The following is a 57,671-nucleotide window of genomic DNA, read 5'->3' as shown; positions in this document are numbered from 1 at the left end:
TGCCAATAACCCGGTCGACTGGTACCCGTGGGGCGCCGAAGCATTGCAAAAAGCGAAGGATGAAAATAAGCTGATCCTGGTGAGTATAGGTTACTCCGCCTGCCATTGGTGCCACGTAATGGAGCACGAAAGTTTTGAAGATGAGCAGGTAGCGGCAGTGATGAACGAATATTTTGTTTGCATCAAAGTAGACAGGGAAGAACGCCCGGATGTTGACCATATCTACATGAGCGCGGTGCAACTAATGACCGGAAGAGGAGGCTGGCCATTGAATTGTATTTGCCTGCCCGATCAGCGGCCCATTTATGGCGGTACTTATTTCCGTAAAAACGACTGGATAAGCCTGCTGTTTAACCTGGCAGATTTTTATAAACAAAAGCCCAAAGAAGCGGAAGAATATGCAGTTAAACTGACTGAAGGTATTCAACAATACGAATCAGTGAAATTTATCGATAGTCAACCTGAATATGCCAAGGAAGATTTAGAAACCATCCTGAAAAACTGGGAACGCTATTTTGACAGGGTGGAGGGCGGCATAGGAAATGCGCCTAAATTCCCTATGCCAAATAACTGGCAGTTCCTGATGCGTTATGCTTTTTTAATGCAGGATGATGATGTGGCACAACAAGTAAAACTCACCCTCCATAAAATGGCTTTTGGCGGGATTTACGATCATATCGGTGGTGGATTTGCAAGATATTCAGTTGATGGCTATTGGCATGTGCCTCATTTTGAGAAGATGTTGTATGATAATGCGCAACTGGTGGCATTGTACTCCGAAGCGGCTGTATGGCAATATGATCCGTTATATCCGCAGATCGTAGATGAAATCATTCAATTTGTAGAACGTGAACTGACCTCACCTGAAGGCGGATTTTACTCAGCCCTGGATGCTGACAGCGAAGGCGTAGAAGGCAAGTTCTATACTTTTACCAAGTATGAAATAGAAAAGATACTCGGCCCAGATGCAGACCTGTTCTGCATTTATTATCACGTGACTGATGATGGTAACTGGGAAGAGGAAGAAATAAATGTATTCTTCAGGAAAGAAACCGATCAGCAACTGGCCGAAAAATTAGGTTTAGGCGAGAGCGATTTGGTCTCTAAAATCGATTCGCTAAGAAGTAAAGTACTGGAAGAACGCAGCAAGCGCGTTCGGCCGGGTTTGGATTATAAAATATTAACCTCATGGAATGGCCTGATGCTGAAAGGTCTTTGTGAGGCTTACCGGGCATTTAATAAACCGGAATATCTTGAGTTGGCTCTGCAGAATGCGGAGTTTATAGTCAGCAATATGATAAGTGGAGATGGTAGACTAAAACGCATATATAATAAGGAAGGCAATAGCGGGAATGTCTTCGCTTTTCTTGACGATTACGCCAATATCATTGATGCCTTCATTGTGCTATATGAAGTTACTTTTAACGAAGAATGGCTGCAAAAAGCAAAAGCTTTAACCGATCAGGCGATTCAGCATTATTATGATCAGCAAACAGGCATATTTTATTTCACGGCTGCTGATGATGAGCAGTTGATCGCCCGCAAATCGGAAATTATGGACAGTGTGATACCGGCATCTAATTCGGTAATGGCCAATAATCTTAAAAAGCTGGGTTTGCTTTTTGATAATGAAGATTATATAGAAATATCTGCCCAGCTTTTGCGCAATGTTGTGGGGCAGATTGCTAAATATGGATCGTCCTACTCTAACTGGTGTTCGCTTTTACTAAATGAGATATTTGGCATCAATGAAGTAGCGACTGTTGGCGACCAGGCTGAGGTGCTGAGAGTTGAAATGGAAAAAAATTACATTCCCAATAAAATAATGTTGGGAGGTAACAAAGGAAGTTTACCTTTGCTGCAAGACAAGTTTGCCGCTAAAACCCGCATATTCATTTGTAAAGACAAAACCTGTGGTTTACCATCTGAAAATACCGAAGAAGCACTAAAACAAATCTGGAATTAAAACACTTATCAAAAAAAGATACAAATGAAGATACAACCACAACACGTAGTGTCATTAACGTATGATCTGTATGTTAAAGAGGATAACGGCTCTGAGGGCCTGGTAGAGAGTGCGACCGAAGAACAACCGCTTGTTTTTTTATTTGGTGCAGGACAAATGTTGCCAAAATTTGAAGAAAACCTGAGCGATCTTTCGACTGGCGACTCCTACGAATTTCGTTTGTCGGCAGAAGATGCATACGGTAACTACGACGACGAAGCCGTAGCCAGTTTACCAAAAGAAATGTTCCAGGGAACTGATATCCCTGAAATAGGTAGTATGTTGCCTTTACAGGATAACAACGGCAATCATTTTCAGGGACAGGTGGTATCAATAGCAGAGGATTCAGTTATTGTCGACCTGAACCACCCAATGGCAGGCCAGGAATTGCATTTTAAAGGAAAGATCGTCAATGTTCGTCCGGCTACACCTGAGGAGTTATCTCACGGTCACGCACATGGTCCGGATGGACATCATCACCACTAATTCATCTTAAATTTTATATCCGTACCCGGTTTTGAAGGCAATAAAGCAAATTCGAAACCGGGTATTTTTTTAATAACTCATAAATTCGAGTTCGCCATTTGGTCTGAGCTTACACCGGATCATAATACGCGATAGCACAGGCTGACCATTGTATGTAGCCGGTATAAATTGCCGGTCTTCTTCTTTGAACAGATTGATGTTCATCGAAATGGTCTGGTCGTATTGTATTAATGAGCAGTTGGCCCTGACCTTAAAATCAGCCAGCCTCCCCAACGGACTTATCAGCAATTCAACAATGGCTATACAACCATTTGTGCCCCATTCATAAGGATTAAATGGAGGTTGATACAAGCCCAGGTAAGGCAGATAACCAAAATACCTGCCACCAACTTTTATAGGCTTGGTAACTTTATCGGTGTCAGATATCTCCTTATCCACGCCATAATATAGATCGGATGATTGAGTGTATTCCTTCGCCTCATACCGGATCGTTTTGCTGTCGTAATCAAACACCTGCATCAGTTTGCCTTTGGGATCATAAAAGCGCCACATGCCGGTTTTTTTATTATTGGTGTAACTTCCCTGCGCAACGGGAACACGTCGCCTGTAAAGAGCCTCATAAGTCCCGTTTTTAATATCCTGGTGATCCTTTAGTACCTGGAACTTTTCGATAACATCATCGTTAAGTCTATTCTTTTTTTCGATCGTCTCCTGGGAAAAGCAATCGGTCAGACAGAAAATAAAGCAAGCAAACAGTAGAAAATTCTTCAAGATCTGATGGTCGGTTTGTGGCAATAATAGGGATACTTTTCCGGATTTTGAAATAGGTAATGGTGGTTGTAGAGGTTGAAAAGGTTGTAGTGGTTAATCTTTACAGTTATACAATTTTTTCACCATTACAACTACTACAACCAATACAACCTCTACAACTAATTACAACCAATAATCACTAAACTTGTAAAACCAAAACGCAATCATGCCAATCACTGATAATCAATCAAACTACAAACCGGTAAGTTTTTCGCAAACTACCATTATCGAACTGATGATACCTTCATATTCCAATTTCGGCGGGAAAATACATGGGGGTATTATTTTGTCCCTTATGGATAAGGTGGCTTATGTATGCGCAGCAAAACATGCGGGCAACTATTGTGTAACAGCATCCATCGATACCGTTGATTTTCTGGAGCCCGTTGAAGTTGGTGACCTCGTGTCGCTAATGGCATCAGTGAACTATGTTGGCAAAACCTCACTGGTGATCGGCATCAGGGTGGAGTCGGAGAATATCAAAACCAACAAAATCTACCATACCAATACCAGTTATTTTACCATGGTTGCCAAAGATGAGCAGAATATGCCGGCCCTGGTTCCTGGCTTGATCCTGGAGAATAAGGAGCAGGTAAGGCGGTTTGTTGAAGCTAAACGCCGCAAGCAATTAAAGCAAAATTACAAGCAGGAAGCACAGCACATAAAAGTACCTGAAAGTGAGGAACAATGTATGGAAATGCTGGCAGATGAGCGTTGCATCATATCATCCTAAAACTTATCTTTGAAAGGGCGTTACCACTAACTATTAGCGATTTTTTTTCCGTATTAAATTAAATGAAGGTTTTTATCGGTCTGGTACTGACGCTTTTAATTCAAAAAGCTGTTTTTGCTGATAGTACAGCGCCTGCACCTTCAGCAAAAGATACTACTTATGCCGTTCAAAAAACCGTAGATTATCTTAACGATGTCGCTTTTGGACTGTATCTTAACGCTCCGGATTCGGCCCGTGCCATTGCAGAAAAAGCACTTCTTTTAGCAGAAAAATCAGAATACAAAGCAGGTGTCGGTCGTAGTTTTCTAAATATCGGGCATGTTTACTGGTCGCAATCCTATTACCCGATGGCGCTTGTATTCCTGAATAAAGCGCTGATCAGCCTGCCTAAAGAAAAACCGTTACTGTTGGCCGAATGCTATGAACTGCGTGGACGGACTTTCGCTGAACTTGGCAACTATAAGGATGCGCTAAATAATCTAACAATCGCTGAAAAATTTGCCGGCACTGACAAGGATGAACTTGCCGAGGTATATAGCGAGCGCTCCTACGTTTATATGCTGCTTACAGATTATGCACGGGCTGTGAGCGAAGCAAAGCAGTCATTGGAGTTAAATAAAATTACAAAAGACTATAAAAACACAGCTGTTATATACGGACGTTTGGGCAGCATTTTCATCTACACCAAAAATTATAAGGCTGCCTTAGCTTATTCTGATACGGCCTACCAGATGAGCCAAAAGGTGGGCAATAACCGCCTGAAAGCGAAATGCCTGGTAGGATATGCCACCATTTACAACCTGGAGCACCAATACGATAAAGCCATACCTTATGCTAAAAAGGGCGCTGCCCTTGCTGATAGTATTGGTGTGATGGATGCCTTGTCAACCGCATACCAGGAAATGGTAACCAGCTATGAGCAAAAAGGCGATCTAAAGCAGGCGATGGCTTATCAGAAGAAATATATCGCCATTAAGGATAAACTGAGCAGTTTCTATCGCGCCAAAAACTCACAGCTGATCCAAAGTTATTTTGATTTGGACAATCGCCTGGATGCTATTGCCGATTTTGAACGCAATGCCAAACAGATAAAAGCCAGGATGCAGTTTCAGCGCATCATTATTATTTCGCTGAGCCTGTCGTTGCTGGCGGTTGTTACCCTGCTGCTGATCACTTATTATTTTTATAAGCAGAAGAAAGAGCTTAGCGATGAGCTAACCAGAAAGCATAGCGCTTTACTGGAACACAAAAAATTGATCGAGGCGCAGACGGAGAACCTGCAGATGATCAGCAAAATAAAAGATAAGTTGCTGGCGGTTATTGGTCATGATCTTCGCACACCCCTGGCCAATCTGCGTAATATGGTGGAGATGTTTGAGGCTGATTACTTATCAGCTGATGAGATCCACTGGCTGATGAAGGACATCAACCCATTGGTAAAGGGTGCAGAATTAACCCTTTCAAACCTGATGGAATGGGCCGGAAGCCAGATAAAAGGGCAAAGTATTAATTCTACCCGGCTGGATATATTCCTTTTGGGGGTTGAAATGGAGCAGACCTTCAATCACGCACTTCAACGCAAAAACATTGAATTCCTGAACCAGGCAACCGCCGGACAATCTGTTATGGCTGATGAAAACCATATTAAAGTGGTATTGCGTAATTTGATCAGCAATGCCATCAAGTTTACCGACGCAAAGGGAACCATAAAACTAAACTCGACCTACAAAGAAAATAAAGTGATCATTAGCGTTCAGGATACCGGAAAAGGTATGACGACCGATGAAGTAAATAAATTATTCTATCCCCAAACACACTTTTCACAACCAGGCACTTTAGGTGAAAATGGTACCGGCATAGGTTTATTGCTCTGTAAAGAGCTGGTAGAACTAAACGGCGGAAAAATGTGGATCAACTCCAAACCAGGCAAAGGAAGCACCTTCTTCTTTAGTTTGCCGCTAAATACTGAATATGCCTGATCGCGATCAAAGAGATTATAAAAGTGTAAAAAGAGAGATACAAAACGTGTCTCTCTTTTTATTTTATCCAAATTGATGACAAGTACTATAGCTTTTATCAATGTTATTTATAATTTAGTGAACCCAATTATTTAGTGTACACCAAACACCTTTCCCGAATGAAAAATAAAACCCTCAGATGGCTGGTTTGTGCCGTTTTTAGTTTAACTCTTTTTGCTGCCAATGCCTATGCGCAAGTGGGAATATTTGACAGCCAATCCGATGTTGGTCCGGTAAAACATCCTGGTACAGCTTCATTTGATGCAACTACACAACAATACACATTAACAGGTTCAGGAGCCAATATCTGGGGAACACATGATGAGTTCCATTTTGTATGGAAAAAGATGAAGGGCGATTTTATTCTGCGGGCGAATGTGGCGTTTATCGGTAAAGGAGTGGAAGATCACCGCAAAATAGGATGGATGGTTCGCTCATCGCTCGATACCAATTCAAAACATATCAATGCGGTTTTACATGGTGATGGATTAACCTCTCTGCAATACAGAAAGACCGTCAGCGGTGTCACTGAAGAAATGAAATCAACGCTGACACATGCTGATGTGATCCAGTTGGAGAGAAAAGGAAATTCTTACATCATGTCTGTAGCGCATAAAGGTGAAACCTTTGTAAGCAAAAAACTGGACGATCTGGATTTAGGGGATGATGTGTATGTGGGTATATTCATCTGCTCACACAACGCTGATGTAACCGAGAAAGCAACTTTTGATAATGTACGTATTGTTGTTCCGGCACCCAAAACTCTTGTACCTTACAGAGATTATTTAGGCAGCAGTATCGAAATACTCGACTTAGAAAAGGCAACCAGCAAGATCATTTATCAAATCCCCAACTCATTACAGGCGCCAAACTGGACAAAGGACGGTAAGTCTCTCATCTACAATCGCGATGGTAAACTCTATAATTTCGACCTGGCTACAGGTACGCCAAAAGAAATCAATACAGGCGTCGCCAATAAAAACAATAATGACCACGTGATTTCATCCGATGGAAAAATGCTGGCTGTCAGCAGTGGTAATGGCGAAAAGGGTGCTTCATTAGGCTTCACAGTGCCGATTGGCGGTGGTGAAGCAAAACAGATCACACCAACCGGGCCGTCCTATATGCATGGCTGGTCGCCGGATGGAAAATATATCGTTTTTTGTGGCGACCGGAATGGAGAGTATGATGTATACCGAATCCCATCCAAAGGTGGTCCCGAAGTGCGCCTGACTGATGCGAAAGGGTTGGACGACGGCCCGGAATACAGCCCTGACGGTAAATACATTTATTTTAACTCAGTCCGCAGCGGCCTGATGCAGGTATGGCGGATGAAAGCTGACGGAAGCGAGCAAACCCAGCTAACCAACGACGATTTTAATAACTGGTTTCCGCATGTTTCGCCCGATGGAAAATGGATAGTATACATCACCTTCCTGAAAGATGAAGTATCACCCGGCGATCATCCTTTTTATAAGCATGTATATTTAAGGGTGATGCCTGTAGGCGGCGGTCCGTCAAAAGTAGTGGCTTACTTGTATGGTGGTCAAGGTACTATCAATACGCCATCATGGGCGCCTGACAGCAAACACCTGGCTTTTGTAAGTAATTCAAGCTTGTTATTTCCGGTATTCCCGATAGGTCAATAATTTTTAAACCAAAATAAACGCTATAAAAATGAATACTTCACGCAGAAATTTTATTAAAAATACCAGTATGATGGTAGCTGGCGCTGCACTGTTCTCAAAATCTGGTGATCTGTTTGCATCATCCCCCAAGAAAATTGAACGCCTTGGTGTGCAGCTTTACTCTGTACGCGATGCTATGAAGACTGATCCTAAAGGTTCATTAAAGAAACTATCGGATATCGGATACGTCCATGTAGAACATGCAGGTTATGGCGATAGGAAGTTTTATGGCTACAGTCCGAAAGATTTTAAAAAACTACTAGGCGACGTAGGTCTGCAAATGCCAAGTGGTCACGTAGTAATGACCGCGAACGACTGGGATGATTCAAAGAAAGACTTTACCGATAAGTGGAAATATACCATTGAAGATGCAGCCGAAGTAGGTCAGCGTTATTTGATCAGCCCCTGGCTGGACGAAAGTCTGCGTCACGACCACGATAAATTAAAAGGGTTTATGGATCTATTCAATAAATGTGGTGAATTGTCGCAGAAGTCCGGTGTTCAATTTGGATATCATAACCACAATTTTGAGTTCAGCACCAAAGTAGGCGATGGCACTTTATATGACTTCATCCTGGCTAATACTGATCCTAAACTCGTAGCACAGCAAATGGATATTGGTAATATGCTGGGGGCAGGCGGTATAGCTTTAGACCTGCTTAAAAAATATCCTGGCCGTTTTGAACTGATGCACGTGAAGGATGAAATAAAGAGCACAACAGGCGGCGGTATGGACGGTTATGATAGCACCATATTAGGTCAGGGTGTAATGCCGGTGAAGAATATTGTAAAAGAAGCCCGTAAGAACGGTGGAACTTCACAATTTATCATCGAACAGGAATCATACCAGGGAAAAGATCCGTTCGATTGTGTAAAAATTGATTTACAAACCATGAAGAAATGGGGGTTCTAACCCCATTTTTCGTGTAAATTAGACACTTAGTGATGACGCAAAGAAATTCAGGGAGATAAATCGATATTTTTCTGAATTTTTTAGCGTTTCTGTTTTTATAATGTCAATTATACATCTATATTGTACCCGGCTATTTGAAAGAAACAGCCAACCAATTTAGTAACCAACTTTTAAACATGGACAGGCGTACAGCAATCCAGAATCTGGCTTTAGTGATAGGTGGTGCAGTGCTTTTACCACATTGCTCCAAAAGTAATCCAACAGCACATTTCAAGCACTTCGATATCACCTATGATCAGCAAACGCTGATCACCGATATAGCCGAAACCATTATTCCCAAAACGAATACTCCGGGAGCTACCGATCTTAATTTATATGGCTTCGTCATGAAAATGGTAGACGAATGCACAAAAAAGGAAGATCAGCAGGCTTTTATGAAAGGCTTGGGTGAATTTGACTCAATTCCGAAAAAGATGTTCAATAAAACCTTTGCTGATTGTAGTAAGAAAGAGCGGGAAGATGTGCTGAAGAGCTTCGATAAGAAGGATAATGGCTACTCGAAAGACCTGACAGCATTTTACCAGGGAGTAAGAGGGTTGACTGTATGGGGATATACCGAGTCAAAGTATTTTTTGACGAAGGAAATTGTGTACGAATTGGTACCCGGCAGGTATAATGCCTGGTATCCGGTAAAAAATGGGAAGGCGGTAGCGAAAAATGCCTAATTTAAATATAGATAGCGCTAAAGAGCGCACCTTTGATGCCATCGTGATTGGCTCGGGCATGAGCGGCGGATGGGCAGCAAAAGAGCTGACTGGCAAAGGATTAAAAACTCTGATGCTGGAACGCGGTCGTGATGTAAAACACCTCAAAGATTATCCTACCACTAACCTGTATCCATGGGAATTTGAACATAGGGGAGAAGTACCGATGGATATCCAAGAGGCTAACCCGGTAGTAAACCGTTGCTATGCCTTTAAGGAAGATGCTATGCATTTTTTTGTAAAAGATCATGAGCATCCTTATATACAAACCAAGCCGTTCGATTGGATACGCGGCTACCAGGTAGGTGGTAAATCCCTGCTTTGGGCGCGCCAAACCCAGCGCTGGAGTGATTTCGATTTTGAAGGCCCTGCCCGCGATGGTTTTGCTGTGGATTGGCCGATTCGTTATAAAGATATTGCGCCATGGTATAGCTATGTAGAGAAGTTTGCAGGTATATCAGGCAATAAAGATGGCCTGGCCGAATTGCCTGATGGTGAATTTTTACCGCCATTCCCTCTAAATGCTGTTGAAAGTTATTTCAGCAAGCACGTTAAAGAAAAGTATAAAGGCCGCCATGTGATCAGTGCGCGCTGTGCGCATTTATCCAAACCCAACCAGATCCACCTGGATCAGGGCCGTTCGCAATGCCAGGAACGCACATTGTGCCAGCGCGGTTGTCCGTTTGGTGGATATTTCAGCGCTAATGCATCGACAATTCCGTGGGCATTAAAGTCCGGTAATTTGACTTTGAGGCCTTTCTCTGTTGTTCAGTCAATTATATATGATGAACAAAAAGGTAAGGCAACAGGAGTTCGTGTGGTAGACACCAATACCAAAGAAACTATTGACTACTATGCCCGCATCATCTTTGTAAATGCAGCTGCTATAAATACCAATCTTGTTCTGCTTAATTCAACCTCACATCGTTTCCCAAATGGTTTGGGTAATGACAGCGGTGTGCTGGGTAAATATGTAGCATTTCATAACTATTCGGCACATATTGGGGCTGAAGTAGAAGGTTTTGAAGAATGGGCTACAGATGGCCGCAACCCGGCAGGTGGTGGTTATATCCCACGTTTCAGGAATGTATATAAACAGGAGACCAACTTTTTACGCGGTTATGCTGCCGGTTTATACGGGTATCGCGGATACAAACATAATTATGAAGGGGTAGGCGATGATTTCAAAGCCGGCTTATCCGGAAAAGAATACGGCCCATGGTACATAGGATCACACTTTATGGGTGAAACCATTCCTAAAGAAAGCAATTTCGTAGCGCTTGATACTACTCAAAAAGATGCCTGGGGTGTGCCACTGCTGAAAATTTCTGTCGATTATGATGATAACGATATGAAAATGCAGAAGGACTACGTGGAGCAACTAACAGAAATGTTTACCAGCGCAGGATTCAAAAATATTAAAGCGGAAACCAATCATCAGGCACCTGGATTAGACATCCATGAGATGGGCGGAGCAAGAATGGGCCTGGACCCGAAGACTTCGATACTGAACAAATGGAATCAGATGCATGCCTGTAAAAATGTTTTTGTAACGGATGGCGCGAGCATGACGTCTACTTCATGTCAGAACCCATCGCTTACTTATATGGCATTGACAGCAAGAGCGGCAGATTACGCCATTTCTGAGATGAAAAAAGGCAATGTCTGAGATAGTTTGCAGTTATTAGTTTGCAGTGGGCAGAATAGCAATAAAAGTCCTCTCCTTTGGAGAGGATTTAGGTGAGGCAAATAAGCGATTTATGCTTCAAAAGCTTATATAAAATGGTGTAAAATCACCTTTAACGCTTTACAAAGGCATTATTGTGTTAAAAAAACACAATGGAACATAGGAACGAAAATTATTTTTTTATACATTAGTCGGACTAACCAATTTTAACAAAAAATCATGTCTACAAACACATATGACGCGATCGTCATTGGCTCCGGTATCTCGGGCGGCTGGGCAGCAAAAGAGCTTACTCAAAAAGGATTAAAAACCATCATGCTTGAGCGCGGCAGAAATATTGAACACGTAAAAGATTATGTAAACGCCAATAAGGCTCCCTGGGAATTCCCGCATCGCGGAGGCCGTACAGTACAAATGGAGAAAGATTATCCGGTACTGAAAAGAGACTATCCTTTGAATGAAACCAACCTTGATTATTGGGTGAATGAAAAAGAAAGCCCATATGTAGAAATCAAAAGATTCGACTGGTTCCGTGGTTACCACGTAGGTGGCCGTTCATTAATGTGGGGCCGTCAAAGCTACCGCTGGCATGACACGGATTTTGAAGCCAACTTAAAAGACGGTATCGGTGTGGACTGGCCTATCCGCTATAAAGACCTTGAACCATGGTATAGCTATGTAGAAGGATTTGCAGGTATTTCCGGTAACAGGGATGGCGTGCCTATTCTTCCCGATGGCAACTTTATGCCGCCAATGGAAATGAACTGCGTAGAAAAAGATGTTGCAGATCGTTTCAATAAATTCTATAAAGAACACGACCGTCATATGATCATTGGCCGTACTGCCAATATCACCAAGCCACTGCCTGGTCGTACAAACTGCCAGTACCGTAATAAATGCTGGTTGGGCTGTCCGTTCGGCGCTTATTTCAGCACACAGTCGTCTACGTTGCCCGCAGCTGTGGCAACCGGCAATTTAACTGTCAGGCCATGGTCTATCGTTACCAAGATTCTTTATGATAAGGATACCAAAAAAGCAAAAGGTGTAGAAGTACTGGATGCGGAAACTAACAAGACTTATGAGTTTTATGCGAAGATCATTTTCGTAAATGCATCAACACTAAACTCAGCCTGGGTATTAATGAACTCAGCAACTGATATCTGGCCTGACGGTTTAGGTAGCAGCAGCGGCGAATTGGGCCATAACCTGATGGATCACCACTTAGGCGTAGGCGCCGGCGGTGTGGTTGAAGGCTTTGAAGACAAATATTATTTCGGTCGCCGTGCAAACGGTATTTATATCCCTCGTTTCAGAAACCTGAATGGCGAAAAACGTGATTACATCCGCGGATTTGGCTACCAGGGCGGTGGAGGCCGTGAAGAATGGAGCAGAACCGTCCCTGAAATGACAATTGGTGGCGCCTTTAAGGATGAGTTATCAGAACCAGGGCAATGGACCTTTGGCATGGGCGGCTTCGGCGAGACGTTACCATACCATGCAAACCGTGCTTTTCTTGATAAGGACAAAAAAGACAAATGGGGATTACCGGTATTAGCTATCGATGCAACAGTTAAAGATAACGAACTGAAGATGCGTATCGACATGGCCAATGACGCCAAAGAAATGCTGGAAGCAGCAGGTGTAAAACATGTACAGACTTTCAACAGCGAACCGGTATTAGGCCGTGGCATTCACGAAATGGGTACAGCTCGTATGGGTCGTGATCCTAAAACCTCAGTTCTGAACGAATGGAACCAGGTTTGGGACGCTAAAAATGTGTTTGTAACTGACGGTGCGGCAATGGCATCAACTGCCTGCCAAAACCCATCATTAACTTATATGGCAATGACAGCCCGCGCTGCCAACCATGCAGTTGAGGAACTAAAGAAAGGGAATATATAGTTGGTGAGTAGTTAAGTGGTTGATTGAGTTGAACGGTTTGAATATTTTTTAACTCAATCAACTTAATCCAACTTAATCAACCATTCAACTTAACAATCACTAATTCAGTAATTCATTAATTATTAAAAAAAGCATATACCAATGACTGAAGAACCCAAAGATGCCCCTAAAAGTCCCTCGAGGCGGGATTTTATAAAAAATACTTCGCTTGCTGCAGCAGGCTTTATGATTGTTCCGCGTTTTGTTTTAGGCGGTAAAGGTTTTATTGCACCGAGTGATATGTTGCAGGTTGCAAGTGTGGGTGCGGGTGGTAAAGGACAGAGCGACATAGCAAATTTTGCCAAAAGCGGCAAAGCTAATATCGCATACCTATGCGATGTAGATGATCGCCAGGCGGCAACCAGTGTTAAGAACTTTCCGAAAGCAAAATATTATAAAGACTGGCGCGAACTGTTTGACAAAGAGCATAAGCACATTGATGCTGTTTCGGTGTCAACTCCGGATCATAACCATGCTATTATAGCATACTCCGCTATGCAGTTAGGTAAAGGGGTATATGTTCAAAAACCAATGACCCATGATATATGGGAAGCACGTTTATTAACAGAAGCTGCCAAAAAATACAAAGTAGTTACGCAAATGGGTAACCAGGGTGCATCAAACGATGGTACCCGCCAGATGGCTGAATGGTATGATGCCGGTATCATCGGTGATGTACATACCGTTTATTGCTGGACGAACCGCCCGGTTTGGCCGCAAGGTATCGCATGGCCTGCGCCTGATCCAAATATCCCCAAAGAATTGGATTGGAATCTTTGGTTAGGAACGGCTCCGAAAAAAGATTACGTAGATAAATTGGTGCCATTTAACTGGCGTGGCTGGTGGGATTACGGAACCGGCGCTTTAGGCGACATGGGCTGCCACCTGGTTGAAGCTCCGTTCAGGGTGTTGGGCTTGCAATATGTTAAAGATGTACAGGCTAGCGTAGGTACCGTATTTGTTGACGAATTTAAGCAGGGGCATTTCCCTGAAAGCTGCCCACCATCGAGCCATATTACGATGACTTTCCCGAAAACGGATAAGACTCAGGGCGATGTAACTCTTCACTGGATGGATGGAGGTATTCAGCCTGAAAGGCCTGAAGAATTGGGTCCAAACGAACGCTTCCCTGGCGAACAGGGTAACGGTACATTGTTTATTGGTACCAAAGGGAAAATGTATGCAAGTACCTATTCTGATGGTGCAACATTGTTACCCCTGGCACGCACAAAAGAAGTAACCGTACCGAAAAAATATGACAGGGTGCCACATGGTGCAGAAGGGCACTATGCACAGTGGGTTGAGGGTTGCCTGGCCGGTTATGGCAAAATGGAGATGAGCTCATCATTTGATAAAGCCGGTCCGTTGACTGAGGCTTTATTGATGGCTAACCTCGCTGTTCGCGGTCACGATCTGAGAGGCGGTCAAATCAAATACGAATGGGATAACAATGCCATGAAAGTGAGCAATTTTGATGCTGTAAACCAGTACGTAAAACGTAATTACAGAGAAGGATTTGTTTTAAAAGGATAGGTAGATGTGCAAATATGCAGATGAGAAGATGTGCAAATGGACATGTAATTAAAATTATATTAGTACATTCACTTATCAAACCAATTAGTAAATCAGTAATTCATTAATTCAATAAATCAACTAAAGAAAATGAATAGAAGAGACGCCATCGGCCGGGTAGCCCTGATTATGGGTGGAACCCTTATAGGGGCCGAATATCTTTTATCGGGCTGTAAATCAAAATCCGCCAAGGTAGAGGATCTGTTCGATACAGATCACGTAGCATTTTTAAACGAGGTGGGCGAAACTATTTTACCAACTACAAGCACACCAGGTGCTAAAGCCGCTGATGTAGGCAACTTTATGGCTGTGATGGTAAGAGACTGCTATGAGCCTGCTGATCAGGATATATTCTTGAAAGGCCTAGGCAAGATCGATGATGCTGCTAACAAGAAATTCAGCAAAAAATTCATGGACCTGGATGCCACTCAGCGCACAGCTTTATTGACCGACCTGGACAAAGAGCAACAGGAATATTCAAAAACTAAAAAACCAAAGGATCCTAACCACTACTTCCGTATGATAAAAGAGCTGACCTTGTTAGGTTACTTTACATCAGAAGTAGGCTGTACAAAAGCTTTACGCTATGTACCGGTACCGGGAAGGTATGACGGCTGCATCCCTTACAAAAAAGGTGATAAAGCGTGGGCGCTATCGTGATAATTAGTTGATTAAGAGAGTGGTTGAATGGTTGATTAGGTTGCTTTATAAATATTGCAATTTAATCAACCACTTAACTTAATCAACATAATCAACCACTTAACTAACTAAACAAACTACTACACTATTTATGAGCAAAAGAAAATTGCGCATGGGTATGGTTGGAGGCGGTAAAGACGCCTTTATTGGAGCCATACATCGCATTGCTGCAAACATGGATGGCTTGATCGAACTTGTTTGCGGTGCACTCAGTATCCACGAGGATGTAGCAAAAGAAAGCGGTAAAATGCTTTTCCTTCCCGAAGACAGAACCTATACCAGTTACGAACAAATGATTGCTGCCGAGGCTAAACTGCCTGCAGACAAACGCATGGACTTCGTAACCATCGTTACCCCGAATTTCGCACACTTTGCTCCTGCCATGATGGCATTGGAGAACGGGTTCAACGTGGTGATTGAAAAACCTGTAACTTTTACTTTGGATGAAGCCAAGCAACTGAAAAAGAAGCTTGACGAAACCGGATTAATGTTATTACTGACACATACTTATTCAGGTTATCCAATGGTAAAAGAAGCGCGTGAGTTAGTGAAGGCTGGTTCTTTGGGTAAAGTACGCAAGATTTATGTTGAATATCATCAAGGTTGGCTGAGCAAACTTTCAGAACGTGAAGGTAATGCACAGGCCGCCTGGAGAACCGACCCCAAACGTTCAGGAAAGAGCGGTTGCATGGGCGATATAGGTACACATGCTGCTCATTTGGCCGAATACATCTCAGGATTGAAGATCACTCAAATGTGTGCTTCGCTAAATACGGTAGTTGAAGGCCGTTTACTGGATGATGATGGCGGTATACTGCTTCGTTTTGAAAAGAACGCAACCGGTGTGCTTACTGCATCACAGGTAGCTGCTGGCGAAGAAAATGCATTAAAGATTCGAGTGTATGGCGAAAACGGCGGTTTGGAATGGGCACAACAGGAGCCAAATACGTTAACCGTTAGGTGGATAGATAAACCGGCCCAGACTTTCCGCGCAGGTAATAATTATTCAGATCGTGAGTCAACTTACGCCACGCACAACTGCCGTACTCCGGGAGGCCACCCTGAAGGCTATTTAGAAGCATTCGGTAACCTTTACCGCAATTTTGCTTTAAGCCTGAGCGCCAGGCTGAATGGTGAAGAACCGCACAAAGAATGGCTGGATTTTCCGGGTATTGAAGACGGTATCAGAGGTATGGCATTCATCGACAATGTTGTTGCCTCGAGCCAGTCGGATAAAAAATGGACCGATTACGTGATTAATTAGATGTGCAGATTTGCAAATGTGCGGATGTGCAGATGAAACAAAAAGTTATTAGGTTATAATTAAATAAAAATTAAAAACTCCCTCTCCGCTGGAGAGGTTGGGGTGAGGCTATGAGAACCATCAAAGGGCCGGCTATATTTTTGGCGCAATTTATTGGCGACCAGGAGCCGTTTAATAACTTAACATCGATATGTAAGTGGGCAAAAAGCCTTGGCTATAAGGGCGTACAATTACCTACAAATGATACCCGTTTTATCGATCTGCAAAAAGCTGCTGAAAGCAAAACTTATGCTGATGAGATAAAGGGCCAGGTAAATGCCTGCGGATTAGAGATCACCGAATTGTCTACACACTTACAGGGACAATTGGTGGCTGTAAATCCAGTTTATGATACCTTGTTCGACGCGTTTGCGCCGGACGCTTACAAGAATAACCCTGCTGAGCGCCAGAAATGGGCGGTTCAGCAGGTAAAGTATGCTGCTAAAGCATCACAAAATTTAGGCTTAAATGCAGCCGTAACTTTCAGCGGTGCATTACTTTGGCCGATGATGTATCCATGGCCGCAGCGCCCCGCCGGTTTGGTTGAGACAGGCTTTTCTGAATTAGCCAAACGCTGGAGACCGATCCTGGATTATTACGAAGAATGCGGCATTGATCTGTGCTATGAAATTCACCCGGGTGAAGATTTGCATGACGGTATTACTTACGAAATGTTCCTGGATCATGTGAACCAGCATAAACGTGCTTGTTTGTTATACGATCCGTCGCACTTCGTATTGCAATGCCTGGATTACCTGGAATATATTGATAATTACCACGAGCGGATCAAAATGTTCCATGTGAAGGATGCAGAGTTTAATCCGACAGGTAAACAAGGCGTATATGGCGGTTACCAGAATTGGGTAGAACGTGCTGGTCGTTTCCGTTCTTTAGGGGATGGACAGGTTGATTTTAAAGGGATTTTTAGTAAATTGACTCAATATAATTACAGCGGATGGGCCGTGCTGGAGTGGGAGTGCGCATTGAAGAACTCTGAAGACGGAGCGAAAGAAGGCGCCGAGTTTATTAAAAATCATATTATAAGGGTAACGGAAAAAGCATTCGATGACTTTGCCGCCTCCGGATCAGACGAAGGTTTTAATCGCAGATTGCTGGGATTAGAATAGTTGTCCGCCTCTTATAATTCAAACTAAGGAACCAATTTAACCCTAAAATAGAATTCATGGAGAATATCAACCGTACACAACTTTTCCGGGCAAGTTGCCTGTCATTGTTAGTTACTTCGCTATCATTCGGTATCCGCGCAGGTGTATTGAATGAGCAAGGCGTTCACTTTCACCTTAACGCATCAGAATTAGGAACAATAGCTGCTACGGCTTTTTGGGGCTTCCCTTTAGCCATCATTATCGGTGGAATGGTTGTCGATATAATCGGCATGAAAAAATTATTACTCTCTGCTTTTATCTTCCATCTTGCTGGTATAGTATTGACAATATTTGCTAAAGGATACTGGCCGTTATTCTTGTCTACATTACTTATTGGTATTGCAAATGGTACAGTAGAAGCAGCTTGTAATCCATTAGTAGCATCATTGTACACAGATAATAAAACTACTAAATTAAACCATTTTCACCTTTGGTTTCCGGCAGGGATCGTAATTGGCACGTTGGTTGTGTTTGGACTGGATTCCGTTTTAGCTAATGGGGCGGGAGAAAAACCCTATTGGATTTCACAGGTTGAAGTCGCTGTAATGCTTATACCGACACTTATCTATGGTTTCCTGTTCTCTAAATTAAAATTTCCTGTTACAGAACGCGTCGCAACCGGGGTTAGCACAGCAGAAATGTACAAAGCATTGTTAAATCCACTTTTCTGGTTTATGATTATTTGTATGTTTGGAACAGCCATTACAGAACTATTCACAAACCAATGGACTGATGTGCTGTTTAAGACAGTAACACAAAATGCTATTTTGATACTCACGTTTGTGGCATCGATGCAGGTATTGGGACGAGCATTTGCGAGTCCGATAGTTCATCGTTTTGCACCTCAGGGTGTATTGCTTATGTCGGCTATTTTATCGGCACTAGGTATTTATTTGCTTATTAATTTACACGGTGATGCAATTTTCCTGGGTGCAATTATTTTTGGATTAGGTGTAGCATTCTTCTGGCCTTGTATGATTGGATTTGTTGCAGAAAATTTGCCGAGAACAGGCGCTGTTGGATTGAATCTGATGGGTGGTGCCGGTATGTTCGGGGTATCTATTTATATGATATTTATGGGTGGATATTATGACCGTTTGATGATACAAAAACTACCTGCAGGAGCGACACTGGATGCTTACCGTTCGGCAGCAGCAGGTACCGATCTGTCTAAAGCCTACGATGCAGCAAGATCAGCTGCAGGTCCTGAAGTATTGCAAACGACACTTATAATTCCAATTGTATTAATAGTAGCTTTTGGTGGATTGGTATTATATATGCGTTCCAGAAACAAAACACAACCATTGGCTACGCCAGCAGTCTAAAAAATTTATAAATTGCGCTTTATTATTTTTAATCAAGCCATAATTACAATCTAAAATGAAAAAAACATTCATCGTTCTGGGCTTAAGCCTTGCACTTGCTGCTTGCGGTGGCAATAAATCAAACAGCGGATCAGCAGACAGCACATCAGCTGCTAACAAAACCGCTACGGCAACCAATTCTGACGCAGCTCAGGATACTGCGGCAAGCCATAACGGTACTGAAAAAGCTGCTGGTACGCCTTCGGCAGCAGGCGCGCAACTGATCGCTAAATCAGACTGCGGAACCTGCCATAAAGAACAGGAAAAATTGATCGGTCCTGCTTTTGTTGATGTTGCTAAGAAATACAGTTCATCTGACGTAGATACACTTGCTAACAAGATCATCAAGGGTGGCAGCGGTCATTGGGGCACTGTACCAATGAGCCCGCATCCAACCATTTCTATGGACGACGCCAAATCAATGGTTAATTATATTTTATCCTTGAAAAAATAAGGATAGCTATTTTCTTATCTAAATCTAACAAGCCATGACCGCAGGTATCCGGGTTAAATTGTCCACTATGATGTTCCTCGAATTTTTTGTCTGGGGGGCATGGTTTGTTACCATGGGCACGTATCTTACCAAAGGACTTCATTCAACTGATGTGCAAAGCTCAACAGCTTATGCAACCCAGTCGTTTGGGGCAATCATTGCACCGTTCATTATAGGTCTTATTGCTGATAAGTATTTTTCTGCCCAAAAGATATTGGGTGTTTTGCACCTGCTTGGTGCAGCTTTGATGTACTATGAATACAAGGCGCCTGATTTTGCCGGTTTTTATCCGGGGATATTAGCCTACATGATCATTTACATGCCTACCCTGGCACTGGTTAATTCGGTTTCCTTTAAGCAAATGGCTGATCCAAGTAAGGAATTTCCATGGGTTCGCATTTTTGGAACAGGAGGATGGATCGTTGCGGGCTTGTTGATCGGATGGCTTCAGTGGGAGCAGAAAGGAACTTTGGCCTCAACATTTTTAATGGCGTCAATAGCATCGTTATTGCTCGGTTTATTAAGCTTCACTCTACCTGATACACCACCTGCGAAAAAAGGGCAAAAGACTTCATTTGGCGACTTAATTGGCTTGGACTCCATCGGACTTCTGAAGAATAAGTCTTATCTCGTATTCTTCGTCGCGTCAATAGCAATATGTATCCCTCTTGCATTTTACTATGATAAAACTAATCAGTTTTTAAATGAAGTTGGGATGAAGTCAGCAGCAGCAGTTCAATCTTTGGGCCAATTTTCCGAATTAGGTTTTATGGCGCTAATGCCATTCCTTTTTGTACGGCTTGGCGTGAAGAAGATGCTTGGGCTCGGCATGCTGGCTTGGGCTTTGCGATATGTGTGTTTTGCTTATGGCGATGTCGGGTCAAATTACTGGATGTTGATTGCCGGTATTGTACTGCATGGTATGTGTTATGATTTCTTTTTTGTTATAGGATATATCTACACGGATAGATTGGCTGGCGACCGCTTTAAAAGTGCCGCGCAGGGATTTATCACTTTAGCTACCTATGGTGTAGGTATGCTGATCGGTTTCTCAATTGCGGGATCAGTAGTTGGCCATTTTCAAACATCGCCAACTTCACATAACTGGCAAACTATCTGGTTAATACCATGCGGAATTGCTGTGGCAGTATTGCTATTATTTATGCTGCTTTTTACCGATAGAAATAAGACAGAAATGCAACCAGGTTTGGATATTGAGGAGCCATCTTCGGGCACAGAAATATAAATGATTTGATAATGTGTCAATTTGAAGATTTGAAAATTCTTGCATTAGATTTTAGTCATCTTCAAATTGGCACATCATCAAATTTTCAAATTAATAAGAATGAGTAATCGACAAAATCGCCGGTCGGCAATTAAGAACATGATTGCAGGCACGGCAGCAATAACCGCATCCGGAATGATCTCATCGTTCACTTCACCTGCCGAAAACGAACAAGAATTTTTACCTCTGAAAGGAAATATCAACCACTCGGTTAGTCCGTGGTGTTATAGCGAACTGACGCTCGATCAGCTTTGCGAAACAGCAAAAACTATCGGCATCAAAGGTGTTGATCTTTGCGGACCGAAAGACTGGCCTACACTGCAAAAACACGGCATGTATTCGCCTATGTGCAATGGGGCTGAGATCAACCTGACAGATGGTTTTGGCGATAGACAATTCCACGCCACATTGCAAAAAAACTATACCGAAATGATTCCGTTGGTAGAAAAGAATGGTTACACCAACCTGATCTGCTTTAGCGGAAGCCGCCGCGGCAAAACTGATGAAGAAGGCTGGAAGAACTGTGTTGAAGGATTAAAACCTTTGGTGGCCTTAGCCGAAAAACACAAGGTAGTTTTATGTATGGAATTGCTCAATAGCAAGATTGATCATAAAGACTATCAATGCGACCGCGTTGAGTGGGGCGTTGAACTTGCGAAACACCTTAATTCTGAAAACTTTAAGCTGCTCTTCGATATTTATCATATGCAGATAATGGAAGGGGATATCATCAGGAATATCACTGATTATCATCACTATATCGCTCATTATCATACAGGGGGAATACCCGGCCGTCACGAAATTGATGATACGCAGGAATTATACTATCCGGCAGTAATGAAGGCGATCGTTGCAACGGGCTTCAAAGGCTATGTGGGACAGGAATTTGTGCCTAAAGAAAAGGATAAAATTGCGTCGCTGCGCAAGGCGATACAAATATGCGATGTTTAACAAACCAATCTATCTAAAACTAAAATAATGACTACAAGAAGAAAATTTTTGGCCCAGGCTGGCTTAGCTACTGCGGGCGCATTGGTTGCCCCTTCGTTACTGAAGGCTGTTTCTGTTCACAGACCAGGCATCCAGTTATATTCGTTACGCGATCAGTTACCGAAGGATGTTAAGGGTGTAATAGGCAAAGTATCTAAAGCTGGTTATAAAGAAGTGGAGACTTTCGGTTATGATGCAAAAACCGGCTACTGGGGTTTGCAATCGAAAGATTTTGCTAAACTTTTAAAGGATAACGGACTAAGTTCACCAAGCGGTCACTATGGTATCGACTCATTTTTTGGAAAAGGAGATACCGAAGACCTGAAACGCTATATGGAAGTGGCTAATACTATCGGTCAAAGCTATGTTATCATCCCTTCATTGAATGGCGAGTTTATTAAAACAGTTGACGAGTGCAAAGCTGTTGCAGAAAAGATGAACAAGGCTGCAGATATATTAAAAACTGCAAACTTAAAACTGGGTTATCATAACCATAATTTTGAGTGGAAGCCACTGGGTGGGGGAGCTACTTTTTATGACACCATTCTGAAGGAAACCGATCCTAAATTGGTGCATATGGAAATGGATATTTTCTGGGTAGTTCGTGCAGGTCAGGATCCAATTAAGATACTAGAAAAACATGCCGGAAGGTATGCTTTTGCGCATGTGAAAGACCGTGATAAAGTGAAAACTGACTTGAACACGGAAGTAGGGAAAGGAAGTATCGATTTCAAAGCTATTATTCCGAAAGCAAAGGCCGCAGGCGTGAAACATTTTATGATGGAGCAGGAAAATTTTACCAATATCGATCCGTATGTGAGCATCACCGAAAGCTGTAACTACATGAAGAATACTTTAAACATATAATACCAATTGTTCAAACCAAACTAATTAATGATGAAAAAAACGATCATATTAACTGCTTTGTTAGCAACAGGTACAGTTATGGCATTTGCACAAACAAAACCTGAGGAAACAGAAATATGGGAACCAATCCCTAAGGTTGTGACTCCGGGTGCTACGTTCAGAGATGCACCTTCGGATGCAATCATTCTGTTTGATGGCAAAAACCTGGATGAATGGGTTCAGAATGGCGATGGTTCTCCGGCAAAATGGGATGTAGCCGATGGTATAATGACCGTAAACAAAAAATATGGTAACATCGAGACCAAACGCAAATTCAAAAGCTATCAGCTGCATATCGAGTGGCGGGTACCTGCTAATATTACAGGAAGCGGCCAGGCAAGAGGCAATAGCGGTATATTCCTGGCCTCAATAGGTAAAGGTGATGCCGGTTATGAATTGCAGGTGTTGGATTCATACAACAACAAAACCTATGTGAACGGTATGGCAGGCAGCTTATACAAGCAAGCTATTCCTCTGGCAAACCCTGGACGCAAACCCGGTGAATGGCAAACCTATGATGTGATCTGGAATGCTCCTGAATTTAACGCAGATGGTTCTTTAAAATCGCCTGCTCATGCCACAGTATTTTTTAACGGTGTATTGGTTGAGAACAACTTTGAGCTGAAAGGTCCAACCTTATACATCGGTAAACCTGATTATTCAGGCAAGGCCCATGGCGCTTCACCAATAAAATTGCAGGCACATGGCGACAAGAGCGAGCCGCTAAGCTATCGCAACATTTGGGTTCGCGAATTAAATTAAAAAAACTAAACTAAATAGATGGGCTACCCAATTGGGGTGGCCTTTTTTGTTATTTTAGACATTGATTGTGACATAATTCAGGCGACTCCTATGGAGTCTTAGATTCTTCTTTTCCTACGATCTATAAACAGGAGGCTTCTATGAAGCCGTTTATAAAAAGTCCCATAGGGACTACCTGTTTATAGAAAATATAACAAATAGATTGTTGGCTCCATCGGAGCCTCCTACGTCAAGTGATATATTAAAAAAACAATACTGACTTTTAGGTTGATAAGCAGGGTTGTTTAATAACCGTTCACTTAACAGTTTTTTAAATTATATTTGCCTTACATAACCTAAAATATACTTCTTACTTCTATGAAAAAAGTTTTTTTATTACCTGCATTGCTCATGCTGTGCACTTCGGTGTTCGCTCAAATGCAGAAGGCTCCGGCTTATCCTTTGATCACCCACAACACCTATTTCAGCATCTGGTCGTTTACTGATCAGCTAAATGAATCGCCTACTAAACACTGGACCGGTAAGGATCAGTCGATGATAGGCTTAATAAAAGTGGATGGCGATGTATACCGCTTTATGGGCCAGGAACCCAAGTCGTACAAAACCGTTCTGGCCGCTGCTGACGAGCAGGCTTATGATTGCAAATACACCGAAACGCAGCCCGCTGAAGGCTGGCAATCAGAAAAATTTGATGACAAAAGCTGGGAAACCGGCGCTGCACCTTTTGCAGATAGCAAACCCAAAGGCAAAACCGTTTGGAAAAACGATCTTTGGATCCGCCGCACTTTCGAGATCAGCAATGCGGATGTATATAAGCTGTTTTTAAAATTAAGCCATGATGACGATGCAGAAGTGTTTATTAATGGCGAAAAGGTATTGGACAGACCCGGGGCCAATGGTGATTTTGAAATGTTCCCTATTAAAAATGTGTTAAAGAAAGGAACAAACATCTTAGCTATCCATTGCAAAAACACCGGTGGTGATACTTTCCTTGATGCTGGGTTAGCTGAGCAAGAAAAAACCAAATCAGACGAAACTATTAAGCAGGCAGTGCAAACCAGCGTAGTAGTTACCGCTACCCAAACTGACTATAAATTTAAATGTGGTAAAGCTGATCTGTCGTTGACCTTCACTTCGCCAGTGATGATCACCGATCTCGCAGTTTTTCAAAGGCCAGTATCTTACATCACTTATAAAGTACGCTCAAACGATGAGAAGCAACACAATGTAAAAGTATTCTTTGGCGCATCGACTGAGATCGCTGTAAATAAACCTATACAGGAAGTTGAAGCTGAATCAGCAGATGATAATAAACTATCTATCCTAAAAGCAGGAACAGTTGAACAACCTATACTGAAGAAAAAGGGCGATGACCTGCGTATCGACTGGGGTTATATGTATGTTGCTGTACCAAAATCAGCTAACGTTTCACAATATATTAGTAGTGAAAAGGAGATAGGTAATCCGTTTTTATCAAAAGCTTCTAAAAGTAAAGAAGCTGTAAAAGGCCGTGAGTTATCATTAAATACCATCTTGTCTTTCGGCAATGTAGGATCAGCCTATACCGAAAAGTTTGTAGAGCTTGGATATGATGACCTGTATGCCGTAGAGTATTTCGGCACACAGCTGAAACAATGGTGGAAAAATAGCGGTGCAACTATCGATCAGGAACTCAACACGGCAGCAACTGAATATGCTACTGTAATGAAGAAATGCGCCGCATTCAACAATAGAATTTACCTGGATGCATTAAAAGCCGGTGGCGAAAAGTATGCGAAATTGTGTGTATTGGCATATCGTCAAAGCATTGCGGCACACGTGCTGGTTAAAAGTCCGCAAGGTGAGGTATTGTTCTTATCAAAAGAAAACTTTAGTAATGGCTCGATCAATACAGTTGACATAACTTACCCATCAGCACCGCTTTATCTGACTTATGCTCCGAAATTTTTGGAGGGCATGATGAATGGGATTTTCTATTACAGCGAAAGCGGCAAGTTTAAAAACGATTTTGCTGCACACGATTTGGGAACCTATCCGTTAGCCAATGGTCAAACTTATGGCGAAGGCATGCCCGTTGAGGAATCGGGTAATATGATCATCCTGACAGAGGCTCTTGTTAGAGCAGAAAATAACCCTGCTTTTGCTCAGAAACATTGGGCAACTTTAACTACCTGGGTTAAATACCTGGAAAAAGCGGGATTCGATCCGGAAAATCAATTGTGTACAGACGATTTTGCCGGACATCTGGCTCATAATGCCAACCTTTCTGTTAAAGCTATTGTCGGGATCGGTTGCTATGCCCGTTTAGCTGATAGGTTAGGGAAAAAAGATATTGCGGAAAAATACCGCAAAACTGCCGGTGAGATGGTTAAAAACTGGATGAAAATTGATGATGCAGGTGATCATTACTCGCTTGTTTTTGGCGATAAAAACACCTGGAGCCAAAAGTATAACATGATTTGGGATAAAGTGCTTGGCCTGAACCTGTTTCCTCAAAGCCTTTATGACAAAGAGGTTAAATATTACCTGACCAAACAAAACAAATTCGGGTTACCTTTGGATAGCAGGAAGACCTATACAAAATCAGACTGGATCATGTGGACAGCAACTATGGCAGACAGCCAGGCGGACTTTAAGGCATTAACTGACCCCGTTTACAAGTATGCCACTGAAACACCGACCAGGGTGCCGTTGAGTGACTGGCACGAAACGACTGACGGCAAAATGGTAGGTTTCCAGGCAAGGAGCGTGGTTGGCGGATATTATATGAAAGTCCTGGCTAACAAATGGATGACCAAAACAAAATAATAAACCAATGAATAAGCTGATCAAAACATTACTTGCGATAATTTTTATCGTTCAGGGGACGATCTTAAAAGCCAATGCTGCTGCTCAACAGTATTATGAGATCAAAGTATATCGGATAAAAACGCAAGGCCAACAAGAAAGACTGGATAAATACCTGAAAGATGCCTATCTGCCCGCATTACATCGCAAGGGATTAGGCAATGTAGGTGTCTTCAGAACTCTGGAACAGGATACCGATAAACGGGTATATGTTTTGATCACTTTTACCACTCTTGCTCAGATTGAAAAAGTAGAAGAGGGGCTGATGCAGGATAAGCAATACCTGGCAACAGGTAAAGATTATCTTGATGCCGCATACAATGAGCAACCTTATACTCGGATAGAAACTATCATACTGAAAGCATTTCCGAAATGGCCTGTGGCGACAGTTCCGCAATTGACTGCTAATAAAGCAGATCGTGTTTATGAGCTGCGCAGCTATGAAAGCCCTACCGAAAAGCTGAACATCAACAAGGTAAAGATGTTTAATGATGGTGGTGAAACGGTGTTGTTCAATCGACTTAAGTTTAATGCTGTGTTCTATGCTGAAGTACTGGCCGGAAGCCATCAGCCAAACCTGATGTACATGACGACATTTAATAGTAAAGAAGACAGGGATCAGCATTGGAAAACATTTTCTGATGATCCGGAGTGGAAAACATTGGTGGCCAAGCCAGAGTACCAGTACAATGTATCAAAGGCTGACATTATATTTTTGCACCCGGCAGATTATTCCGACTTTTAAGATTTACAGCCATGAATGAAGCCTGAAAAGCGCGAATATGATGCAGTAGTGGTAGGCTCCGGTCCCAATGGATTGGCGGCCGCCATATTGATGCAGCAGAACGGGCTTTCGGTTTTACTGATAGAAGGCAAAGAAACCATAGGCGGGGGGATGCGCTCAGCAGAGTTGACGCTCCCCGGCTATCTTCATGATATTTGCTCTGCAATTCATCCGCTGGCAGTTTCTTCACCTTTTTTTGAGACACTTCCTCTTGCTGAGCATGGTCTTGAATTTATCTATCCCGAAATTGCAGCAGCGCATCCGTTTGATGATGGTAATGCAGCTATTTTAAAACAGTCGATAGAAGAAACAGCGGCTCAGTTTGGGATAGATGAAAAGACTTATATCAACCTCATTCAGCCTGTTGTGAAAGATTGGCCTTCGATAGCCCCGGATGCATTAGGCCCGCTTCATATGCCTAAGTATCCTGTTAAGATGGCGAAGTTCGGGCTGACGGCGTTGCGGTCAGCCTCTTCTGTTGCAAATAGTTTTAAAACCGAAAAAGCAAAAGGATTATTTGCCGGAATGGCGGGACATTGTATGCAGCCGCTTAGTAATTTGAGCTCGGCGGCTACCGCATTAGTGCTTATGTCAGCAGTGCATTTAAAAGGTTGGCCTTTACCGAAAGGAGGCTCACAGCAGATTGCAAATGCATTGGGGTCCTATTTTATATCACTTGGTGGAAAGACCGAGACTGATCATTACATCACGTCACTGAATCAACTGCCATCATCAAATGCTGTTTTGTTTGATATCACCCCAAGACAATTGCTGCAAATAGCTGGGCATAAATTCTCCAGCATCTATAAATGGCAATTGGAGCGCTATCGTTATGGAATGGGCATATTTAAAATAGATTGGGCGTTGGATGGGCAAATACCTTTTACAAATGAATTATGCCGGCGAGCAGGCGCTGTTCATCTTGGTAATACCTTTGCCGAAATAGCCTTATCAGAAAAATCTGCCTGGAATGGTCAGATCGCTGAAAGACCATTTGTACTAATGGCGCAACAAAGTCTTTTTGACAGTTCACGTGCGCCGGAAGGAAAACATACTGGCTGGGCGTATTGTCACGTGCCCGGTGGATCAATAGTAGATATGACAGAAATTATTGAACGACAAGTAGAACGCTTTGCTCCGGGTTTCAGGGATCGCATATTGGCAAGGCATACGATGAACTCGGCTCAAGTAGAAAAATATAACCCCAATTACATCGGCGGTGATATTAACGGCGGTGCATTTGATTTGGGGCAATTGTTTACACGACCAGTTCTCAGATGGTCTCCTTACCGGACATCAGCAAAAGGATTATATATCTGCTCATCATCCACACCGCCGGGTGGTGGGGTACATGGTATGTGCGGTTATCATGCTGCAAAACGTGCGCTGAAGGACGTTTTCAATATCAATATCAAACCCATTTAAAATTCTTTTATGGAATGTTTTCTTTCCCTGCATCATTAGGGAAAACAAACTAAACCATGAAAAGAATATTTTCCCTCCTGTTACCGGTATTTGCACTGTGGGTATTACCGGTACTAACCGCACAAGCACAATCTCCTCAACTTACTGTAGATGGCAAAACAAACAACGGAGTAAAACTGCAGCAATTGAAGGTCGATGTGGCGATTTACGGCAATGTGAGCCGTACAACCTGGCAAATGATATTTTATAACACCACTTCGCGCATACTTGAAGGCAACCTGGTATTTCCGCTTAAAGATGGCGTTAACGTAAGTCGTTACGTGTTAGATATTAACGGTAAAATGCGCGAAGCCGTACCTGTTGACCGCGGCAAAGGCGCGGTGGTTTTCGAATCCGTTGAACGCCGGCGTGTCGATCCGGGATTATTGGAAAAAGTAGAAGGTAATACCTTCCGTACACGTATCTATCCAATCAATCCGCACAGTACCCGTACCGTGATCATAGGCTACGAAGAAGAAATTCCTGCGGTGGATAACGGCAACCTGAAATTTACCCTGCCACTGAATTTGAAAGATACAGTACAGGATTTTTTGCTCAACGCTTCAGTAATTCAGAATTCAACTGCACCTGAACCGGACAAGAACAATGGCGAGAACCTGCAATTCGATCAGCATCAGAATACTTACACTGCTTCTATAAAAAAGAACAATTATCTGCCCAATCATCCGGTATCATTTTCAATTCCAAAACCGGCAGATGCAAGCGAAGTAATGATCCAGCAACAGGGTAATAAATATTATTACTTTATTAACACAACTTTACAGGCTCAAAGAATAGATAAGCGGGTACCGCATAAGATCGGGATATTGTGGGATGCGTCGTTAAGCGCTGCCGGTCGTGATGCCAAAAAAGAGTTTGCATTGCTGGATGCTTATTTTAAAAAGGTCAGTAATATTGAGGTAACGCTGGTAACGTTCAGCAATTCGATACTAAAAACCAAAACTTACGCGATAAACAATGGCAACTGGTCGGACCTGCAAAATGAGCTGGAACATACTACTTATGACGGTGCAACCGATTTTGGTAAGATCAACTTATCGCAATATGCCGTTGATGAGTTTTTACTGATGAGCGATGGCCATCAGACATTTGGAGAAAAAACTTTAAAGCTGACTAAAACACCTGTTTATTGCATCAATTCATCAGTTACTGCCGATTACAGTAATCTGAAATTGATCGCCCTGAAATCAGGCGGCGACTTTATCGACCTGGTGAAAGATGATAATGATAAAGCCTTGTTGAGCTTAACCACACAGTCCTTACGGTTTTTAGGAGTGAAAAGTAATGAGCAAACGGAAGAGAATTATCCATCATTGCCGGTAACAGTGGGCCGGACATTTACTATGGCTGGTATTACCCGGACACCGGATCAAACCATTGCTTTACAATATGGCTTTGGTAACAAGGTAAGCTATGAAAAAACAATTGCTTTCGATTTGTCAAAAGATTTGGTAGAGGATATCGATGTAGCTAAATTATGGGCACAGAAAAAGATAGACGAACTGGATATCAACTATAATGCTAACCGGCAGGATATAGAATCGCTGGGAAAGCGATACGGAATTGTTACCCGCAATACATCGCTTATCGTACTGGAAACAGTGAACGATTACATTCAATACGATATTGAACCACCGGCAGAGTTACGTGCCGAGTATGATGCTATTATGAAGCAACGGGGTCCCAGCACCAAAGTTCAAAAAGAAAACCTGACCACTTCTGAAAATATGCTGCAGGAGCTAAACAAATGGTGGGAGACTGATTTCTCAGCTCAGGAAGATATAGTTCAACATAACAGACAAGTAACAAAAAATACCCGGCAGCAGCACCAATCTGAAGACGATAGCCAGAGTACCGACCCTGCAATTACAGCGAATGGACGAACACATCTTATTACAGGCATAGTGACTGCCATGGATGACAGGCAACCAATAATTGGCGCTACTGTAAAAGTTAGAGGCTCTAATATTGGTACTCAAACTAACAATAACGGCAGATATTCGCTTTATATACCTGCAGGCGCTCGTATTCAAGTGTCCTTTATTGGCTATGTCACTAAAACAATTAATCCACGAAATCAAAAAGAAGTGAATGTAGTTTTAAATGCTTCCTCAAGTACTTTAAATGAAGTAGTTGTAACTGGCTATGGGATTCAACATAAAACAGCGGAATTAGGTTATTCCACGCAGACAATAACATCCAACGAAGATGACGAGGTTAGTGAAGCAGATGCTAAACGTGTACCCGTAGCGAAGGCTGAGCAGGCATTACAAGGTCGTGTAGCAGGGGTTGCTATAGCAAATGAGGCTGCTCCCGGAGCAAACAGCGATATACAAGTAAGGTTCAATAGAAATATACCTAGCCCTCAACCGCTATATGTCATAGATGGTGTACAGACGAGTAGTATATCGGGAGTGAATCCTAATGATATTGAATCAATGAATGTGCTGAGAGGTTCCAATGCTACAGCGATATATGGTTCATCCGGCAGCAATGGTGTTGTAATAGTTACTACAAAAAAAGGTAAAAACAAAAATGGCGGATCACAAAATGGAAGTATCAATATCGTATACAACGCTGCCAATGCAGATTATTTAAAAGCCATACAGAAAACGGATAAAGCTGCACAGTACCAGAAATATCTTGAATTAAGATCATCTTTCTTAAGTAATCCGGTTTACTATTTTGATGTAGCTGATCATTTTATCAAGACAGGGAATAAGGAAATCGGCCTGCGAATATTAAGTAATCTTGCCGAGCTCGACCTTGGAAGTTATGAACTATATAAAATGTTAGGTTATAAATTAAAGCAACTGGGCGACTATGAAGATGAGGTATTTGTATGCAAAAAGATTACCGAATTACGTCCGATAGATCCCCAGAGTTATCGTGATTATGGTTTGGCATTGGAAGATGCAGGTCAACATCAAAGGGCTTTGGATGTGCTGTATAATGCCATGACGAAAAGCTATACCGATGACGCAGAGCATTTGTATTTCGGTATACAGGAGATATTCCTACCTGAAATCAACCGCATTATTGCCATGAACAAAGGTAAACTTGATCTTTCTGCCATTTCCAAGAAAGTGATCAAATCACTCCCTGCTGATATTCGTATCGTAATGAACTGGAACATGAATAATACCGATATCGATCTTTGGGTGAACGACCCGAATAACGAAAAGTGTTACTATTCGCATAACCGAACTGCAATTGGTGGGCGTATTTCTCATGATATGACCCAGGGATTCGGCCCCGAACAATTCCTGTTAAAAAAAGCTATAAAGGGTACTTATAAGATCGAGATCAACTATTATGGTGACAGGCAGGTGACAATTGCAGGGCCGACCACCATTATGGCCGAGCTATATACCCATTACGGAACACCGCAGGAAAAGAAAGAATTGATTGTACTTCAGATGAAAAAAGTTGCCAATGGTACAGTCTATGTTGGTGACCTGGACTTTAAATAATCAACAAACAAAAATGCCCCCGGCTAATTGTCGGGAGCATTTTCTATTTAACTTCAATCACTTTTGACCGCTTCGATATCCCATTCTCATTAAAAGATTCGATTTGGAAATAATAAGGCAGACTTTTCTCCATGCCATTAAAGAAATATTCGTTTTTACCATACACCATGATGTTGTTATACAGCTTATCCGGTGCGATGCCCATGTAAATGGTATAGCCAATAGCATTATCTACAGGCTCCCACCTGATCCAGGAATTTCTGCGTTCCGTATCGCCGCGAAGCACCATGAATTCTTTTACGGTATCAGGCCTTGGACCAGCACCTTTACCGAAGGCACGGAAGCCTGATAAGGCGAACTTACCTGTAGGCATGTGAATATTGACGATCTTTAAATAACGAGCTTTAACAGGCGTTTTCAGGTCGATATAATCATGCGGGACATCGGTTTTGTTTTTGCTTTTATCAATTAGCACTTTCCAGTTTTTACCATCTACCGAGGAGTAAATAATGTATTGGGTATAAACACCATGCGATTTACCGAGAAACTCCGCATCTTGATCGGCGTAATTTACCTGTATCGCGTTTACCGTACTTACTTCGCCCAAATCAGATTTTAGCCATTCGCCTTTATTAGCTGTTTTGGCGCACCAGTAAGTTTTTATGTCCTCATCTACTGCATTATTTGGTTCGAATGCTCCGAGCGTTGAAGAAACTTCTACAGGTTTATTGTAGTTCAAGATCATCCAACCTGTAAAATTACTTTTTAGGTGATTTTCTTTTCCTGTTGGCAGGTATTGCGGATAATCTCCATAAGCAGTATTGCAATAAAGCACACCATCTTTATCAAACCCCGCAGGCCAAAATCCGATGCGGCGTTCAAAATTATTCTTCACATTTACTACCATGGTAGATATATGCCAGTAGTTACCATATTTATCCGCCCAGGTAGCCCCGTGGCCAGCTCCTTTGGCAAAGCCACCCGGTTTGTAAGAGAACGGGTTATGTTTTTGGTAAGTGAATGGTCCGAGCGGTTTATCGCCTACATAAACACCGTCTGCATAACCACGGCCTTCTGTGCCCGAACCGCCGAACTGCAGATAGTATTTACCATCATGCTTATTCATCCACGATCCTTCCATAAATCCACCAAGGAACACATTATCGTTGTTTTCGCCAAAGCGTTCCCAACCGTGTTCGTTATAATCCAGGTGAAGTGTTTCTACTTTCGGGCCAATCGGTTCAAATGTTTTACGGTCGATCTCTTGTCCATACAATGGCAGCGTATTGCTTGAGCCGTGATAAATGTAAACCCGCCCATCGTCATCGGCAAACATCCCCGGATCCCAGGCGCCTACTTTGAAATAATCTTTGGCTGCTTTCCACTCGTCTTTGGTTGGGTTGGTGCTCATCCAAAGGGTAAAATCTTTATTGTAGGTCGAGCCGATCACCAGTAAAGTATCACCCAACACCAAAGTAGCCGGGGCACAAAGATTATCACCCTGGTTTTCATTATAAGGGCGAAGGAAACTCCTCGAAACAAAATGCCAGTTCAGCATATCGTCGCTGTACCAGTATCCAAATTGGTTGGTTGAGAACAGATAATACTTGCCTTTGAATAGGGTAACTGTTGGATCTGCTGTTGCACGGTGGCGTCCCCATTTTGAGAAGTTTTTAAAAGGCGTATATGCATAATCCAAATTGAGAGGATTACAGTAAGTAAGGCGCTTTTGCTGAGCTTGTGCCTGCACGAAAAAGCATAGACATATGGTCATTAAAAGATAGCCGGACAGTTTTTTCATAAGAGGGGTTTATAATAAAGGAATAACACGACTAATATACCTAGTTTGAAGGCTGAAGTAAAGATTTACGAAGTTTTTAAAACTTCGTAAATCTATTCGCATTCTGTCCATAATCAAATATTTTGTCCGATATCGAACGCTTTTTTGGAGGGTAATTATTGCAAATAGCTATAAATCAGTTATTTGATTTTGGTATAGGTATTGCAAGGTACTGGGTAAAATTTATAATATGGATACCGAGATCACCGCGGAAGTAGTACAACAAAAAAGAAAAAAAGGGATCATCTATGGCCTTATTGCCATAGCCATTATAATCGTCATCATTGTATTGATCAGGATGTGGCTGGGCTCTACTGTAAATGCTTCTGAGATCAACACGGCTAAAGTAGAAATTGGGAATGTTGAGAATACCCTGAATGCCTCTGGTGAAGTGTTACCTGAGTTTGAGGAAGTGATCACCAGCCCGATAAATGCTTCGATAAAAAATGTAGTAACCGACGCAGGCGGTAAAGTAAAAGCCGGGCAATCTATTCTTTCACTTGATAAGTCAGCTGCTGAAAATGACTACGCCAAAATGAAATTCCAACTAGAGACCAAGAAGAATGATATCAGCAAATTGAAACTCGACCTGGAAAAAAGCTACTATGATATTCAATCTAACAACGACATCAAACAACTTCGCATAGGCAATCTGACCGATGCAGTTGAGAATGCCAAAAGACTATTCAAAGCCGGCGGTGGTACACGTGAGGATATCGAACAAGCCGAGTTAAATCTGAAGGTAGCTCAACTGGAAAAGAAGCAGATCGAGAATGAATTAAAAAGCAAGCAAAAAACCATGCAGCTGGAAGAAAAGGAGGCAGAGATAGCCGCCGCCATCCAGCAAAATGATCTGAATGAACTGCAACGCAAGCTAAACCTGGCAAATGTGGTAGCAACCCGTAGTGGCGTTGTTACTTACGTCAACAAAAACATTGGTGCCAATATAAAAGAAGGCGAAACGCTGGCCAAGATAGCCGATTTGAGTAGTTTCAAGGTGACCGGCAGTTTGTCTGACAGTTACCTTGATCAGTTGCACAATGGTATGCCTGTAATCGTTCGCTTTAATGATATCCAGCTGCGCGGAAGTGTGTCAAACGTGTACCCATCGGTGCAAAACGGCATTATCACTTTCGATATTCAGTTGGAGGAACGCAACAACAAACAACTCCGCCCTAATATGAAAGTGGATGTGTACCTGGTGACGGCAGTACACAACAAAGTAATGCGTGTGGCTAATGGTCCGGCCTTTAAGGGCGCAAGTCCACAGGAGATTTTTGTGCTTAATGGCAATGGTAAAGCCGAGAAACGAAGTGTACATACCGGGCTTAGCAATTTTGATTTTGTAGAAGTGAAAGACGGCGTAAAGCCCGGCGATGTGGTGATCACTTCGGATATGACGGAGTTTAAGAATTCGAAGGAGTTAACTGTTAAAGGCAATTGATCGTGAAATATCTATACATCATATTACTGGTACTAATCAGCCAAAGAGCATTTTGCTCTGGCGGCGATACGATAAGGCTTTCGCTGCACGATGTTGTTGAGTTGGCGAAGGGTAATTCTATTGCCTCAAAGCAGGCTGTTACCACTCGCGAAACCAAGTACTGGCAATGGAGAACTTATAAATCAAATTATAATCCGCAACTATCCCTAACCGGTAATTTACCGGGCTATAGTAAAACAACCACCCCGGTAGTTCAACCTGACGGAACTATCCTGTTTCAACAGGTGCATAATGATAATTCGCAGATGACGCTCAATTTTAGCCAGTCTATTACAGCTACCGGCGCTACTATTTATGGAGAAAGCCAGTTGCAGCGCTTTGATGATTTCGACAGGCATAATGTGCTGTACAATGGCGTGCCTTATGCAATAGGGGTCAGTCAGCCTATCGGGCAGTACAATAGTTTAAAATGGGACAGAAAAATACAGCCATTATTGTATAACGAAAGCAAACAAGCTTACATCGAGGCCCAGGAGCAAATATCGATAACAGCTGAAGGGTACTTTTTTGACTTGTTACTCGCACAAGTAAACCTGCAAATCGCTCAAACCAACTATACCAATACCGAGAACATCCTGAAGATCGCCAAAATGAAATTCGATCTGGGTAAAGTAACCCGGAATGAGATCTTACAGCTCCAGCTAGAGCTTCTGAATGCAAAAAAAGCAGTGGGGATAGCCAAACGGGATATAGAAGTTTCTACATTGACATTGCGCAGTTATATTAGCCAGGAAGGGAGTGACAAAATCGAACTTGTTTTACCTGAGACCATCAGCGATATGAATGTCACCTCAGATAGGGTTCTGACCGAAGCTTATGCTAACCGCTCGGATGCAATTGCTTTTATACGCCGGATAGCAGAAGCGAAACGCGATGTTGCCATAGCAAGGGGTCAAACCGGGCTTACAGCTTCATTAACTGCAAATCTTGGTTTTTCTAATACTGCGCCCAACATACCTGATGTTTACCGCTCGCCACAAAATCAGCAGCTGGTGCAACTGACATTTTCGATACCTGTATTGGATTGGGGCAGATCTAAATCAAAAATAAAGACAGCTGAAGCGAATGAGAAATTTACCGAATACGCAGTAGAGCAGGACAAGCAAACTTTTAAACAGCAAATAGTTACCCAGGTAACCTTATTTAACCAGATGAAAGAGCAGGTAGCTTTAACCGCACAGGCCGACAGCATAGCGGGCGAAAAATATAAGATTGCAAAGGAACGCTATGTTTTAGGTAATCTAAGCATTACCGACCTAAGCATCGCCTTCCAGGAAAATGACCAGGCAAAAAGGGATTATATAGCCGCCTTGCGCGACTTTTGGGGAGCCTATTATCAGCTTCGTTACCTGTCGCTGTTCGACTTTGAAAAAAATGAAAAAATCAATTATAAATGAATAATGCAGAATCTACTCACCCGACTACGCTACGCTGGTCGACCTCTCTACCGCAAGCGGTAAAGAGGTAAAAAAATAGAAACAACCCTCTTTGCGCGTAGCGGAGAGAGGGTGGTCGAGCGAAGCAATGACCGGGTGAGTCAACTATACGAACGAGAAAATCAACTATAAATAACAACAAATAACCATCAACACAATATGATACGTTTACAAAACATTGAAAAAGTTTACCGTACCGATACGGTTGAAACATTGGCACTTAATAAAGTAAGCCTCGAAATAGCCAAAGGCGAATTCCTCTCCATAATGGGCCCATCTGGTTGCGGCAAAAGTACATTGCTCAACATCATGGGGCTTTTGGATGAGCCATCAAAAGGTGAAGTGAAGATCGACAATCAACAAACTCTTAACTTGAATGACAAGCAACTGGCACAGTTCCGCAATAAAAAGATCGGATTCATTTTCCAGAGCTACCACCTCATCAATGACCTACAGGTGTTGGATAATGTTGAACTGCCACTGTTGTACCGCTCCACAACAGCTAAAGAAAGAAGACAATTGGCTACTGAGGCCCTGGCTAAAGTGGGTTTGTCAAACCGCGTAAAGCATTTTCCGTCACAGCTTTCAGGTGGACAGAAACAGCGTGTAGCAATAGCAAGGGCTATTGTTGGTCACCCGGAAATTATTTTGGCGGATGAGCCTACCGGTAACCTTGACAGCGCCATGGGGAACGAGATCATGGATATTCTTTTACAACTGAATAAAAATGACGGCACTACCATCGTGATGGTAACACACGATGAGAATATGGCCCATAAGACTCATCGCCTGGTGCGCTTATTTGACGGGTCGCAGGTTCAGTAATCACCATTAAGAAGAAAAGATCATGCTTAAGAATTATTTCAAAATAGCCATTGCAGTTTTAAGACGAAGAAAGTTCTTCACCTTTATCAGCCTGTTTGGTATCAGCTTCACGCTAACCATCCTGCTGGTTTTAACTGCATTTATCGATAAAGTGGTAGGTGATAACTACCCTGATAAAAAGCGGGACAGGTCACTCTATATTTCGCGCATATCGCAAATGGGGAAAAACACGATGTCATCAGGCCCGGTGTCATTTTACTTTTTGGATCACTATGCTCGGGCGATAAAAACGCCGGTTACTATAGCCATTTCATCAATATTTAATGGTACAAACACCTATGTCAACAATAAGAAAATTGCAGTAAATTATAAGTTTACCAATGCAGAGTATTGGGATGTATTGGATTACGATTTCCTTGAAGGTAAGGCTTTTAACAAACAGCAGGTAGTCAATTCGGATAAGGTTGCGGTCATATCTGCGGATATGAAAAAAGAGTACTTCGGCGATGTACCAAGCGTGGTTGGCCAATACATTGAGGCAGATAATGTAAAATACAGGGTAATAGGAGTTGTGCAAAATGTACCGATAACCAGTTACATGACCTATAGCGATATCTACCTGCCTTATACCGTTGCTAAAGACGGCGGTTATAAAAGCAACAAAGGATACCAGGGCGGATACTTTGGAATTTTACTGGCAAATTCAAAAGATGACCTCGATAAAATACATAATGAATACGAACAATTGGTAAAGAGCCTGCCTCCTGAGCAAAAGCAATTTGATAAGGTAAGCAGTCATGCCGATACTTATATCAGATCGTATGTCGACACCGGAGACGACAGGCATTCCGGGGTTTTCATTGCAGTCACTGCTATCGGCATTTTTGCTTTTATATTGATGATTTTACCAACGCTCAACCTGGTGAATATCAATATCACCCGCATTATGGAGCGTTCGTCAGAAATTGGAGTGCGTAAAGCATTCGGGGCCTCATCAAGTACGCTGGTTTACCAGTTTATCGTCGAAAATATCATCCTCACTTTATTAGGTGGTGCAATTGGTGTGATACTGTCGGTTATTGTATTGCAAATAATCAACAGCGCCCACCTGATAGCTAATCTTGAGCTGACAGTCAATTTTACCGTATTGTTTATCGGTTTGCTGGTTTGCCTCGTTTTCGGATTGATATCCGGGGTTTACCCGGCCTGGCGTATGTCGAAATTAAATGTAGTAACTGCCTTAAAGGCGCAATAAATTCATGTAGAACAATTTAAATAGAGATATTATGATAAAGCACTTATTTAAACTGATCTGGAACAAGAAGAAACAAAACTTCCTGCTGATGTCTGAGATGCTGGTTTCGTTCCTGGTCATATTTGCGGTGTTTACGTTAATGGTTTACTATTATAATAACTATAAAAAGACCATGGGTTTTAATTATGAAAACGTGTGGGTTGTAAACTATAATAATACTTATCAAACCAAAAGCACCGATTCGCTCAACGTTTTTTACGAAAATTTAAGGCAAACAATTAAGTCGATGCCACAGGTAAAAGAAGTTAGCTTTTGCAGCGACAATGTTCCGTTGTCACAAAATCAATGGACAGGAAACATCCACTATAAAAATGCTGTTGCGGATGGGGACAATTATATAGCCGACGATAATTATAAAAATGCTATGAACCTGCGGTTGCTGGAAGGCAGATGGTTTGATAAAGCTGATGCTAACGCAAAGATCCAACCTGTCATCATCAGCGATGAAGCACGGGAAAAATTATTTGGCACCGAGGAAGCTATTGGAAAAATGGTAGGTACAGAGGACAAGAAATTTGATTTGAGGGTAATCGGTGTAATACAGGGCGTTAAAGCAAAAGGCGACTACTCACCTGCAAAAGCCGCCATTTACAAAAGAACAGATACCGGATCATATCATTGGCTGGCCAAAATGATGATAAAGGTTACACCTGATGCCGATGCTGCTTTTGAAGGCAAATTATATAAAACGCTGGCCAACTATATGAGAAACTCGAATATCGAGATTGGACATATGACAACCATGCGCAGAAACGCCAATTTGTTTAACCTTGTGCCGATGATTGTAACACTGATCGTCGCATGCTTCCTGGTAATAAACGTCGCTTTGGGGCTATTCGGAGTTCTCTGGTACAATATTAATAAGCGGAAAGGCGAGATCGGCTTGCGGCGTGCGATAGGCGCCTCGGGACAATCAGTGTCTTCACAATTGGTTTCGGAATCAATGATTTTGGCTACGTTGTCTTTGATCGTTGGGACATTTTTCGCGATTCAGTTTCCGCTACTAAATGTCTTCAATCTCAAAGCCGGGATATACATTGTTGCGATGATCCTTTCGATCATATTTATTTACCTGTTGGTACTCATTTGCTCGCTTTATCCCGGTAAACAGGCGGCGGCTATTTATCCGGCTGTGGCATTGCATGAAGAATAGCCTCACCCCAACCCCTCTCCAGGTGGAGAGGGGCTTATTAACCAAGATTTTTTAAAGTCCTCTCCTTTGGAGAGGATTTAGGTGAGGCACGATTTGCTTATACTTGTAACAAAATATGATACTGATCATTGATGATGATATCGCCGTACGCACCTCGTTGCTTTTGCTCCTCAAAAGTGAAGGTTACGAGGCTGAGGGAACGCCCTTGCCCGGCGAGGCTTTGAGCATCATTAAAAAACGAAATCCTGAACTGATCATTCTCGATTTGAACTTTTCTATTGATACTTCAGGAAAAGAGGGGCTGGATTTGCTGGAGAATATCAAAAAGATCAATCCTATTGTACCCGTGATATTGATTACCGGTTGGGGAAGTATTGAACTGGCGGTAAAAGGGATGAAACTGGGCGCCAATGATTTCATCAATAAACCCTGGAGCAACGAGCATCTATTGCAGTCGGTAAGAACACTGATTGACCTCCAGGATAAAAAAGCGGAGCACCGCACCCGTAAGCAGTTAGACAGTAAATACAACTTTCAGCATATTATTGGCGAAGACCCGAAAATGCTGGATATACTGGAAACCATCGGCAGGGTAGCAGAAACAGATGCGTCGGTACTGGTGATGGGAGAGAGCGGTACAGGGAAAGAGCTAATTGCCGAGGCTATACATCACAACAGTTTACGCCGAAATAAGCCATTTATCAAGGTGAATCTTGGCGGAATTTCCACCTCATTGTTTGAGAGCGAGATGTTCGGCCACGTGCGCGGGGCTTTTACCGATGCCCGGTTTGATAGGGTGGGCCGATTTGAAATGGCCAACAAAGGCACTATATTTTTGGATGAGATCGGTGACCTTGACGCCGGCAGCCAGGTAAAGCTTTTACGAGTATTGCAGGATCGTAGCTATGAGGTTTTGGGAAGCAGCCGCACCAAATCGGTTGATGTGCGGGTGGTTTGTGCGACCAATAAAGACCTGAATGAAATGGTGGACCGCCGCAGTTTCCGTGAGGATCTGCTGTATCGCATCAACCTGATCACAGTTGTTTTACCGCCATTGCGTGAAAGACCGAAGGATATTCCGCTGCTGGTTGATTTCTTTATTAATAATCTGAAAGAGATTTATAACCGTCCAAAGCTGGCTGTTTCATCCGCTGCTATGAAGTGGCTGCAGGCTTTGCCATTGCCAGGTAATATCAGACAGCTGAAAAATCTGGTAGAGCGGTCTATCCTCGTCAGCAAAAAAGAGGTGTTGGATATTGATGATTTTCGCTCGCAGTTGGAATTATCCCCGGTAAAAAAGGGTAATTTGCAGTTGCCGGGAGTTGGTGCCATTACGCTGGAAGAAATGGAAGTCGAAATGATAAAACGCGCGCTTGAATATCATAAAAATAAGGTAGCAAGAGCAGCAAAATCACTAGGCCTCACACGCAGTGCACTATACCGGCGACTGGATAAATACCAGATCCCTTACGATGAAGCTGAGGACTAAATACCTTTTATTTGTTATCATTCTGCACCTCATAGCTTTGGTGCTCACCTGGATCATTTTTGAACAAAACCGTATTTATTTTATCGCCTGCGAGATATTCATCCTGATCTCGATTGGTATTTCGTGGAGTTTATACAAACAACTGATACAGCCACTAAAATCATTAATGCAGGGAGTTGATGCGATAAAAGATCGCGATTTTAACGTGAAGTTTTTGCCGACAGGTAAACATGAAGTAGATCAGTTAATTGATGTTTATAACCAGATGATAGATCAGTTACGCACAGAACGAACCTTGCAGGAAGAACAACATTTTTTTCTCGAAAAGTTGATCCTGACGTCGCCTACAGGCATAATCATACTGGACTATGATCAGAATATCCAGCAGATCAACCCCAAAGCTTTGCAAATATTCAGCCTCGATGAAAAGAGCCTGATCAATCACCCGGTAACTGATCTGCCTGAACATCTTTTAAAACATCTTCGGAACCTTAAAGCCGGAGAAACTAAAACCATCAAACTAAGCGGGGCAACCACCTATAAACTACAACGCGCTCATTTTATCGACAGAGGATTTGCACGGGATTTTATCATGATGGAAGAACTGACCGCCGAAATACTGGCTGCCGAAAAGAATGTATATGGCAAGGTGATCCGTATGATGGCGCACGAGGTAAATAATACCATTGGTCCGGTAAATTCTATTATTGATTCAGCTTTAAAAACCGATCAGTTATGGAATGGGCATCATTCTGACCCATTGAAAGATGCGTTACAGGTGGCTTTGGATCGGAATCAAAATCTCAATTTGTTTATGCGCAATTTTGCTGATTTGGTGAAGCTACCACAGGCGAATAAAAAACGAATCGACCTGAATGAACTGATTAATTCTATTGTAAAACTCATGAAATTGCGGGCATCTGAAAGAAATATTACGATCAAAACCGAACTTAGTGAAGAGCCATTCTATATTTCTGCAGATGAATTACAACTTGAGCAGGCCTTCATTAATATCGTAAAGAATGCGATTGAGGCTATTGAAGGAGATGGAACGATAAAGTTTATGATAGATCTGCGCGCAAGACAATTGATTATTTCAGATAGCGGAAAAGGCATCAGCGCGGAGCAAAGCGAAAATCTGTTTACTCCGTTTTATAGTACTAAAAAAGATGGCCAGGGTATCGGGTTGACTTTGGTGCGCGAAATACTCATTAATCATGGTTTTGAGTTTTCATTGAAGACCGTTGCGGATCGGCAAACAGAATTTACCATCATCTTCAAATAATCCCCCGGTTTTCGTAGCAGATTTTTTAACTTGGTATCCGCTGAAACCAATTATTCCATTATGAAAAAACTGCTCCTTGTTTTTGTCTTATTCCTCGTTTATTCGTCCTCCGTTTTTTCACAAGCAGTTCCTGGTTCCAACAATCAATTTGCAGTGCGCGGCTTTCACCTCGATCTGCGGATACAGGTAATGCCAATGCCTGCACTCAAAGCTTTTGCTAAAAAGTTAAGCGATAATGGTATCAATACCCTGATCATGGAGTGGGAGGGTACCTATCCATTCGAAAAACATCCGCTGATACCTAACCGCTATGCATATACAAAGGCGGAGATCGTCGATTTTATTAAATATTGTAATGGCTTGGCTATTGATGTAATTCCTTTACAGCAAAGCTTTGGACACGTGGAGTACATTCTTCGCAATGAAAAGTATAAAGAGCTGCGCGAAGATCAGAAAGACTATTCGCAGGTTTGCCCGCTGCAAACTAAACAGGATAGCTTACTTTTTAGCGACTTATATGCTGAATTAGCTTCTACACATACATCAAAATATATCCACATCGGTGGCGATGAGACCTATTTATTGGGTCACGATGCCCGCTGTAAGGCAAAGGTTGAAAAAGAAGGTAAATCAAAATTGTATATTGATTATATCCGCATGCTCTGCAACATTGTCATCAAAATGGGCAAAAAGCCGGTGCTTTGGGCCGACATTGCGCTTAAATATCCTGAGGCGATCAATCTGTTGCCTAAGGGTACCATTTTGGTTGACTGGAATTATGGCTGGGATATGAACAATTTTGGCGAACACCAAAAATTGGTAGAGAGTGGTTACGAAATATGGGGTGCGCCCGCCATTCGTTCCAATCCGGATAATTATTATCTGACCCAATGGGAAAAACATTTTAAAAATATCCGTGATTTTATCCCGGTGTGCCGAAAGCTGAAATACAACGGTATCGTGATGACATCGTGGTCTACATCGGGTGTCTATTCGGCAGTATTTGAGAACGAGGACGAGATCACCGATCTGTATGCTATCAGGCATGTGTACCCGATCAGTGGTTTTAATATGTTGATCGCCGGATATTTTGAAAGTTTAAAATCGACCACACCACTTGATATAGATCGGTTTGTTATTAAATATGCCCGTGAACAATACGGTTTTGATGAGGCACAGGCAAAGCAATTTTGGCAGGCCTTGAAGGTGACGCCTTACACGGTTCATCAGGGTAAAGTGCAATCGAAGCATCCCTTATCAATCGATGCCGTATTGGATAGCACACGCGCAGCATCAGCAATCCTTCGTCAACTAAACCCGTCTAAGAATAAAGAAGAATTTGAGCAATATCAACTCATGACTGATATAAGAGTCAATTACCTGCAGTATGAGGCTATTGAAAAACATGCAAACGCACCTGAATTTAGTATTGCAGGCGTCCCTGGAATACTATACGAGCTTAAAAAAGTGATCGATGATGAGGCTGAACTTGATAAACGATTTAACAATCTCAACAAGGATGTTCTATACCCATCCGAGTTGGCACAGGAGAATGAACTGAGAGGCGCCAAGGCCAGAATTTTATATGATCGCTTGTCAAGAAAGAAATAACCTATGCGCTTAAAGATTTATAACGGACAAGTTATTACCCCCAGTGGTATTGTGAAGAATGGTAGCTTGCTGATTGATAATGGTGAAATTATAGAAGTCAGCAACTCGAACATCGATGCACCTGATGCGGTTGAACTGGATGCTAAAGGTCAATATATTTCTCCTGGTTTTATCGATATCCATATACATGGCGGCGGCGGGTATGATTTTATGGATAACACCATCGAAGCCTTCCTCGGTGTAGCGGAGCTGCATGTGAAGCATGGCACAACAGCTATGCTGCCAACTACCTTAAGCTGTGAAAAGGACGATCTTTTAGAAACGCTTAGGATTTACGAAGAAGCGAATAACCTCAATATGAAAGGTTCGCAGTTTATCGGTATCCATATTGAGGGTCCTTATTTTGCAATAAACCAGCGGGGAGCACAGGATCCACGCTATTTACGTGAGCCTGATCCTACAGAGTATAAAGAAATATTATCAACCTCAAAGTCTATCAAAAGATGGAGTGCAGCACCTGAACTGAAAGGTGCTATAGAATTCGGCAAATATATGGTAGAGCATGATGTTTTACCTGCAATAGCCCACACAGATGCCATTTATGAAGATGTGATAGAAGCCTTTAACAATGGCTATACTTTGGCTACGCATTTTTATTCGGCTATGTCTGGTGTAATGCGGAGGAATGCATTCAGATATGCAGGTGTAATTGAAAGTGCTTACCTGATTGATGACATGGATGTGGAGATCATTGCTGATGGAGTCCATCTACCCAAACCTTTACTGCAATTAATTTATAAGGTCAAAGGATCACAAAAAACCGCGCTAATTACCGATGCTATGCGGGCAGCAGGCATGCCACCAGGCGAAAGCATTTTAGGCAGCAAAAAGGATGGTACAAAAGTGATCGTAGAAGATGGCGTAGCCAAAATGCCCGACCGGAATTCTTTTGCCGGAAGCGTTGCAACCTTTGACCGTTTGGTACGAACAATGGTGCAAGTTGCAGACGTTCCCTTAGTTGAAGCTGTGCGTATGGCATCCGAAACTCCGGCCAGAATTATGAAAATGGGAAAAAAGGGAGTGTTAAAAAAAGGAAATGATGCAGACATTGTAATTTTTGATGAAAATGTTCATATTGCTGCCACCATTGTGAATGGTAAAATAGTTTACACGAATACATGATAAAAGAATTAAAAGTAGACGATTTAAGAGTAAAAGTATATCAGGATAGAGCGAAAATGGGTGAGGCAGCAGCCTCTGCGGTGGGTGAACAGATCGTTAAACTATTGAGCCAGCAGGAATACGCTAATGTAGTATTTGCTTCGGCACCTTCCCAAAACGAATTCTTATCAGCCTTGATTAAACAAACCGGCATCGACTGGAAGAGGGTGAATGCTTTTCATGTGGATGAGTATATCGGTTTGCCGGAAAATGCACCTCAAAAGTTTGGGGCATTCCTGAACGAAAAAATATTTAAGTATTTACCATTTCGCACGCTGAATTATATCAATGGAACCGCCCCGGATTCATTTGCAGAATGTGGCAGATATGCAGAATTACTACAGCAATATCCTTCAGATATTGTATGCCTCGGCATAGGAGAGAATGGGCACCTGGCCTTCAATGATCCCCATGTGGCTGATTTGAACGACCCGGTTCGGGTAAAAATCGTTGATTTAGATTTTGAGTGCAGGCGCCAGCAGGTAACCGATGGTACTTTCGATAATTTAAACAGCGTTCCAAAACTGGCCATAACACTCACAATTCCCGCTTTAATGGCTGGTAAGCATGTTTACGGAATCGTTCCCGGTAAAAATAAGACCATTGCTGTTTACAATACATTGTATAAAAAGATCAGCGAGCAATGCCCGGCTTCGGTACTACGCAGGCATCCGGACGCAGTTTTATTTTTAGACGAGGACAGCGCGGCATTGATAAAATCATAAATTTGAGATCATAACAAAAACCGTTATGATCTCAGAAAACAATCTGTCGTGTAATCCCGGTAATCAAAGCCGCCGGAAGTTTATTTATAATGCAGCTACTGCAGTAGGAGCCGGTATGGTACTATCATCACCCTTGATAGGTCATGCAGCTACCCTGGTTAATACGCCTGAGAATTATACTGTAAAACAGGTTATCGATCTGTTTATGAAACAGGTGCCCGGTGCACCGTTTCCGGGTACAGTTGATACCTTAAAATCGGGAAGTCCGGATATGGTAGTGGCAGGTATTGTAACGACGATGTTTGCTACAATCGATGTCATCCGTAAAACGATTGATCTTGGTGCGAACTTCATTATAGCTCATGAACCTACTTTTTATAACCACCAGGATGCGACCGATTGGATTAAGGATGACGATGTGCTGAAATATAAAATGGACCTGCTAAATAAACATAGTATCGCTGTTTGGCGCAATCATGATACTATTCACCAGTTAAAACCAGATGGCGTATTAAAAGGTGTATTGGACCAACTGGAATGGCAACAATATGCAGGGAAGGATATGCCAAATGTCTTGACTTTTCCTATTACAACCGTGAAAGACGTTGTCAACCACGTTAAAGATAAACTGCGTGTAGAAAAGGTAAGATTTATAGGTGATCCTAATCAAAATTGTACCAAAGTATTACTGATGCCGGGTGCACCGGGCGGTACAAAGCAAATACTGGGCATAGGTAGAGTAAAACCCGATCTGCTGATATGCGGCGAAATATCAGAGTGGGAAACCGCCGAGTATGTTCGCGATGCACGCGCCAAAGGTGACAATATCTCCTTAGCTGTGATCGGCCACATCGCCAGTGAAGAACCAGGCTCCGCATTTATGCTGCAATGGTTAAAGGATAATGTGCCATCGGTAAAAGCGACACATATTTATTGCGAAAATTCGTTGACGTTTATGTAAGAACAGAGAGCCAATTAACTAATTGGCTCTCTGATATATTACGCCGGCCTATAACATAAAACAACAATCCCATTTGTAAGCGGAGTAGCTTTTGCCAGCTTTAGTTGCCCCGGTTTCTCCAACCCGCCAAATATCGACATGCCTTTTCCGGCTGCTACTGGATTAACAAACAGGTGGTATTCATCGATCAAACCGGCTTTTATTACTGATGTAACAAATTCAGCGCCACCATACATCACAATGTCTTTGCCATCCTGTTTCTTCAGGTTATTTACTTCGGTAACCAGGGCGCTTTCGGCAATTTCGGTGTTATCCCAGTTTGATTCCTTAAGCGTGTTGCTAAATACGATCTTGGGCATATCCACCATTTTGCGGGCGAATGAATATTGCGGGTCTTCCGGTCTTGTGGTAATATCGGTCCAGTAGGGGATAAAACCATCTGCTAGTTTACGGCCCAGTAGCATGGTATCGCAGGAGTCGGTTAGCTCAGTTACATATTGTATAAAGTCGTCGGTAGCATTCCAGGTAAGCCAATCCATTTCTCCGTTTGGGCCGGCAATAAAACCATCAACAGATATCTGTACCTGTAATTTAAGCTTTTTCATAAGTGTTGTCTTTTGGCGTTTGATAATTGATATAGGCAAATATACCCGGAATAATCAGCCCCGGGTGAGTCGTAAATCCGACTATCGGGTGGGTTAAATGCGACAAAATCCATTTGCGGGATATTCTGATAAAAAGCCTGACAATATTATTTGATATTAATAGCATTGTTGTCGTCCCTTTATATTTGGATGCTTTTGAGACCTTAGTCCATTATGGTATTTAGGCTATTTTCTTTATCATTTTTGTCTAAACAAAGAAATTTGAAAAAAGATTAGTGATTTTCCACTATTTTTCCGAATTTGCACCTCTGTTTTCGAAGATTATAAAACTAATTTCAAATACTTAATAAAATGAGCACTAGTCCAAGTACCCTGTTTGATAAAGTGTGGGACTCACATGTGGTGAGGAAGATTGAGGATGGCCCGGATGTATTATTTATCGACAGGCACTTTATTCACGAGGTGACAAGCCCGGTGGCTTTCCTCGGATTGAAGACCAGGGGCATTTCAGTAATGTACCCGAACAGAACATTCGCAACTGCCGATCACAACACGCCTACGATTAACCAGCATTTGCCTGTGCAGGACCCGCTTTCGGCTAATCAGTTAAAAGCCCTGGAAGAAAATAGTGCCAAATATGGTATATCACATTGGGGATTGAATAATCCTAAAAACGGTATCGTACACGTTGTCGGTCCGGAAAATGGTATCACCCAGCCGGGTATGACCATCGTTTGCGGTGACTCACATACATCAACACACGGTGCATTTGGCGCTATTGCTTTTGGTATTGGTACTTCGGAAGTTGAGATGGTGCTTTCTTCACAATGCATTATGCAGCCGAAGCCTAAAAAATTGCGTATTACTATTAATGGCAAACTGGGCAAAGGAGTTACTCCTAAAGATGTTCCTCTATTTATTCTTTCACAAATCACTGCGAGCGGTGCTACAGGGTATTTTATTGAGTTTGCCGGCGAGGTATTTGAAAACATGAGCATGGAAGGCCGTATGACTGTTTGTAACCTTTCTATCGAAATGGGCGCACGCGGTGGTATGGTTGCTCCTGATGAAACTACTTTCGCTTACTTAAAGGGCAGAGAACTTGCTCCAAAAGGCGAAGCCTGGGATAAAGCCGTAGCTTACTGGAAAACTTTAAAAACTGATGCAGATGCTCAATTCGATCTGGAGTTGAATTATCATGCTGATAATATCGAGCCTCAGATCACTTACGGTACCAACCCAGGTCTGGGAACTGGTATTACGCACCATATCCCTTTTGCTGCTGAAGTAAAAGATGGTGCAGCATCTTACAAAAAATCATTAGATTATATGGGCTTTCATGAAGACGATCAATTGATCGGCAAACCGGTTGATTATGTATTCCTGGGAAGCTGTACCAACGGCCGTATTGAAGACTTCAGGGCCTTTGCGTCATTGGTAAAAGGCCGCAAGAAGGCAGATAATATTACTGCATGGCTGGTTCCGGGATCACATATTGTAGAAAGCCAGATTAAAGAAGAAGGTATTCTTGATATCCTGAATGCAGCTGGGTTCCAATTACGTCAGCCTGGTTGTTCAGCTTGTTTGGCAATGAACGATGATAAAGTTCCGGCAGGCAAATATGCGGTAAGTACCAGCAACCGTAACTTTGAAGGTCGCCAGGGGCCAGGCGCACGTACCTTATTGGCAAGCCCGTTAGTAGCAGCAGCAGCGGCGGTAACCGGCAAAGTAACTGATCCCAGAGAGTTAATGTAATTCGAGCGAAAAGCAGAAAGCTTAAAGCTCAAAGCAATTAAAATAATGCAATCACACAAGCTTTCAGCTTTATGCTTTAAGCTTTCAGCTAACAAAAAATGGCATACGATAAATTCACGATATTAAAGAGTACAGCAGTTCCGTTACCAATAGAGAATGTTGATACCGACCAGATCATCCCGGCACGTTTCTTAAAAGCAACCGAGCGTAAAGGCTTTGGCGACAACCTGTTCAGGGATTGGAGATATAATTCAGATGACTCACCTAAGCAAGATTTCATCCTGAATAACCCAACCTATACCGGTAAAATACTGGTAGGTGGCAAAAACTTTGGCAGTGGCAGCAGCCGCGAGCACGCTGCATGGGCTATTTACGATTACGGTTTCCGTTGCGTAGTATCCAGCTTCTTTGCTGACATTTTCAGAAACAACGCAATCAATGTTGGTATCCTGCCTGTCCAGGTAAGCCCGGAGTTTTTGGATAAGATATTCAAAAATGTGATCGGCGATCCGTCAACCGAATTAGAAGTGAATTTGAATGACCAGACCATCACCATCGTAAAAACCGGTGATAAGGAATCATTCGTGATAAACGGTTACAAAAAACACAATTTGCTTAATGGCTTTGATGATATCGACTACCTGCAGTCGATGAAAGAAGAGATCGGCGGTTTTGCTGCAAACAGCATGTATTAATCAGCAGCAATATTTTTTACAATGAGCCAGTTGCAACGCCATATAGAAATAATGGATACAACCCTGCGTGATGGTGAACAAACCAGCGGGGTATCCTTTTCTTCGTCCGAGAAATTAACCATAGCACAGCTTTTATTAACCGAAGTAAAAGTTGATCGCATTGAAATTGCCTCTGCACGTGTGTCAGAAGGTGAGTTCAAAGCGGTGAAGAAAATTACCGAATGGGCAGCTGCAAATGGCTTTATTGATAAAATTGAAGTATTGACCTTTGTGGACGGTACCACATCCGTGGATTGGATGGTTGAGGCAGGCGCCAAAGTGATGAACTTGCTTACTAAAGGCTCATTAAATCACTTAACTTATCAGCTTAAGAAGACGCCTGAGCAACATTTTAAAGAAGTTGCTGAGGTGATTGCCTACGCCGCAAAAAATGGCATAGAGACTAACGTGTACCTGGAAGACTGGAGCAATGGCATGCGCCATTCGCAGGAGTACGTTTTCCAGTATCTTAATTTCCTTGCGACGCAGCCCGTTAAAAGGGTATTACTTCCTGACACTTTGGGTGTATTGATCCCATCTGAGACAAGAAAGTATTTAGATGCAATCATTCCTAAATACCCTAACATTCACTTTGATTTCCACGCGCATAACGACTACGATTTAAGTATTGCCAATGTTCTGGAAGCCGTAAACGCAGGTGTAAAAGGCTTGCATCTCACCATCAATGGTATGGGTGAACGCGCAGGTAACGCACCTTTGGCTAGTACCATAGCTGTGCTGAATGATTATGTGCAGGACGTGCAGACCTCAGTAGAGGAGAAATCATTGTACTCTGTAAGTAAACTGGTAGAGACTTTCTCAGGATTCAGAATACCGGTAAATAAGCCGGTAGTAGGGGAAAATGTGTTTACCCAAACTGCAGGAATCCATGCCGATGGGGACAAGAAAAACAACCTTTATTTTAACGATCTGATGCCAGAGCGCTTTGGCCGTCAGCGTAAATATGCTTTGGGCAAAACCAGTGGCAAGGCCAATATCGAGAATAACCTGCAGCAACTAGGTATCCGTTTATCAGACGAGGACCTGAAAAAAGTTACCCAAAAGATTATTGAGTTAGGCGACCGTAAAGAGGTGGTTACCCAATCCGATCTGCCTTATATTATCTCTGATATTCTCGACAGCAACACCATAGAGCAGAAAGTTCATATCAAAAACTATGTGCTTACCCATTCAAAAGATCTTCGACCATCGGTTACCTTAAGAATTGATGTCAATGGCGAAGAGTTTGAAGAACACGCACAGGGTGATGGTCAGTATGATGCATTTATGAATGCTTTAAAGGTAATCTATAAGAAAAAAGGGTTGGATTTACCTTTATTAACTGATTATGCAGTACGTATCCCACCGGGTGGTAAATCAGATGCTTTGTGTGAAACCATTATTACCTGGGATTGCAAAGGCAGGGAATTTAAAACTCGAGGACTGGATAGCGACCAAACTGTAGCTGCTATTAAGGCTACTCAGAAGATGCTGAATTTAATCTGAGGTTTATCCTTTTTAAAATCATGTTGACGATAGGAGGCTCCTCTGGTGCCAAATTGCTTTATTTGCTAATGCTATAAACAGGCGACTCCTATGGAGTCAATCATTTTTGGACTTTAGCTCCAGAGGAGCTTCCTGTTTATAGAAAGAACAACGAATCATTTTGGCTCCGTAGGCGCCTCCTTCTTAAAGCGATTTATTTCCCATCATAAGCATCCTGCAATTTCTGAATATCCAGCTTCGTCATCTTTAGCATGGCCTGCATGGCACGGTTTGCTTTCTCCGGTTCGCTGCCCTGAAGCACCTTATCCAGCATGGTGGGTACAATTTGCCAGGTAACACCAAACTTATCATCAAGCCAGCCACACCGGTTAGTATTGCCGCCTTCGCCTAATTTTTCCCAGTAATAATCTACTTCTTCCTGCGTTTCACAGCTTACAAAGAAGGAGGTAGCGGGTGAGAATTTAAATAAAGGTCCGCCATTTAGTGCAATAAACTGCTGACCCAGTAACTCAAATGAAGCTGTCATAACGCTCCCTTCAGGACCCGGACCTGCAGCTTTGTAGCGTCTAACGTCTCCAACTTTGGAGTCTTTAAAAACAGAGGTATAAAAATTCATTGCTTCTTCGGCCTGATTGTCAAACCATAAGAACGGTGTTATCTTTTGCATAGTCAGATTGTTTTTTGCGTTTTATAATTTATATGTTAAACCAAAGTTAGACTGATAAATTACCACCCGGAACACCTGAGTGCGACAAAAAGAGGGTTGTAATCCGACAATCGGTTAATGTTTCAGATAGGCATTAGGAACATTGCCTGGAGTATAGTCGATGCCGTAAGCGTGTTTCATCAACAGAGATACTGTTTCTGTTACCGTAATATCTTTGCGGTGCATTTGTGGCAACACGCCCATCATGGCATAACTGATTGGATTTACTGATGGAATAAAAGTTTCCCATTCATATCCTTTACCCCAGATCAGTCCTTTAACGGTGATACCAAGGTCGGCGCCGTTACCCAACAGCCAGTGCATCATTTGTTTGGAGTTATTCAGAAGCTGATTAACGGTGTGAAAAATAGGCGTATGCCCACCAAAACCGTGCTCGTCTAAACCTGCCCGGGCATTTATATTAGCCCCGTATTGTAATAATACCTCAGCACAGGCCACGCAATTATATTCGGCGCAAAAATGCATCAGTGTGCCACCTTTTAATGGCGTGAAAGTGTTATTGAATTGAGAATATGTCCGGTTAACGATATGGTGGTCGACTTTTAATAATTCTTCCAGCCGCTCATCATTATCAGTTAAAACAGCCAGTAAAGCCTGGTCTTCAAATTCAAGACCACGATCGATAAATACCTGTATACAATCTTTAAACCTGGCTGATCGGAAGTACATCTCTACCATCGTGGTAAATAAAGGAACGCCATCATGTACCTCATTAGGATTGCCACCCTGATCAAAATACCGTCTGATACCTTCAACAGAATGCACCTCGATATCATATAGCATTTGGGTATAATCAGGCATATAAGGTCACATAAATCCTTATTTGAAGTTAAGAATTATCTATTATTCCTGTCATTTTTTTAAATAATATGACAGAATACTATCGCTTTATTTAGCCATTTTAATTTTATTTATTGACGAAATATCGTTAGTCATATCTCCCGAATACTGGCTAATTTATTTTAAATCAAAAGTTTTAATTATTGGTATATGATTTGAAATCACATACTGTACAAAAATATATTGCTGTGCTTATACAATACATATTTTTAAGGAGATAGGAATATTCGACCTTTAGTTGTAGTTTTAGGCTTAAAACTGCCTGTTTCAACAGCTATCTCAAACGGAATCAAATTTTTTGCCGATGGATTACAAAGCCTTACTCGAACAAGTAGCCCAGTATGTAACGTCGATGTTCGGCGGGCATGCTGATAACGGATTGCCTTATCACAATAAAGCGCATACCCAATTTGTTGTCGACTCCACCATCCAGATCGCCAATCACTATCAATTATCCGATAACGATTTTTTTGTGGTAGTTACCGCAGCGTGGTTTCATGATACCGGTTACCTGAAGACACGTGATCATCATGAAAGGGAAAGTGTAAAGGTTGCTGATAATTATTTAAGACAGCAAGGGATCGACCAGGAAACCATCGCCAGGATCAATCAATGTATTATGGCGACGGAGATGCCACAAAATCCTCAAAGCTTGCTGGAGGAAATTATATCCGATGCGGATATGTTTCATTTGGGAACGGATAATTTCCCTGAGAAAAGTAAACTACTGCGAAAAGAAATAGAAGCTGCGACAAATAAAGAAATATCAAAGGAAGATTGGCGGTTAAAAACGGTTGAATTTATGGAGCAACATCATTATTTTACCGATTACTGCAACGTTTTACTGAATGATAAAAAGAAACAGAATATAGAGAAGTTAAAAGAACGATTGAATAAAGAGGACCTGAAAAAGTTAGAAGCCGATCTGCCACAGGTTGCTCACGAAGAGCATGCAGAGCATGCTGAACGTGCCAAAAAGAATAAAGATACCCCGGAACGCGGGATCGAGACTATGTTCCGCATCACCTCAGGCAATAATCAGCGCCTGAGCGATATGGCCGACGGTAAGGCACATATCCTGATCACAGTTAATTCCATTATCCTCTCTGCTATTATCAGTTTGGTACTGCGTAAACTGGATACCAACAGCTTTATTGTTATCCCCACATTTATGCTGCTGACCGTAAGTGTGCTAAGTATAATTTTTTCAATTCTCGCCACACGGCCATCTATACCCCAGGGCGTTTTTTCTACCGAAGATATTGCCGAGAAAAAAGTAAACCTGCTGTTTTTTGGCAATTTCTATAAAATGAAACTGGATGACTATTCGACAGGAATGCAACAGGTTATGGCTGATAAAGACCTGTTATATCATACGCTGATAATGGATGTGTATTCACAAGGCGTTGTATTGGGCCGAAAATACCATCAGTTAAGGATAGCCTACAATATTTTTATGTTTGGGCTGATCCTGTCGGTACTGGCCTTTGTTATTGCTGTGATGTTTCACAGCGAACCTGTACCCGTAATTCCTAAATAGCCATTTATGGAAACACCTGTGCGATACTTCGACCGTGATATAAGCTGGCTGGCGTTTAATGAGCTTATACTGCGCGAAGCAGGCAAAGCAACTGTGCCCTTACTGGAGAGAATCAAATTCTTATCCATCTATTCGTCTAACCTGGATGAGTTTTACCGGGTGCGTATGCCTGTGCAGATGGCTTTACATCATTTGTCAGGTGAGGGCAATGAGGAACAGAGCAGCACAAATCTGCAGGAAGCAAGGAGGGTAATAAATGCGCAACTGGAATTATTTGGCCAGACGCTTACCCAACAAATCATTCCATCGCTTAAAAAGAATAATATTCACTTATTATACCATGAGCTACTGCCAGATGAAATATTGACGGCGATTAATGATTATCTGCACAGCCAGGTGATGGCTTTTTTACAACCGATCGACTTGTCAGATAATAGTAAGCCGTTCTTTCCTGAAAATAATAAGATATACTTCCTGGTAATAATTGAGCAGAACGGATTGGAAAGAAATATGATCCTCAATATCCCTTCCGATCAATTATCAAGGTTTTATTCGCTGAATATTGATAAAACACAATATGTCATATTCCTGGATGATATTATCAGGTTTAACCTTGGTAAAATATTCAAAGACGCAACTGTTAAAGGTTGTTTCAGTATCAAAATAACCCGAGATGCGGAGATCGATGTAAAAGATGAATATTCGGGCGATATGTTAGAAGGGATAGAAAACGAACTGCAAAAAAGAGACTCAGGCCTTGCTACACGTTTCCTTTATGAACCTGGATTGCCTTTGCGCTTACTATATCTTATTCAAAGCCGCCTTAATTTATCGGTAGATAGTATTACAGAAGGAGGCAGGTATCATAACTTAAAAGACCTTGGCCAGATACCGGTGAAAAATCCTGCACTCAGTTATGATGATTGGCCCGCATTGCCAAATAAAGAGATTAATTATCAATTGCCCTTATTTGATCAGTTAAAAAAGAAAGATATCTGTATCCACGCTCCTTATCAATCTTATAATACCATATTACGATTTTTTAATGAAGCGGCGATTGATCCGGCTGTTGAGGAAATCTACATTACCTTATACCGTGTAGCCAGCAATTCAAGAATTGTAAATGCCCTGATCAGTGCTGCAAAAAATGGCAAGAAGGTATTCGTGATGATTGAGCTCAAAGCACGATTTGATGAAGCCAATAACATCAAATGGGCTAAGAAAATGAAGAACGCCGGGGTGCGGATCGTTTATAGCGTAGCAGCCTTAAAAGTGCATGCCAAAGTTGCCCTGGTAAAAAGAAATATTGATGGTCGCAGCAATTATTCAGGCTTGCTTTCCACCGGTAATTTTAATGAAACAACAGCCGCCTTTTATACCGATCATATACTGATCACCACCGATCACGAAATACTGCGCGAGGTGGAGCTGCTTTTTATTTTCTTACTGAAAAGGAAAAAGCCCGGTACTGAAGATAAGATAGACTTTAAGCATTTGCTGGTAGCAAAATTCAATCTGCAATCCAGGTTTCTTGAACTGATCAACCGGGAAATTGCCAATGCAAAAAAAGGCCTGGCAGCATCCATTATCATCAAAATGAATAATCTGGAGGAAAGGGTGCTGATCAATAAGCTTTATGAAGCATCGCAGGCAGGGGTGAAGATAAAAATGATAGTCCGTAGCATCTGTTGCCTTGTGCCGGGTGTTGTAGGCTTGAGCGAGAACATCAGCATTATCCGGATAGTGGACAGGTATCTTGAGCATAGCCGTGTATTCCTGTTTCATAATAATAGTCAGCAGGATTTGTACATGGGATCATCTGATTGGATGAACCGGAATATTTATCACCGTATTGAAGTATGCTTCCCGGTGACAGAGCCAGGCATGAAGGCACAGATCATCGAGATGCTAAATCTGCAATTAAAGGATAATGTGCAGGCCGTACAGATCGATCAAAAGTTGAATAATGTGAAGATAGAAAATAATGAGCCATTGAATGAATCACAAAAACAGATATATCTTTTATTTAAAAACAAAGCCCGGGAACCCATTTTACAATAGCCGAACCAAGCTTCATTATGCATTTTATCAGATACTATATCACAATTATCCTGCTGCTCATTTGCGGCTCAAGGCTGTTTGCCCAAAACCTTGATGTCGACGTACTAAAGGCAATCAATCCCGAACATCCCGATTCAAAATATTGGCAATACACCAGTAACTCTCTTTATTATATCCCCGCTACTGTTGCTTTAGGCCAATTTTCTTATGGGGTTTTCCAGGGAAGCGGATTAACACGGAACCGGTCTTACGAAACTTTGATGAGCATAGGAATTAGCGGGTTAATAGGAGAGGTATTAAAATATACCATTAAAGAAGTACGCCCTTCCGTTAGGTATCCGGGGGTTATATTCTGCGATACCGA

General features: G+C 42.2%; 46 protein-coding genes (2 of these 46 cut by a window edge). 40 read left to right on the top strand and 6 right to left on the bottom strand.

All coding sequences use genetic code 11. The features are described 5' to 3' along the window. Both VIM89_RS17035 and VIM89_RS17030 read left to right on the top strand, forming a co-directional pair. On the top strand, positions 1-1,966 hold the 3' portion of the coding sequence (locus VIM89_RS17035; protein WP_488157382.1) for a thioredoxin domain-containing protein. The gene continues 44 nt to the left of window position 1, outside the view; the window shows 1,966 of its 2,010 coding nt (coding positions 45-2,010); its start codon lies off the left edge, out of view; its stop codon occupies positions 1,964-1,966. A gap of 24 nt (positions 1,967-1,990) precedes the next feature. After that, a complete protein-coding gene (locus tag VIM89_RS17030) occupies positions 1,991-2,491 on the top strand; it encodes an FKBP-type peptidyl-prolyl cis-trans isomerase (protein ID WP_488157381.1) in 501 nt (166 codons plus the stop codon). Positions 2,492-2,560: 69 nt separating this feature from the next. On the opposite strand, the gene VIM89_RS17025 is transcribed toward VIM89_RS17030, so the two are convergent. After that, entirely contained in the window at positions 2,561-3,262 is a 702-nt protein-coding gene (locus tag VIM89_RS17025; RefSeq protein ID WP_488157380.1) for a hypothetical protein, read from the bottom strand. A 205-nt stretch (positions 3,263-3,467) separates the two neighbouring features. On the opposite strand from VIM89_RS17025, the gene VIM89_RS17020 reads away from it, so the two are divergent. The 21 genes from VIM89_RS17020 (at position 3,468) to VIM89_RS16920 (ending at position 32,174) form a co-directional block, all read left to right on the top strand. Then, the gene (locus VIM89_RS17020) at positions 3,468-4,034 is read left to right on the top strand and encodes an acyl-CoA thioesterase (protein WP_488157379.1); all 567 of its coding nucleotides are present in this window, start codon (positions 3,468-3,470) and stop codon (positions 4,032-4,034) included. 62 nt (positions 4,035-4,096) lie between these two features. After that, a complete protein-coding gene (locus VIM89_RS17015) occupies positions 4,097-6,013 on the top strand; it encodes a tetratricopeptide repeat-containing sensor histidine kinase (protein WP_488157378.1) in 1,917 nt (638 codons plus the stop codon). A gap of 158 nt (positions 6,014-6,171) precedes the next feature. Further along, on the top strand, positions 6,172-7,701 hold the full coding sequence (locus tag VIM89_RS17010) for a TolB family protein (protein WP_488157377.1): 1,530 nt from the start codon (positions 6,172-6,174) through the stop codon (positions 7,699-7,701). 28 nt (positions 7,702-7,729) lie between these two features. Continuing rightward, on the top strand, positions 7,730-8,653 hold the full coding sequence (locus tag VIM89_RS17005) for a sugar phosphate isomerase/epimerase family protein (RefSeq protein WP_488157376.1): 924 nt from the start codon (positions 7,730-7,732) through the stop codon (positions 8,651-8,653). A 176-nt stretch (positions 8,654-8,829) separates the two neighbouring features. Then, positions 8,830-9,378 carry a gluconate 2-dehydrogenase subunit 3 family protein gene (locus VIM89_RS17000; protein WP_488157375.1) on the top strand — a complete coding sequence of 183 codons (549 nt, stop codon included), beginning with the start codon at positions 8,830-8,832 and terminating at the stop codon, positions 9,376-9,378. After that, positions 9,371-11,086, top strand: a complete 1,716-nt coding sequence (locus VIM89_RS16995; protein WP_488157374.1) for a GMC oxidoreductase — start codon at positions 9,371-9,373, stop codon at positions 11,084-11,086. The genes VIM89_RS17000 and VIM89_RS16995 overlap by 8 nt, the downstream gene beginning before the upstream one ends. Positions 11,087-11,323: 237 nt before the next feature. Then, positions 11,324-13,006: a GMC oxidoreductase gene (locus VIM89_RS16990; protein WP_488157373.1), complete on the top strand. Its 1,683-nt coding sequence runs from the start codon at positions 11,324-11,326 to the stop codon at positions 13,004-13,006. 141 nt (positions 13,007-13,147) lie between these two features. Continuing rightward, positions 13,148-14,578, top strand: coding sequence for a Gfo/Idh/MocA family protein (locus VIM89_RS16985; RefSeq protein ID WP_488157372.1), 1,431 nt, complete (start codon positions 13,148-13,150; stop codon positions 14,576-14,578). 129 nt (positions 14,579-14,707) lie between these two features. After that, positions 14,708-15,277 carry a gluconate 2-dehydrogenase subunit 3 family protein gene (locus VIM89_RS16980; RefSeq protein ID WP_488157371.1) on the top strand — a complete coding sequence of 190 codons (570 nt, stop codon included), beginning with the start codon at positions 14,708-14,710 and terminating at the stop codon, positions 15,275-15,277. Positions 15,278-15,407: 130 nt separating this feature from the next. Further along, positions 15,408-16,580 carry a Gfo/Idh/MocA family protein gene (locus VIM89_RS16975; RefSeq protein WP_488157370.1) on the top strand — a complete coding sequence of 391 codons (1,173 nt, stop codon included), beginning with the start codon at positions 15,408-15,410 and terminating at the stop codon, positions 16,578-16,580. A 110-nt stretch (positions 16,581-16,690) separates the two neighbouring features. Further along, a complete protein-coding gene (locus VIM89_RS16970; protein WP_488157369.1) occupies positions 16,691-17,746 on the top strand; it encodes a sugar phosphate isomerase/epimerase family protein in 1,056 nt (351 codons plus the stop codon). 56 nt (positions 17,747-17,802) lie between these two features. Beyond that, a complete protein-coding gene (locus tag VIM89_RS16965; RefSeq protein ID WP_488157368.1) occupies positions 17,803-19,110 on the top strand; it encodes an MFS transporter in 1,308 nt (435 codons plus the stop codon). Positions 19,111-19,165: 55 nt separating this feature from the next. After that, complete coding sequence (locus VIM89_RS16960; RefSeq protein WP_488157367.1) at positions 19,166-19,603, top strand: c-type cytochrome; 438 nt, start codon at positions 19,166-19,168, stop codon at positions 19,601-19,603. A 34-nt stretch (positions 19,604-19,637) separates the two neighbouring features. Next, entirely contained in the window at positions 19,638-20,888 is a 1,251-nt protein-coding gene (locus tag VIM89_RS16955) for a nucleoside permease (protein ID WP_488157366.1), read from the top strand. A gap of 99 nt (positions 20,889-20,987) precedes the next feature. Then, the gene (locus tag VIM89_RS16950) at positions 20,988-21,878 is read left to right on the top strand and encodes a hydroxypyruvate isomerase family protein (protein ID WP_488157365.1); all 891 of its coding nucleotides are present in this window, start codon (positions 20,988-20,990) and stop codon (positions 21,876-21,878) included. A 27-nt stretch (positions 21,879-21,905) separates the two neighbouring features. Then, complete coding sequence (locus tag VIM89_RS16945; RefSeq protein ID WP_488157364.1) at positions 21,906-22,784, top strand: sugar phosphate isomerase/epimerase family protein; 879 nt, start codon at positions 21,906-21,908, stop codon at positions 22,782-22,784. A gap of 27 nt (positions 22,785-22,811) precedes the next feature. Further along, positions 22,812-23,585, top strand: a complete 774-nt coding sequence (locus VIM89_RS16940) for a 3-keto-disaccharide hydrolase (protein WP_488157363.1) — start codon at positions 22,812-22,814, stop codon at positions 23,583-23,585. A gap of 357 nt (positions 23,586-23,942) precedes the next feature. Further along, positions 23,943-26,393, top strand: coding sequence for a glutaminase family protein (locus tag VIM89_RS16935; RefSeq protein WP_488157362.1), 2,451 nt, complete (start codon positions 23,943-23,945; stop codon positions 26,391-26,393). 7 nt (positions 26,394-26,400) lie between these two features. After that, positions 26,401-27,177 carry an NIPSNAP family protein gene (locus VIM89_RS16930; RefSeq protein WP_488157361.1) on the top strand — a complete coding sequence of 259 codons (777 nt, stop codon included), beginning with the start codon at positions 26,401-26,403 and terminating at the stop codon, positions 27,175-27,177. A gap of 15 nt (positions 27,178-27,192) precedes the next feature. Beyond that, positions 27,193-28,641 carry a phytoene desaturase family protein gene (locus VIM89_RS16925; RefSeq protein WP_488157360.1) on the top strand — a complete coding sequence of 483 codons (1,449 nt, stop codon included), beginning with the start codon at positions 27,193-27,195 and terminating at the stop codon, positions 28,639-28,641. Positions 28,642-28,697: 56 nt separating this feature from the next. Beyond that, entirely contained in the window at positions 28,698-32,174 is a 3,477-nt protein-coding gene (locus tag VIM89_RS16920; RefSeq protein WP_488157359.1) for a DUF2135 domain-containing protein, read from the top strand. A gap of 43 nt (positions 32,175-32,217) precedes the next feature. On the opposite strand, the gene VIM89_RS16915 is transcribed toward VIM89_RS16920, so the two are convergent. Beyond that, entirely contained in the window at positions 32,218-33,975 is a 1,758-nt protein-coding gene (locus VIM89_RS16915; RefSeq protein WP_488157358.1) for a family 43 glycosylhydrolase, read from the bottom strand. Between the two features lie 229 nt (positions 33,976-34,204). Here VIM89_RS16915 and VIM89_RS16910 point away from each other — a divergent pair, with 229 nt between their 5' ends. From VIM89_RS16910 to VIM89_RS16860, 11 genes are all read left to right on the top strand, one after another. Further along, the gene (locus tag VIM89_RS16910; RefSeq protein WP_488157357.1) at positions 34,205-35,458 is read left to right on the top strand and encodes an efflux RND transporter periplasmic adaptor subunit; all 1,254 of its coding nucleotides are present in this window, start codon (positions 34,205-34,207) and stop codon (positions 35,456-35,458) included. Between the two features lie 2 nt (positions 35,459-35,460). After that, the gene (locus tag VIM89_RS16905; protein WP_488157356.1) at positions 35,461-36,915 is read left to right on the top strand and encodes a TolC family protein; all 1,455 of its coding nucleotides are present in this window, start codon (positions 35,461-35,463) and stop codon (positions 36,913-36,915) included. Between the two features lie 198 nt (positions 36,916-37,113). Then, positions 37,114-37,779: an ABC transporter ATP-binding protein gene (locus VIM89_RS16900; RefSeq protein ID WP_488157355.1), complete on the top strand. Its 666-nt coding sequence runs from the start codon at positions 37,114-37,116 to the stop codon at positions 37,777-37,779. Between the two features lie 22 nt (positions 37,780-37,801). Next, positions 37,802-39,034, top strand: a complete 1,233-nt coding sequence (locus VIM89_RS16895) for an ABC transporter permease (RefSeq protein ID WP_488157354.1) — start codon at positions 37,802-37,804, stop codon at positions 39,032-39,034. Positions 39,035-39,065: 31 nt separating this feature from the next. After that, a complete protein-coding gene (locus tag VIM89_RS16890; RefSeq protein WP_488157353.1) occupies positions 39,066-40,247 on the top strand; it encodes an ABC transporter permease in 1,182 nt (393 codons plus the stop codon). Between the two features lie 115 nt (positions 40,248-40,362). Further along, positions 40,363-41,736, top strand: a complete 1,374-nt coding sequence (locus VIM89_RS16885; protein ID WP_488157352.1) for a sigma-54-dependent transcriptional regulator — start codon at positions 40,363-40,365, stop codon at positions 41,734-41,736. Further along, on the top strand, positions 41,720-43,021 hold the full coding sequence (locus VIM89_RS16880) for a sensor histidine kinase (protein ID WP_488157351.1): 1,302 nt from the start codon (positions 41,720-41,722) through the stop codon (positions 43,019-43,021). Before VIM89_RS16885 ends, VIM89_RS16880 begins: the two co-directional genes overlap by 17 nt. Positions 43,022-43,081: 60 nt before the next feature. Beyond that, positions 43,082-44,632: a beta-N-acetylhexosaminidase gene (locus VIM89_RS16875; RefSeq protein WP_488157350.1), complete on the top strand. Its 1,551-nt coding sequence runs from the start codon at positions 43,082-43,084 to the stop codon at positions 44,630-44,632. Positions 44,633-44,635: 3 nt separating this feature from the next. Then, on the top strand, positions 44,636-45,814 hold the full coding sequence (nagA, locus tag VIM89_RS16870) for an N-acetylglucosamine-6-phosphate deacetylase (RefSeq protein WP_488157349.1): 1,179 nt from the start codon (positions 44,636-44,638) through the stop codon (positions 45,812-45,814). Beyond that, a complete protein-coding gene (locus tag VIM89_RS16865; protein WP_488157348.1) occupies positions 45,811-46,578 on the top strand; it encodes a glucosamine-6-phosphate deaminase in 768 nt (255 codons plus the stop codon). Before nagA ends, VIM89_RS16865 begins: the two co-directional genes overlap by 4 nt. Positions 46,579-46,603: 25 nt before the next feature. Then, entirely contained in the window at positions 46,604-47,539 is a 936-nt protein-coding gene (locus tag VIM89_RS16860; protein ID WP_488157347.1) for a Nif3-like dinuclear metal center hexameric protein, read from the top strand. 38 nt (positions 47,540-47,577) lie between these two features. On the opposite strand, the gene VIM89_RS16855 is transcribed toward VIM89_RS16860, so the two are convergent. Together VIM89_RS16855 and VIM89_RS16850 are read right to left on the bottom strand one after the other, a co-directional pair. Further along, positions 47,578-48,144: a dihydrofolate reductase family protein gene (locus VIM89_RS16855; RefSeq protein ID WP_488157346.1), complete on the bottom strand. Its 567-nt coding sequence runs from the start codon at positions 48,142-48,144 to the stop codon at positions 47,578-47,580. Further along, on the bottom strand, positions 48,131-48,310 hold the full coding sequence (locus VIM89_RS16850; RefSeq protein ID WP_488157345.1) for a hypothetical protein: 180 nt from the start codon (positions 48,308-48,310) through the stop codon (positions 48,131-48,133). The genes VIM89_RS16855 and VIM89_RS16850 overlap by 14 nt, the downstream gene beginning before the upstream one ends. A gap of 185 nt (positions 48,311-48,495) precedes the next feature. Between VIM89_RS16850 and leuC the strand changes: the two genes are divergently transcribed. The 3 genes from leuC (at position 48,496) to VIM89_RS16835 (ending at position 52,139) form a co-directional block, all read left to right on the top strand. Beyond that, entirely contained in the window at positions 48,496-49,899 is a 1,404-nt protein-coding gene (leuC, locus tag VIM89_RS16845; protein ID WP_488157344.1) for a 3-isopropylmalate dehydratase large subunit, read from the top strand. Between the two features lie 98 nt (positions 49,900-49,997). Next, a complete protein-coding gene (gene leuD, locus VIM89_RS16840; RefSeq protein WP_488157343.1) occupies positions 49,998-50,594 on the top strand; it encodes a 3-isopropylmalate dehydratase small subunit in 597 nt (198 codons plus the stop codon). Positions 50,595-50,615: 21 nt separating this feature from the next. Continuing rightward, a complete protein-coding gene (locus VIM89_RS16835; protein ID WP_488157342.1) occupies positions 50,616-52,139 on the top strand; it encodes an alpha-isopropylmalate synthase regulatory domain-containing protein in 1,524 nt (507 codons plus the stop codon). Positions 52,140-52,332: 193 nt separating this feature from the next. Here the strand turns inward: VIM89_RS16835 and VIM89_RS16830 are convergent, their stop codons facing one another. Together VIM89_RS16830 and VIM89_RS16825 are read right to left on the bottom strand one after the other, a co-directional pair. Then, positions 52,333-52,806 (bottom strand): VOC family protein, encoded by a 474-nt coding sequence (locus VIM89_RS16830; RefSeq protein WP_488157341.1) that lies wholly within the window; start codon positions 52,804-52,806, stop codon positions 52,333-52,335. Positions 52,807-52,920: 114 nt separating this feature from the next. Continuing rightward, positions 52,921-53,667: an ankyrin repeat domain-containing protein gene (locus VIM89_RS16825; protein WP_488157340.1), complete on the bottom strand. Its 747-nt coding sequence runs from the start codon at positions 53,665-53,667 to the stop codon at positions 52,921-52,923. A 343-nt stretch (positions 53,668-54,010) separates the two neighbouring features. Between VIM89_RS16825 and VIM89_RS16820 the strand changes: the two genes are divergently transcribed. The 3 genes in view from VIM89_RS16820 to VIM89_RS16810 are tightly spaced (at most 17 nt apart) and all read left to right on the top strand, a layout consistent with a single transcriptional unit that may run on beyond the window. After that, positions 54,011-55,246, top strand: coding sequence for a Pycsar system effector family protein (locus VIM89_RS16820; RefSeq protein ID WP_488157339.1), 1,236 nt, complete (start codon positions 54,011-54,013; stop codon positions 55,244-55,246). Between the two features lie 6 nt (positions 55,247-55,252). Beyond that, positions 55,253-57,307: a polyphosphate kinase 1 gene (ppk1, locus tag VIM89_RS16815; RefSeq protein ID WP_488157338.1), complete on the top strand. Its 2,055-nt coding sequence runs from the start codon at positions 55,253-55,255 to the stop codon at positions 57,305-57,307. A gap of 17 nt (positions 57,308-57,324) precedes the next feature. Then, positions 57,325-57,671, top strand: partial view of a phosphatase PAP2 family protein gene (locus VIM89_RS16810; protein WP_488157337.1) — the 5' portion only. The gene runs 256 nt beyond the window's last position; 347 of the gene's 603 nt are visible here — the first part of the coding sequence; the start codon lies at positions 57,325-57,327; its stop codon lies beyond the right edge, outside the window.

Source organism: Mucilaginibacter sp., assembly GCF_036568825.1.
Lineage (GTDB): Bacteria > Bacteroidota > Bacteroidia > Sphingobacteriales > Sphingobacteriaceae > Mucilaginibacter.
The sequence above is the reverse complement of the archived record's forward strand: the minus strand, read 5'-3'. Positions and strand labels throughout refer to the sequence as shown.

Coding starts and splice junctions, on each gene's coding strand:
- VIM89_RS17010 (WP_488157377.1), top strand. CDS start 6,172: ATGAAAAATAAAACCCTCAGATGGCTGGTTTGTGCCGTTTTTAGTTTA.
- VIM89_RS16930 (WP_488157361.1), top strand. CDS start 26,401: ATGAATAAGCTGATCAAAACATTACTTGCGATAATTTTTATCGTTCAG.
- VIM89_RS16865 (WP_488157348.1), top strand. CDS start 45,811: ATGATAAAAGAATTAAAAGTAGACGATTTAAGAGTAAAAGTATATCAG.
- VIM89_RS16995 (WP_488157374.1), top strand. CDS start 9,371: ATGCCTAATTTAAATATAGATAGCGCTAAAGAGCGCACCTTTGATGCC.
- VIM89_RS16855 (WP_488157346.1), bottom strand. CDS start 48,144: ATGAAAAAGCTTAAATTACAGGTACAGATATCTGTTGATGGTTTTATT.
- VIM89_RS16895 (WP_488157354.1), top strand. CDS start 37,802: ATGCTTAAGAATTATTTCAAAATAGCCATTGCAGTTTTAAGACGAAGA.
- VIM89_RS16980 (WP_488157371.1), top strand. CDS start 14,708: ATGAATAGAAGAGACGCCATCGGCCGGGTAGCCCTGATTATGGGTGGA.
- VIM89_RS17030 (WP_488157381.1), top strand. CDS start 1,991: ATGAAGATACAACCACAACACGTAGTGTCATTAACGTATGATCTGTAT.
- VIM89_RS16990 (WP_488157373.1), top strand. CDS start 11,324: ATGTCTACAAACACATATGACGCGATCGTCATTGGCTCCGGTATCTCG.
- VIM89_RS16860 (WP_488157347.1), top strand. CDS start 46,604: ATGATCTCAGAAAACAATCTGTCGTGTAATCCCGGTAATCAAAGCCGC.
- leuC (WP_488157344.1), top strand. CDS start 48,496: ATGAGCACTAGTCCAAGTACCCTGTTTGATAAAGTGTGGGACTCACAT.
- VIM89_RS17020 (WP_488157379.1), top strand. CDS start 3,468: ATGCCAATCACTGATAATCAATCAAACTACAAACCGGTAAGTTTTTCG.
- VIM89_RS16880 (WP_488157351.1), top strand. CDS start 41,720: ATGAAGCTGAGGACTAAATACCTTTTATTTGTTATCATTCTGCACCTC.
- VIM89_RS16900 (WP_488157355.1), top strand. CDS start 37,114: ATGATACGTTTACAAAACATTGAAAAAGTTTACCGTACCGATACGGTT.
- ppk1 (WP_488157338.1), top strand. CDS start 55,253: ATGGAAACACCTGTGCGATACTTCGACCGTGATATAAGCTGGCTGGCG.
- VIM89_RS16920 (WP_488157359.1), top strand. CDS start 28,698: ATGAAAAGAATATTTTCCCTCCTGTTACCGGTATTTGCACTGTGGGTA.
- VIM89_RS16825 (WP_488157340.1), bottom strand. CDS start 53,667: ATGCCTGATTATACCCAAATGCTATATGATATCGAGGTGCATTCTGTT.
- VIM89_RS17000 (WP_488157375.1), top strand. CDS start 8,830: ATGGACAGGCGTACAGCAATCCAGAATCTGGCTTTAGTGATAGGTGGT.
- VIM89_RS16915 (WP_488157358.1), bottom strand. CDS start 33,975: ATGAAAAAACTGTCCGGCTATCTTTTAATGACCATATGTCTATGCTTT.
- VIM89_RS16890 (WP_488157353.1), top strand. CDS start 39,066: ATGATAAAGCACTTATTTAAACTGATCTGGAACAAGAAGAAACAAAAC.
- VIM89_RS16850 (WP_488157345.1), bottom strand. CDS start 48,310: ATGCTATTAATATCAAATAATATTGTCAGGCTTTTTATCAGAATATCC.
- VIM89_RS16950 (WP_488157365.1), top strand. CDS start 20,988: ATGAGTAATCGACAAAATCGCCGGTCGGCAATTAAGAACATGATTGCA.
- VIM89_RS16945 (WP_488157364.1), top strand. CDS start 21,906: ATGACTACAAGAAGAAAATTTTTGGCCCAGGCTGGCTTAGCTACTGCG.
- leuD (WP_488157343.1), top strand. CDS start 49,998: ATGGCATACGATAAATTCACGATATTAAAGAGTACAGCAGTTCCGTTA.
- VIM89_RS16830 (WP_488157341.1), bottom strand. CDS start 52,806: ATGCAAAAGATAACACCGTTCTTATGGTTTGACAATCAGGCCGAAGAA.
- VIM89_RS16820 (WP_488157339.1), top strand. CDS start 54,011: ATGGATTACAAAGCCTTACTCGAACAAGTAGCCCAGTATGTAACGTCG.
- VIM89_RS16835 (WP_488157342.1), top strand. CDS start 50,616: ATGAGCCAGTTGCAACGCCATATAGAAATAATGGATACAACCCTGCGT.
- VIM89_RS16885 (WP_488157352.1), top strand. CDS start 40,363: ATGATACTGATCATTGATGATGATATCGCCGTACGCACCTCGTTGCTT.
- VIM89_RS16910 (WP_488157357.1), top strand. CDS start 34,205: ATGGATACCGAGATCACCGCGGAAGTAGTACAACAAAAAAGAAAAAAA.
- VIM89_RS16960 (WP_488157367.1), top strand. CDS start 19,166: ATGAAAAAAACATTCATCGTTCTGGGCTTAAGCCTTGCACTTGCTGCT.
- VIM89_RS16965 (WP_488157368.1), top strand. CDS start 17,803: ATGGAGAATATCAACCGTACACAACTTTTCCGGGCAAGTTGCCTGTCA.
- VIM89_RS17005 (WP_488157376.1), top strand. CDS start 7,730: ATGAATACTTCACGCAGAAATTTTATTAAAAATACCAGTATGATGGTA.
- VIM89_RS16935 (WP_488157362.1), top strand. CDS start 23,943: ATGAAAAAAGTTTTTTTATTACCTGCATTGCTCATGCTGTGCACTTCG.
- VIM89_RS16875 (WP_488157350.1), top strand. CDS start 43,082: ATGAAAAAACTGCTCCTTGTTTTTGTCTTATTCCTCGTTTATTCGTCC.
- VIM89_RS17015 (WP_488157378.1), top strand. CDS start 4,097: ATGAAGGTTTTTATCGGTCTGGTACTGACGCTTTTAATTCAAAAAGCT.
- VIM89_RS16925 (WP_488157360.1), top strand. CDS start 27,193: ATGAAGCCTGAAAAGCGCGAATATGATGCAGTAGTGGTAGGCTCCGGT.
- VIM89_RS16970 (WP_488157369.1), top strand. CDS start 16,691: ATGAGAACCATCAAAGGGCCGGCTATATTTTTGGCGCAATTTATTGGC.
- VIM89_RS16955 (WP_488157366.1), top strand. CDS start 19,638: ATGACCGCAGGTATCCGGGTTAAATTGTCCACTATGATGTTCCTCGAA.
- nagA (WP_488157349.1), top strand. CDS start 44,636: ATGCGCTTAAAGATTTATAACGGACAAGTTATTACCCCCAGTGGTATT.
- VIM89_RS16975 (WP_488157370.1), top strand. CDS start 15,408: ATGAGCAAAAGAAAATTGCGCATGGGTATGGTTGGAGGCGGTAAAGAC.
- VIM89_RS16985 (WP_488157372.1), top strand. CDS start 13,148: ATGACTGAAGAACCCAAAGATGCCCCTAAAAGTCCCTCGAGGCGGGAT.
- VIM89_RS16940 (WP_488157363.1), top strand. CDS start 22,812: ATGATGAAAAAAACGATCATATTAACTGCTTTGTTAGCAACAGGTACA.